Below are 57,671 nucleotides of genomic sequence, written 5' to 3' on the forward strand. Positions count from 1 at the left end.
GGATAAGCTGTTCACGGTCGTCGCCCATGATATCCGGGATCCTATCGCCGTCCTGGTCAGCATGACCGATCTGCTCCGGCACCAGACGAACCTCTCCCAGAGGGAGCTGTCCGAATGGATGAAGGAGATGCACGGGCAGGTAAGAAGCACGCTGTCGCTTGTCGATAATCTGTTGGATTGGTATCGAAGCCAGAAAGGGCAGGTGTCCTACCAGCCGCAGGAGTGCCGCCTTCGGCAGGCGGTAAGCCATTCGATCGATTTGGTCGGCGCGAAAGCGGCCATGAGAGGGATCGTTCTGTCGGAGTATGTGGAGGAGGAACTCATGGTTTACGCGGACAGGGAGATGCTTGATCTGACTCTGCGCAACCTGATCGCCAATGCGATCAAATACGCGTCGGTGGGCGGGTTCGTCGAGGTGTCGGCGACCGCGGCCTCCTCCGAAGTCGTCGTATCGGTTCGCGACGATGGCGCCGGGATCGATCCGGAAACGGCGGAATGCCTTCGGCAAGAGGGGGCTTTCTTCCGGAAGGCCGCTTCCGGGGAGAGGGCGGGCGAGGCAAGATTCGGACTTGCCCTCACGCGCGAATTCGTTCGGATCAATGGAGGACGGCTGTGGTTCGAGACCGTGCCCGGAGAGGGCACGACTTTCTTTTTTACGGTTCCTTGTTCCAGGAAGCCTGCCGGGTCGCGGGTCGATGCGACGTAAAGCCGGCTTGACGTGCGGCATAAGGGACGATTGTCGGGGCGGCCCGCGATGTGCTAAACTGAACCTATCGACGACACACGGAAGCACCGTGCTTGCAGACGTTAATTTCTGCATGCCACGGTGTTTTATTTTGCGTTTAGGGGGGGATCGCTATCGACCGCGGGAGGAATAGGAGCGCTATACCGAATCGGATCACGGAGGAGTGGCTCGGGGAGGCTTTCGCTCCGCTGATGAGCTATCTGGAGCAACACTACCCTAAGGATGCCGAACGGATCTCGGAGTATCTCATGTTCATGGATAACGAGGAGGGGATGTACCTCTATAAAAACCGGCTTTCCCGGGCGCAGATCGCCTTCGATCCGGAAGGGGAGTTGCTGTATTGCCAGGAATCGGCTCTTCAGTACCGCTATTCCTGGTCCCCGGGGATGGAGGAGGAAGTCTGCGCGGCCAGGGAGGAGCTTGCGGTGCACGAGAACGTGACCCGTTGGATCGAGCGAAGCCTGAGTCCGCGCATGAAAGCGACTTACGGGGAGGACCTTAAGCTCTTCCTGCAGGAGCTTTGGGGACCGCTGACGGAATACCGTTTCGAGGAGCTGAAGGCGGACAGTCCCGTGCGTTCCCTATCCGCGAACGGGTCCCTCTATCTGTATTCCGATCAAGCGCCGAACCGGCTGGCGTTCGAATTTCTTCCCGCTCCGATCGCCGAAGCGCGCAAGCAGGAGGAGCTGAGAAGGCGCCGCGAGTTGCTCTCCGGGAACGGGTGGACCGTTATCTCCTTTACCCGGGAAGCGTTGGATCGGCATCTTCCCCTCCTAAGAGAACGCCTGCAGCTCGAGTGGAAGAAGCGTCAGCGATTCAAGAGGAGCTCCGAAGATCAAGGCTAAGCCGCTTAAGAGCATCCTCCAGCGCGCCTTCGACGATCGTCATCGGCACGGACAGCATGAGGTTTAAGGGGTGCCCGAAGTCTTCGACGGTCATTCCGTCCTTGTACAAGCCGGTGGCGGGATCGGTATCGGGGCCCAGTCTCTCCGCCATCGTCCGGCGGTCGGAGACGAAGCCGTAGAGCTTCTTCCCGAGACCGTAGGCCAGACCGCATTCGAAGACGGTTCCCGAATCGGGCTCTGCGCCCCGGAACGGGTTCAAATTGGCGATGACGACATCGGCCTTGTTCACGAGCCTGACGTTGCCCTCGAAGATCGCCTTGGCCGTCTCCTGCTTCGAAGGCTGGGGCTTGATATCCTTGTCGAGAGGGAAGATTCCCTCGAAGCCGTAATCGTCGCACAGCCGCTTCATTCGAATGCCGGTCTCCGCCGCGTCCGTGCGGAACACCTCGAAGCCGGCCATGTAAATTTTGATCCGCGGATTCGTTGCTGTCTTTTCGTTCATTGTCCGGTACTCCTTCCGGTTGCGATTCGACTTCCATTATACCGTTCGAAATTATTTTTGCCGATGAGGAATAATTAGACCCTGCAGCGGATAGGATAGTAAGGCCGCTGCCCCCGCTGCGTTTCTTTGGCAAGATGTTCGATGCTCGATAACCGGGCTCCCACATTTTTGACAGTTGCAATTACTCATGACCTTCTGTTATACTTCATGAAGAATGCATGAGCTTCGCGGTTCGGTATTCGGCAAGATCTTTGATATGCTCGATATAGGTAGATTACACGGAATTCACATAACGTAAAGGGTTATCATTACGTGATGTAACCTTTTACCCTATGTGAATTTTTTATTTCTTAGATGAGAATAAAAAAGATCATGTAAATTTAATTTTTTGGAGGAATTCCAAGTGCAAACAGGTACAGTTAAGTGGTTCAACGCAGAAAAGGGCTTTGGCTTCATCGAAGTTGAAGGCGGCAACGACGTATTCGTGCATTTCAGCGCAATCGTAGGCGACGGCTTCAAGACTCTTGACGAAGGTCAACGCGTCGAGTTCAACGTGGTTCAAGGCGCTCGCGGCCCGCAAGCCGAGAACGTTGTTAAGCTGTAATCCAGCTTAAAGGAAAAGCTTCTGATTTCGGTCAGGAGCTTTTTTCTTTTTTTGGGCATCCTAGGGTCGAGGAGGGCTGTCTATGTATTCGAGGAAAAAAATCTTTGAAGAGCTTCCGCAAGAGGAAACGGCGATCTGGCAGTGCACGAACGAGCATTGCAACGGCTGGATGCGCGACAACTTCGCTTTCGAGAGCGTGCCGACCTGCGTCCTGTGCCATTCGACGATGGAGAGCGGCACGAAGATGCTGCCTCATCTGGCGAATACGAACAGTTCCAAATCGCTTAAGATGGGGGTTCGAATCTGAGCGACCCGAATCTGAAGCGACGTACCAAGACCAAAAAGACATGGCTCTGCAGAATCGTTCTGCAAGGCCATGTCTTTTTTAAGTTAGAAGCGCGCAGACCATACGCAGACCGGCTTCGAGACGGCGGCGGAATGGCCGGTGTAGCTCAGCTTGCCGGTCTCTTGGTCGATCTTGAACACGGCGAGGTTGTTCGTGTCGCGATTGGCGGCGATCAGGAAGCGGCCGCCGGGCACGATGGAGAAGTGGCGCGGGTGCTTGCCTTCGACGCTTGCGTGCTCGACGACGGACAGCTTGCCGGATTCCCCGTCGACCGCATACACGACGATGCTATCGTGCCCGCGGTTCGAGCCGTACAGGAACCGCCCGTCGGCCGAGATGGCGATCTCCGCCGTCGTGTTCTCTCCTTCGAAGCCTTCCGGCAGCGTGGAGAGGGTCTGGAACGCATGCAGCGCGCCAGCTTCGGCATCGTAGCCGAACGCCGTGACGGAGGAGTCCACCTCGTTGATGACGTAAGCGAACCGGCCGTTCGGATGGAATGTCAGGTGGCGAGGACCGGCGCCGGGGTGAAGCGCGGTCTCTCCGTGTCGGACCAGCTTGTCGTTCTCGATCTTGTAAGCGATGATGCGATCAAGCCCTAAATCGGAGACGAATAGGTAACGTCCGTCGGGGCTGTAGAAGGAGGAGTGAGGATGCGGCTTGTCCTGACGCTCGGGATCCGCTCCCCGGCCGACGTGCTGCTGCTCGTCCAGAATCGCTCCGATGCCGCCGTCCTCGCCTACCCGGACTAGGCTTACCGTGCCGTTATGGTAGCTGGTAAGGGTCAGGAACTTTTCGTCAGGGCTAAGCTGGATATGGCAGGTCGGCCCGGTCGCGGCAAGGGAGCGGCTAGCTTCGGAGAGCGTGCCCGTGACCGGATCGATGGTCAGGAGAGCGGCGTCGCTCGCTTTGCTTCCTTCCGCCGTCGTAATCTCCGCGAGAGCGTAAAGTCGGCGCTGCTCGGCGTTCAGGCGCAGGAAAGTCGGATTCTTGTAGCCGGATACTTGGTCGAGAAGCTTCAAGGTGCCGTCTTGCTCGTCGAATTCATAGGAGTAGATGCCGCTGCCATCTGCTTCCGCATAGGAGCCGACTAACACAAGCAATCGTTCATTCGTCGTGGTCAAGGTCGATGTCCCCATTCTTCGATAGGATTAGCATAGCTTTATTTTAGCTTTCCGGAGGAACGCTGTAAAATCATTCGGTTTACGAAGCGCCGAGGGGCCTGCGGGAAACAGTTCCATCATTTGGACGGCGTATGCGGCTTGTTACAACAGTGGGTACTTATAGTATGATGGGAGAATAATAGATAGGGAAAGAAGTCGACTATGGAATGATTGAACAACTAGAGCAAACCAAATCGCGGATTCAACTGCTCGCCGAGAGCAATCGGTCGAAGATCGGCCAAGGAATCCGCAAACCGAGATTCCGCAAGCCTAAGAATTGGACCGTGCAGAACCGGATCCTCATGGCCGTCTTGATCGTGGAGGACGTAAAGCTGTCCGAGCTCGCCGAGCTTGTCGGCGTGGCGCCGCGAACCGTGGCCGCTTGGATCTACGAGGGAGTGTACCCGACGGAAGAGCATCGCGCCTTCATCTCCCATCGGTTCGGGCTTCCCCAATCCATCCTGTTCTATCCGGATTCGGAATGGGGACGGCTGGAGAGCGAGGAGTCCGGCAAGTTCTACAAACGGGCGTTGCTGGGAGCGAAGAAAAACCGGATCCTGTCCGGCCTGTTCGCCGTCCACGGGATCTCGCCGGCGGCGTTCAGCCGCAAGCAAGGGGTGTCCCCGGGAACGACGAGGAAGTACATGCATGCCGGAGCGATGCCGGAGCCTACATACCGATCGATCTTCAGCGAATACTTCGGCCTTCCGGAAGAGGTTCTTTTCTACGAGGCCGGGGAGCGCAAGGAAGAGGAGGAATAGCCGGATAGAATAACGGAGCGGGACATGCTGTCCCGCTTCGTTTTTTTTTTAGTTTGTTAGAAGCTCGCGCTCATCCGCGTTTGGGGGAGGGATGGAGATAGATGCAGCGCAAGAAGACGCCAAGGACGAATAATGTTATTGCTTGGGCATATGGGCAGACTATGGAGCATCTTAGGAACGTTCGGGCACGGAGCGGCATCGAATAGGACACGGGAGTACGTGTCGGAAAATCGGCATGAGGCAGGTGGAGGCTACCATGAAGCTTGGGGAGAATGAGAGGCTGCGGGAGCTGGCGGCCAAGCTGATCGAAATGCTTCGACTGGAGGCGGAGGAGGAAGAGGCGCTGTTCCGTTTGGCCGGCGAGTCGGATGCGAGCGTGCGCCAGCCTGGCCGGGCGGCCGACGGGGGAGCCGCCGTTCACAAGCTTCCTTCGGAGCTGCTCGGCCTTATCGGCAGCGCCTTGTCCCGATTGGATCCTGGAGGCCAGCTGTCCGTTCTTCTATCAGGAAGACAGGCGGATGGGAACCAAGCGATCGTCATCGCGGAGCTGGGCCGGGAGTCGATTCGGATCGCCGAGTCCCCGGCAGGATCGCAGAAGGAGCGCGAACCGAGTCCTGGCTCCATCGAAGTCGACAGCGTCGCCGGCTTGGGGACGACCTTCACCATCCGTCTGCCGGAAGAGGGGCTGGAGAGATGAACGCTCGACAGCTGGTGGAAGAGAGCAGCCTTGATCCTCGCATGGACCGAAGTGCTCGAAAGTGGTGAAAAGAAGGTAACCAGACTGCCCACATGGGCGGTAATGCTCGACGGTGGGAGGAAAGAAGGTAACCAGACTGCCCACATGGGCGGGAACGCGCGACGATGGAGGAAAGAAGGTAACCAGACTGCCCACATGGGCGGGAACGCGCGACGATGGTGGAAAGAAGGTAACCAGACTGCCTACATGAACGGGAACTCGCGACGATGGTGGAAAGAAGGTAACCAGACTGCCTACATGAACGGGAACTCGCGACGATAGTGGAAAGAAGGTAACCAGACTGCTCACATGGGGGGAACGCTCGGCGGTAGGCGACTGAGGATAATAGAGAGTATGGCGCACCGTCGCAGATGAGTCATGGCGACTCAACTCTCCCATCGGACACGCGCCAACTCGCCACAGATGAGTCATGACGACTCAACTGGCCCACCATATGCGCACCGACCCGCCGCAGATGAGTCTTGGTGACTCAACTAGCCCTCCGGACGCGCGCCAACCTGCCCCAATCGAGTCGCGGTGCCTCAAAGCCCACTCCCCAAAAAGGCAAATCAGATCGTTTTGGCGTAACGCATTCGCCATTTTTCCTTTTTCGCCACCAGGCTTGTGATGATAGTCACATAGTTCCGCGAGCCTCTCCTTATATAATGATCGCGATAAGAGGGGAGGCCATAATGTGGAAGCTGTGGATTTGGCGAGATGGCAATTCGGTATCACGACGGTATACCACTTCTTGTTCGTACCGTTATCGATAGGACTCGCTTACTTGATCGCGTTCATGCAGACGCTGTACGTGGTCAAGAAGGACGACAAGTACAAACAGATGGCGAAGTTCTGGGGCAAGCTGTTCCTGCTCAACTTCGCGGTAGGGGTCGTCACCGGCATCATGCAGGAGTTCCAGTTCGGCATGAACTGGGCGGACTACTCCCGCTATGTCGGCGCCGTGTTCGGCGGGCCGCTGGCGGTGGAGGCGCTCGTGTCCTTTTTCCTGGAATCGACGTTCCTGGGCATCTGGATTTTCGGCTGGGATAAGCTGCCCAAGAAGGTGCATCTGGCCGCCATCTGGATGGTCGCGATCGGGGCGACGCTGTCCGCCCTGTGGATCTTAAGCGCCAACTCGTTCATGCAGCAGCCGGTGGGCTACGAGATCGCGAACGGCCGCGCGGAGATGACCGACTTCTTCGCTCTGCTTGGCAACCCGCAGCTGTGGGTCGAGTTCCCGCACGTTATTTTCGGAGCGTTGTCGACCGGCGCCTTGTTCGTGACCGGGGTGAGCGCCTACAAGCTTCTTCGCAAGCAGAAGGTCGAGCAGTTTAAGGCGTCCTTCACGATCGGAACCATCGTGGCGTTGATCGCGAGCTTCATGACCGCCATGGCCGGGCACAGCCAGGCTCAGCATCTGATGGAAGCCCAACCGATGAAAATGGCCGCGGCCGAAGCGCTCTGGGACACGACCGGAGAGCATGCTCCTTGGACCGTTCTCGCTTGGATCGACTCGGACGGCAAGGAGAACAAGTTCCAGATCGACATTCCGTACGCGCTCAGCATCCTGTCCTACAACAAGCTTAGTGGCAGCGTTCCGGGCATCAACCAGCTGCAGGCGGAGTACGAGGAGAAGTACGGGGAAGGCAACTACGTGCCCCCGGTGAAGACGACCTTCTGGAGCTTCCGCATCATGGTCGCCGCGGGCGTCCTGATGATTCTGCTCAGCTTGTTCGGCACCTACGCGGCGGCCCGCAACCGGCTCGAGAAGTTCCGCCGCTACCTCAAGTGGATGATTCCGGCGATCTCGCTGCCTTTCATCGCGAACAGCGCGGGCTGGATCATGACGGAGGTCGGCCGCCAGCCGTGGATCGTATTCGGCCTGCAGAAAACCGAAGACGGAGTCTCGCCTCTCGTCTCCAAGGGAATGGTGCTGACCTCGCTCATCGGCTTCACCGTCATCTACGGCTTGCTGCTCGTCGCGCTGGTCTACCTCATGGTGCACTTCATCCGCAAGGATCCGCCGGAAGAGGACGGGCATGAGAACCCGAAGAAGGCCAAGAAGCCGAATCCGGACCCGGACCCGCTGCTCGGAACTCTCTAATTAGGAGGCGACTATACCCATATGCTAGATCTGGAGACTTTGTGGTTTATTCTGATATGCGTGCTGTTCGTCGGCTTCTTTTTCCTGGAAGGGTTCGACTTCGGGGTAGGGATGCTGACGCCGATCCTCGGCCGAACGGACCGGGAACGCCGGGTGCTCATCAATACGATAGGTCCCGTGTGGGACGGCAACGAGGTATGGCTCATCACGGCGGGCGGCGCGATCTTCGCGGCTTTTCCCGGCTGGTACGCGACGCTGTTCAGCGGCTTCTACATGGCGCTGTTCCTTATGCTGCTGGCGCTGATCGGACGCGGGGTCGCCTTCGAATTCCGCAGCAAGCTGGAGAGCAAGCGCTGGCGCGACCTGTGGGACAAGGTTATTTTCGTCGGCAGCCTCCTTCCTCCGCTCCTCTGGGGCGTGGCGCTGGCGAACCTGATGCGCGGCGTTCCGGTCGACGAGAACACGAACTACGTCGGCACCTTCTGGGACCTGATCTCCGTGTACTCGGTCGCGGGCGGCGTCTCCATCGTTCTGTTGTTCCTGCTGCACGGGGCGTTGTTCCTGTCGCTGAAGACGGAGGGAGAGATCAGGGACCGCGCGCGGCGGTTCGCGAACCGGATAGGGGCGTGGACGAGCGTCGTGCTGCTGCTGTTCGTCGTGCTCAGCTATTTCGAGACGGATATGTTCACCCGCAACGGAATCATGCCGGGCATGGTGCCGACCTTGGCGGGCTTCGCGCTGATCTCGGTGCCGTTCTTCCTGAAGGCGAGCCGCGACGGGTGGGCGTTCCTCATGACGGGGGCTACCATCGCTCTGTCGACGATCACGGTGTTCATGTCGCTTTTCCCAAGGGTGATGATCTCTTCGCTCAATCCGGAATGGACGCTCACGATCCACAATACGTCCTCCAACGAGTACACTCTTCAGGTGATGTCCGTCGTCGCCCTGTGCACCGTACCTCTCGTCATCGCTTACCAGGCCTGGACCTATTGGGTGTTCCGCAAGCGCGTCAGCGTCCGGGATCACTTGGATTATTAAGATGGTCAAACGACTGTTCGATCGGGTAAAAGGAGTGCGTCGTCTGTTCGCGGTCAGCGTGCTGCTGGGAGCGGCTAGCGGGATCGTCCTCCTTCTGGAGTGTGTCTGGATCGCCGATATCGCAAACAGGGCTTTCCTTGAAGGGGAGGGGCTTCGGCCTCTCCTGCCCGCCTTCGCACTGTTGCTGGCGTGGATCGCGCTGAGGGCGGCGCTGCAATCGGCCGGGGAGTACGCCTCCTCGCGGATGGCGCTCGGCATCAAGACGGACCTGCGCGGCCGGCTGTTGCGCAAGCTTGCCGAGCTCGGGCCCGTGGGCGCGAAGGAAGAGAGAAGCGGGGAATTGGCCGGCACCGTCTACGAGGGAGTCGAACAGCTGGAGAACTATTTGGCCCGCTATTTGCCCCAGATGGCGCTCTCGATGTTTATCCCGACGGCGGTTTTCTGCGCGGTGGCGGGGCTGGACGGCTTGTCCGCCGTCGTGCTGGCCGTCACGATGCCGTTGCTCATCTTGTTCATGATTCTCGTCGGCGTGACGGCGAAGGCCAAGGCGGAGAAGCAGTTCAAGGTGCTCGGACGGCTCGGGGGCCACTTCCTCGATATCGTGCGCGGCCTTCCGACGCTGCGGATATTCGGCCGGAGCAAAGCGCAGATCGACATTCTCTCGCGAATAAGCGAGGACTATCGCAAGCAGACGATGGGGACGCTGAGGCTCGCGTTCCTGTCGGCTTTCGTCATGGAGCTGTTCGCCACGCTCAGCACGGCGATCGTCGCCGTTTTTCTGGGACTGAGGCTGATCGAAGGGGAGATCGGGTTCGAGCATGCTTTTCTGGTGCTGCTGCTGACCCCGGAATTCTATCAGCCGGTGAGGGCGCTCGGCACGCAGTTTCATTCGAGCGTGAACGGAGCGTCGGCCGCCAAGCGGATCCTGACGCTGCTCGACCAAGAGTCGTTGGGGTGGAAGGAGCTAGAGAGCGGAAGAAAGTTGGCGCCAAGCGCGGCGGGCTACCGAATCGAGTTCCGGAACGTCGGCGTACGTTATCCGGGCGCGGATCGCGAGGCGCTCTCCGGCGTCAGCTTCGCGCTCGAGCCGGGAGAGCGGCTGGCGATCGTCGGGCCGACGGGCTCCGGCAAAAGCACGCTGCTCGACGTGCTGCAAGGCTACGTGAAGCCTTCGGCGGGCGAGGTGCTTATCGGCGGAGTCCCGCTGGGAGAGCTGTCGATGGAGTGGTGGCGAAGCCAGCTGTCCGCCGTCGGGCAGAACCCTCGCCTGTTCGCGGGGACGGTGCGCGAGAATATCGCGCTCGGGCATCAGGACGCGAACGAGGAAGAGCTGGGGGCGGCAATTCGGGCGGCGGGCGCCGGGTTCGTCGAGTCGCTTCCCGAAGGGCTCGATACGGAGCTTGGCGAATCGGTTCGGCTGTCCGGCGGGCAGGCGCAACGGGTGGCACTGGCGCGCGCCATGTTGCGGCAGGCGCCGGTGATGCTCCTCGACGAGCCGACGAACGGGCTCGATCTGGAGCGGGAGGCGCGGCTTCGGCGTAGGCTCGACGCCTTGCTGGAAGGGCGCATGTCGGTAACGGTCGCCCATCGCCTGCACATGGCGGAAAGCGCCGACCGCGTTCTCGTTATCGCGAACGGCCGGGCGGCGGAATTCGGCCGGCCGGAGGAGCTGAAGCGGGCCGGAGGGTTGTATGCCGAGATGCGGAGAGCGGGACGGGAGGAAGGGTCGGAATTCGCCGCGGCACTGGCGGAGAGAGAATCGGAGCCGGGAGCGGCGTCGGTCGTTAGCGAGCGGGATGATACCGCGACTGCAAGTCCGGCTGCCAGTTCTGCAAGAGATTCCGCCATGCCGTCGTCGTCCTTCGGAACGCTGCGTCGCGTGCTGGAATTCGTTAAGCCTTATAAGTGGAGAATTGCGCTTGCCGCGCTGCTCGGGTTCCTCACCGTCGCCGCCAATATCGGACTCATGGGCACTTCGGGGTACCTGATCGCCAAGGCGGCGCTCCGGCCGGAGACGGTCCTGCTGCTGTGGGTTCCTATCGTCGGGGTTCGCTTCTTCGGCATCTCGCGCGGCGTGCTGCGATACGTCGAACGTCTAGTCTCGCACGATTTGACTTTCCGCATTCTGCATCGGATCCGGGTGTGGCTGTACGAGCGGCTGGAGCCGAAGGGAGAAGGCTTGCTGGAGAAGAGGCGGAGCGGCGACGTGCTCGGCGCGATGGTGTCCGACATCGAGCAGCTTCAGAACCTGTACCTGCGGGTTCTGGCTCCTCCGCTGATCGCCGTTCTGACCGGCGTTCTCGGTTTTATCGTGATGGCGGCTCACGATCTCAGCCTGGCGCTGCTTCTGCTCGGCATGCTGCTGGCGGCCGGCATCGGCATCCCGTTGTGGGGTTCCATCGGGAGCAGGAAGCGTGGCGCGAAGCTGGTGAAGGAGCGGTCGAGGCTCTACGCCGATACCGCCGAGCTGCTGCTCGGCTTGCGGGAGCTGGCGGTCTTCGGCCGGACGAAGGACCGTCTGGGCCGGCTCGAGGAGATGCAGCTTCGCTTGGCCGGGCTTCAACGAGAGCATCTGCGGCTCTCCGCCTTCACGGGAGGCGGCATGCTTGCGGCGTCTCACCTCGCGATGGCGCTTGTCCTGTTCGTCTCCGTTTATCTGGCCGGAGAAGGAAGAATAGAGCCGGTCGCCATCCCGGCTTTGGCGATGATGGCACTCGCTTGCTTCGAAGCGATCACGCCTCTTCCGGCGGCTTTTCAGCAGCTTGGGGAGACGCTTGCCTCGGCGGAGCGGCTGTTTAAGCTCGCGGAAGCGGAAGATGAGGCTGTCGTTGAAAGGCCGGCTGACGCGATGGAGTCGACCCGCGCGGGCAACGCCCTTCCGGCCGCTTCGCGGCCTTGGGAGGCGCGGATCGAAGGCCTTCGCTTCCGCTACGGCGAAGGCGAGCCCGAAGCGCTGAGCGGCGTGTCGCTCGCGCTTCGCCAAGGCAAGCGCGTCGCCGTCGTCGGCGAGAGCGGCTCCGGCAAAAGCACGCTGCTCCGCCTCCTGCTCGGAGAGCGGCGCTACGAGACCGGCTCCATCCGCCTGAATGGAATGGAGCTGAGAGAGCTGCCCGAGGAGGCGATCCGCTCCTCGTTCGCCGTCGTCACGCAGCACGTGCAGCTGTTCAACGCTACGGCTGCGGCGAACATCCGGCTCGGACGTCCGGAGGCGTCCGACGCCGAAGTGCGCGAGGCGGCTCGCTTGGCGCTGCTTAGCGAGACGCTCGACGGCCTGCCGGACGGCTTCGACACCGTCATCGGCGAATGGGGCTCGCGCCTGTCGGGCGGCGAGCGGCAGCGGCTCGCTCTGGCCCGGGCGCTGCTGATGCAGGCGCCGGCCATTCTGTTCGACGAGCCGGCGACGGGGCTCGACCCGCTGACCGAGCGGGCGTTCGTCGGCAACATGAACGAGGCTCTTGCGGACAAAGCGGTGCTCTGGGTGACTCACCGGCTGACCGGCCTCGACCGGATGGACGAGATTCTCGTGCTGCGAGAAGGAGTCATTGCCGAGCGCGGTTGCCATTCCGAGCTGCTGCGCAAGAAGGGTTATTATTATCGACTTTGGCAATTGGAGCGGGAACGCGACTGGAGAGAGGCGCTCGAGCGTCACGGCGCGGGGGCCTAGCGGCAATTATTAAAACGCGAAAGCGCACCTTATCCTGGAGTTTTCAACGGAAAACATCCAGGGAGGTGCGCTTTCGCGCTTTTTCTTTGTGTTGCGCATGCTGGGGTCAAGTAAGCAACCACGACTCAGATGAGGCGAGGCCAAGGCGCACCAAGCCCCTCGCTTCCGGCGTCTAGGTTATTCGGCGCTATTGCTCGCTTTAGCTGCACTCCTATCCCTCGGAGCCAGCCATCTCGTTCCCGACCCGATCGCCGACAAGATGGCGACGACCGCTGCAATTAAATACCCGTTATAGTAAAACGTGTTCGTATACTGGTTAAGAAATCCGAACCGATAGATCCGCGATTCCGGATCGCCGACTCCGCCTCCCAACGCATCCAGCAACTCCGCAATATGAAGATGCTCCAGCCGCAGGGCCGCGCCCAGCACGCCGATCGAAACGAAGAAGAGGACGGAGTCCGTTCGGCGGGATCTTTTCCAACGAGACAACCTGATCCAGTAGAAGAAGCCGAGGGCGGCGAGCAGCAGCCAGCCTATCGCCAACGCGGCGATGCCCGGGTTCCCGTTGCCCGATATTCGGTGAGGCTTAATCGTAACGATGTCGACGACAAAAACAAAGAACGCGTTCGCGAGCAGCAAGAGAACAGCGGCAAGCCCGGGGCGTTTCATGCCTATCCGCACCTCCTGGCGATCCTTGCTTATTCGTATCCCGAACTCACTCCAACGCCTTCGTCGACTTCCGAACGACCAGGGAGGTGTCGACGAGAGTCTTCAGGTGAAGATTCCGCCCCTCCTGCTCCGTCAGCCGGATCAGCCGTTCGACGGCCAGGGCCGCGATCGTCTCCTTCTCGACGTGAATCGTCGTCAGCTCGGGGGTGATGACTTCGGCCTCCGCGATGTCGTCGAAGCCGATGACCGACAGCTCGTCCGGAACCCGGATGCCGAGCTCGTGAGCCGATTTGATGACGCTGATCGCCATATAATCGCATTCGCAGAACAGGGCGGTCGGACGGTCGCCGCGAAGGCCGCTCCAGCCCTGCAGGAACTCCTCTTGGGAGGATACGACGGTTGGAAGGATCGTGAACGCGTGCTCCGGAGCGAGCGTGAGGCCGAACTCCTCCAGGGCGGCGTCGAACCCCTTGCGGCGGGAATCGAAGTTATGCATCCGGCTCTTCGATTGGACGTAGCCGATGCGCCGGTGGCCCAGCTCGATAAGATGGCGCGCGGCCTGGTAGCCTCCCATGAAGTTGTTCATGACGACGAAGTCGGCGGAGACCGATTCGTGGCAGGTGTCCAGCACGACGAGATTGGCGATTTGCCCGGACACGAGGGCGACCTGCTCTCTCGTCAGGTTCGTCCCGAGCAGGATCAGCCCACTCGCTTCGACGTCCGTCGCGAGCCGCTGGATCTCTTCGGCCAGCAGATCTCCTTGAATGGAGGAGAACAGCAGCGAATAGCCGTTGCTGCTGCATTGGTCCTCGATATGGCGGATCAGCTCGGTGAAGAAGGGCTGCTTCTCGAACTCGTCCAGCACGATCCCCGAATTGGTCAAGGCGACCAGCCTCAAGAAACGGTTGGTTCGATAAACTTGCTGCGCATGTACCTGCGAGCGTTGGACATAGCCGGTGTCCTGCGCGATTTTCAGGATTTTGTCGCGGGTCTCCGGGCCGACCCCGGGTTTGCCGTTCAAGGCGAGGGAGACGGCGGACTTGGATACGTTAGCCAGCCTTGCGATATCGTCGATCTTCATTCCAACACACCTATCGTTACTAAATTAGTTTAGTTGTTTATGGTTCTCAATCGAGAAGGAGGGCGCAGTCCGCAGGGCTGTCTAGGACCAACTCGATCCACTTGCGCGATTGTCCGCGAATCCCAACCTCTTTGATCAGCTCAAATATTGATGCCGTTAAGAAAGGACAAAGACGCGCGCTTGTTTAGTTATCGGCAGAAAGAACGCGGTTTTCGTGCCGAATTGCCTTGAGGCCGATAAAAGCGTTTAGTTACGGCAGTCCTCTTTATTATCGCATTTTTTTAAGGAAATGAAAAGATAATGGACAATCTGCAAGTAGATATTTTATAAATAAATTTATTAAAAATACTAAAATATTTTATTGACGTGTTTAGCCCCCGATGCTACCATGAAGGCGAAGTCAACTAGCTCAAGCGGGGGGAATCCATCGTGGCCAAGTTAAAGCTCGGATATGCGCCGACCCGGCGGTTTACGTTCAGTGCCGAAGACGCTTTCAAATACAAGGTGCTGATCCGGGAGAAAATCGAATCCTTCGGGATGGACATCGACATCGTGGATCTGGAGGACCTGAACGACGAAGGACTGCTGTACGACGATCATATCAACGCGGACGCCATCGCGCGCAAGCTGAAGAACGAGCGGGTCGACGCGGTGTTTTTCCCGCATTGCAACTTCGGCACCGAGGACACGGTCGCCCGGGTCGCCAAGGCGGTCGGCAAGCCGACGCTGCTGTGGGGACCTCGCGACGAAGCCCCTCTTGAGGACGGCATGAGATTGCGCGACACCCAGTGCGGGCTGTTCGCGACGGGGAAGGTGCTCCGGCGCTTCAATGTCCCCTTTACTTATATAACGAACTCCCGGGTGAACGATCCGGTCTTCGAGCGGGGGTTCACGAACTTCGTCGCGGCGGCCAATGTCGTGAAGACGTTCCGGTCTCTGCGCATCCTGCAGATCGGGCCCCGTCCGACGTCGTTCTGGACGATGATGTGCAACGAGGGAGAGTTGCTGGAGCGCTTCGGCATCGAGCTTCATCCGATTACGCTGGTCGACATCCAGCGCGCCTCGAAGAAGATCGAGTCCGGCAACAGCTCGGAGCTGGCGGCGGCGATCGATTACATCAAGGAGAAGCTGGATTACTCCGAGGTCACGGAAACGGACGTCCGCCGGATCGCCGCCCTCAAGGTCGCGATGAAGCAGTACGCCGTAAACAACCAATGCTCGGCGATCGCGATCCAGTGCTGGTCCGCGCTGCAGGAGGCGATGGGCATCATGCCGTGCCTCGCCAACGCGATCCTGACCGACGAGCAGATCCCCGTGACGTGCGAGACGGACATTCACGGCGCGATCACCTCGGTCATGGTGCAGGCGGCGACGATGAATACGGCGCCGACGTTCTTCGCGGACCTGACGATCCGCCACCCGGACAACCCGAACGGCGAGCTGCTTTTCCACTGCGGGAACTTCCCGGTCTCGCTCAGCGTGGAGGAGAAGCCGAAGCTCCGCAAGCACTTCCTGTTCGACGACCACTCTCCCGGCACGCACGAAGGGGAGATCCGCGGCGGGGACATGACGATCGCCCGGTTCGACGGGGACCATGGGGAGTATTCGATTTTCCTGGGCAAGGCAAGAGGCATTCAAGGGCCCTATACCCGCGGCTCCTACGTCTGGGTCGAAGTGAACGACTGGCCGCTCTGGGAGGAGAAGCTCGTCAAGGGACCGTACGTCCATCACGCGGTGGGCATTCACGCCAACGCCATTCCGGCGATCTACGAGGCGTGCCAATACATTCCGGGCTTGACGCCGGATCCGGTCGACCCGACCGAACGCGAGATCCAGGCTTGGCTGCGCGGCGCGGGACTGTAACCGGCAAGGGGCATAGAAGGAGGAGATCCCATGAACAACTCGGAGCTTAAAGCGAAGGCGATCCAGATCCGGATGGACCTGCTTCGAATGATCCACGGCGCCCGAACCGGGCATACCGGAGGCTCGCTCAGCAACACGGACATTCTGACCGCCCTCTATTATCGAATCATGCGAATCGATTCGGCCCGTCCCAAGTGGGACGAGCGCGACCGCTTCATCGCGAGCAAAGGCCATTCCGTCGAATCTCTCTGGTGCATCCTGGCGGACCTCGGTTTCTTCCCGAAGGAGGAGCTCGCCACGTTCAGCCAATTCGGGACCCGGCTCATCGGGCATCCGAACAACAAGGTTCCCGGCATCGAGATGAACACGGGAGCGCTCGGGCACGGCCTGGCCATCTCGGTCGGAATGGCGCTGTCGGCGAAGCGCGACGGCAAGGCGTACCGGGTTTACTGCCTGATGGGAGACGGCGAGCAGGCCGAAGGCTCGGTCTGGGAAGCGGCGATGGCGGGGGCTCATTACGGGCTGGATAACCTCGTCGGCATCGTCGACCGCAACCGGCTGCAGATCAGCGGCTCTACGGAGGAGGTCATGGGGCTCGATCCGCTCGACGAGAAGTGGGCGGCGTTCGGCTGGAACGTCATTTCGCTGGACGGCAACGACATCGACGAGCTCGTCGCGGCCTTGGAGCGGGTTCCCGCGATCCCTGGCAAGCCGACGCTCATCATGGCCAACACGGTGAAGGGGAAGGGCGTATCGTTCGCGGAAAACGTCCCGCATTGGCATCACCACGTGCCGAGCGACGAGGAGCTGGCGAAGGCGCTGGCGGAGCTGACGGAAGCGGCCGAGAGATTGAAGCAGCAGGAAGGGCAGGTGCGATAGAATCATGAACAAGATTCCGAATCGACAAGTCATCTGCGAGACGCTCGCGGAGCTGGCAAGGGACGACCGCGACATCATGGTGCTGGCGAGCGATTCCCGCGGGTCGGCGGCGATGGCCCCGTTCGCGAAGGAGTTCCCCGACCAGTTCGTGGAGGTCGGCATCGCGGAGCAGAACATCGTCGGCATCTCGGCGGGGCTGGCCCACAGCGGCAAAAAACCGTTCGTGACGTCTCCGGCGTGCTTCCTCAGCATGCGCAGCATCGAGCAGATCAAGGTCGACGTCGCCTATTCCGGCACGAACGTGAAGCTGGTCGGCATCAGCGGCGGCGTCAGCTACGGGGCGCTCGGCATGTCGCACCATTCGGTCCAGGACATTGCGGTCGCGAGGGCGATCCCGGGTCTGGCGGTCGTGCTTCCGGCGGACCGGCACGAGACGAAGCGGATGACCGAAGCGCTGGTCAAGCACGAAGGCGGCGTGTACGTGAGAATCGGCCGCAACCCGGTGGAGGACTCGTACGGGTCGGATGAGGAGTGCGAGTTCGTTCTGGGGCAAGCCGTCACGATGAGGGACGGCGCCGATCTGACGATCATCGCCGCGGGGGAAACGGTTCGCGTCGCGCTCGACGCGCATGAGGCGCTCAAGGAGGCGGGCGTCTCCTGCCGGGTGATCAACATGCACACGATCAAGCCGCTCGACGAGGAGGCCGTGCTTCGGGCCGCGGGCGAGACGGGCCATATCATCACGGTGGAGGAGCACAGCATCCACGGAGGCCTTGGCGCCGCGGTGGCCGAGGTCGTCGTGCAGCATAAGCCCGTCCCGATGCGCATCGTCGGCATTCCGGACGAGCCGGCGATCGCGGGCAAGACGAGCGAGGTGTTCGAGCACTACGGCATCAGCGCGAACAACCTGAAGCGGCTTGCTCTCGAGCTGCTGGGCAAGTAAGGGGAGGCGATTGCATGTCTCTTAAGCCGTCCCCGGAGAAAGATTACATTCTCGCGATCGACCAGAGCACGTCGGGCACGAAGGCGCTGCTGGTCGACCGTTCCGGCGAGGTCGCGGCCCGCTGCTCGCTCGAGCATAAGCAATTCTATCCTCGGCCGGGCTGGGTGGAGCACGACGCGCTCGAGATTTACGGGAACGTGCGGCGCGCCGCGCGGGCGGCGTTGGAGTCGGCCGGCGTCGGTCCGGAGCGGCTCGCCGCGCTGACCGTCACGAACCAGCGGGAGACGGCGGTACTGTGGGACCGGACGACCGGGCTGCCCGTTCACCGCGCGATCGTCTGGCAGTGCCAGCGCACGGCGGAGCGTTGCGCGGAGCTGCGCGAGGCGGGATGGGAGAGCGCGGTCCGGGAGAAAACCGGGCTGCTGCTCGATCCGTACTTCTCCGCGGCGAAGTGGAGCTGGATGCTGGAGAACGTCCCGAACGCGAAGCGCAAGCTGGCGGCGGGAGAGCTGCTGGCGGGCACGGTCGACAGCTGGCTCATCTGGAAGCTGACCGGCGGGCGCGTTCACGCGACGGATTATACGAACGCGAGCCGCACGTCATTGTATAATATCCATACGCTCGAGTGGGACGAGGAGCTGTGCGCGCTGTTCGGCGTTCCGGACTCCGTCTTGCCCGAGGTGAAGTTCTCCGACGAGCTATTCGGCCATGCGGAGGATCCCGAGCTGTTCGGGGATGCGCGGGTGCCGATCTCCGGCGTCATCGGCGATTCGCAGGCCGCGCTGTTCGGCAACGGCTGCCTGAAGCCGGGCACGGCGAAGGCGACCTACGGCACGGGCACTTCCGTGCTCATGAACGTGGGCGAACGGCCCGCCCCGGCCGGAAGCGGCCTCGTTCAGGCGATCGCCTGGGGCCGCGGCGGCAAGATCACCTATGCGCTGGAGGCGGTCATCCGCACGTCGGGCGACAGCATCAAGTGGGTTCGCGACAACCTCGGCCTGTTCGCCGACATGGACGAGATGCAGAAGCTATTGGACATGGCGCCGGAAAATGAAGGCGTTTACCTCGTGCCGGCGTTCGTCGGGCTCGGGGCCCCTTACTGGCAGCCGGACGCCCGCGCGGCGCTCGTCGGCATGAACCGCGGCACGGGGCGCGCCCAAGTCGTTCGCGCCGCGATAGAGAGCATCGCCTACCAGGTGCGCGACGCGGTCGAGCTGCTGGAAGGGGAGTCCGGCATTCCGCTGAAGGAATTGCGGGCGGACGGGGGCGCGTCGGCGAACGCCGTCCTGATGCAGTTCCAGGCCGATATGCTGGGCCGCGCCGTATTCAAATCGGACGTGGCGGAGCTGTCCGCGATGGGCTCGGTCTATCTCGGCGGCCTCGGAGCCGGCTTCTGGAGCTCGCTGGAGGAAGCGTTCGCAGGGGCGAACGCGGGCGAGAGCGGAAGCGCGGACGCAAGGCGGGGTCATCTGTACGAGCCCGCCATGGCGCCGGACAAGGCGGAAAGGCAATACGCGGGCTGGAAGCGGGCGGTCGCTTCCGTGATCGGAGCGCCGGAGAACCGGCTTGCCTAGACCATAACGAGCTAATAAGGAGAGGATCTCATGGCATTCCGCGAGACGGACAAGTTTGGCCACGTGTTAAAAAATCCGGAATCGAGGGCGATCCTGTTCAAGAACGATCCCTCCCTCGCGTCTTCCGACTATCTGCTTCAATTCCGCAAGCTGGGGACGTTCGGCTCCTATCTGGAGGCTCTGCCTTCGGAAGAAGCGAAGGAGGCGCTGCTTCGGGAGCTGGAGCCTCTCCATCCGCTCGGGGAGCCGGAGGAGAAGGCGCCTTCCGCGGACTATGAGGACGCGTCGGTCGCCCGAGGCTCGGCGGCGGCCCGATCTCCCGGGGAAGTCGAGCGATGGGGGATGTTTCAGCTCTCGCTGGAAGGGCCTAGCCACGGCAATCCGTTCGTCGACGTCGGCCTGAGCGCCGACTTCTCCGACGGAGAACGGACGCTGCGCGCGCTCGGCTTCTACGACGGGGAAGGGCGCTACCTCGTCCGGTTCATGCCGGACCGGGAAGGGGAGTGGACGTTCCGGACGAGCAGCAACGCGCGCTCGCTGGACGGCATCGAAGGCCGGTTCGCGGTAACGGCTCCGGCCGAGGGCAATCACGGTCCGGTTCGGGTGAAGAACACGTTCCATTTCGCCTACGAAGACGGAACGCCTTATTACCCGGTCGGAACGACCTGCTACGTATGGACTCACCAGGGGAACGAGCTCGAAGAGCAGACGCTCAGGACTCTCGCCAAGGCTCCTTTTAACAAAATGCGCATGTGCGTTTTTCCGAAGGCCTACCTGTACAACGAGAACGAGCCCGAGCTTTATCCGTACGAGGGCTCGCGGGAGCAAGGCTGGGACTATTCGCGCTTCAACCCGGCGTTCTTCCGCCATCTGGAGAACCGGATCGCGCAGCTGGGCGAGCTCGGCATCGAGGCCGACCTGATCCTGTTCCACGCGTACGACCGCTGGGGCTTCTCGGAGATGGGCAAGGTCGCGGACGACCGCTACCTGCGCTACGTGACCGCCCGCTTGTCCGCGTTCCGCCATATTTGGTGGTCGCTGGCGAACGAATACGACCTGATGTGGGAGAAGGAGACGGACGACTGGGAGCGCTTCGCGGGCATCGTGACGGGGAACGACCCGCACGGCCATTTGATCTCGATCCACAATTGCAATCCGTTCTACGACTATAGCCGGCCGTGGGTCACCCACTGCAGCATCCAGCGCCAGGACGTTTACCGGACGGCGGAGTATACCGACGAGTGGCGCGCCAAGTGGAACAAGCCGGTCGTCATCGACGAGTGCGCGTACGAAGGCAACGTGGAGACGGGCTGGGGCAACATCAGCGGCCAAGAGATGACGAGGCGCTTCTGGGAAGGAGCCGTTCGCGGAGGCTATGTCGGCCACGGCGAAACGTATCTTCACCCGCAGGATATTTTGTGGTGGGCGAAGGGCGGCGAGCTCCACGGCACGAGCCCCGACCGGATCGCGTTCCTGCGCCGGATTCTCGAGGAGGGGCCGGAGGGCGGCATCAACCCGCTGAAGAAGACGCAGATGGATTGGGACGTGCCGATCGGCGGCGTTCCCGGCGAATACCTGCTGTACTACTTCGGCTTCAACCGCCCGTCGTTCCGCGTGTTCCATCTGGAGCCGGGGACCCGCTACACGGCGGACGTCATCGATACGTGGAACATGACGATCGAGCGGCTGGAGGGCACGTACGAAGGAACGTTCCGGATCGAGCTGACGGGCCGGGAGTATATGGCCGTGAGGTTCATGAAGGCTCAATGATGACTCGATAATGACCTGATGAAGGTGGGCGATCCCGTTTGCCGGCTTTTTGTGGCAGGGGGTCGCCTATCCGGGCAGGACTCTTCCTTGGCTTTGCCGCAATAAGCATGAAATTTCATGCTTATTCTGGCGCTATCGCCCGAGTTGCGGCATTAAACATGGAAAATCATGTTTAATCCGTTCTTATCGCCCATTTTGCCGCAATAAGCATGAAAAAGCATGTTTATTTCGTCGAACTCGCCAATATCGCCGCAATAAGCTTGAAATATCATGTTTAATCCTTGATACACACGGTATTTAGCCTACGATCACGCACATAAGTTACTACGCCCCTACTCCCTCTCCGCAACTCCGCAACTCTGTAACTTCGCAACTCTGCAACTCTGCAACTCCGCAACTCTGCAACTCTGCAACTCCGCAACTCCGCAACTCTGCAACTCTGCAACTACTCTGTAACTCCGTAACCTCAATAACCTCAATAACCTCAATAACCTCAATAACCTCAATAACCTCAATAACCTCAATAACCTCAATAACCTCAGCAACTTCCGTAACTCAGCAACCTCAGCAACCTCAGCAACCTCAGCAACCTCAGCAACCTCAGCAACCTCAGCAACCTCCGTAACTCAGCAACCTCTGTAACCTCTGTAACCTCCATGCCCGTGCCCCTCTCGCACCCTACGGAACCTCATACCTTCCGCAGCTGTCTTGACCGCCTCTTCTCATAAAGTCGGATTTGCTAAACCCTAAAGTCGTCAAATCGAAAGCCCGTCCCGCGGGTTCGCCTTTACAATAAAAGCAGCAGAGAGCAAGCGATTGACCTGCCTGGAACCGCACTTCCATATCCTACGCTGGAGAGGAGCAAGAAGATGGACGCTAGGTACCCGGAATGGCTGGAGGCGTTGGAGAGGAAAACCCGAAGCGAGCAGAGGGACGGCTATACGTTCGTGACGAAGCCGATTCCCGAGGACGAAGCGGACGCGCCCGGACGGATGGATCCGCGGGTGTATGCGGTGCAGAAGAAGCTGTTCGACGAGATGCCGCAAGGCTTCTCCCTGCCGCTCGACCCAAGCGATCCGATCGCCTTCGCGAAGACGATGAGGGCGCTCATGGGTTGGGACAACGAAGACGTAACCGGAGGAGCGGTGTCGGCCGTCGGCCGGACGATCGAAGGGAGCGGCGGCCCGATTCCGGTGAGGATTTATACTCCGCCGGGGGAGCGGCTCCGGCGCGCTATCGTGTTCTTCCACGGGGGCGGCTTTATCGGCGGCACGCTGAGGACGGTGGAGAACCCGTGCAAGTGCCTGGCGCTGCGCGCGGACGCCGTCGTCGTCTCCGTCGATTACCGGCTCGCGCCCGAGCACCCGTTCCCGGCGGGCGTAGACGATTGCTGGGACGCCGTCCGCTGGGTCAGCGAGCACGCGGGCGAGCTCGGCGTTCGGCCCGGTCCGCTGGCGGTCGCCGGGGACAGCGCGGGAGGCAATCTCGCCGCCGTATGCGCGCTGAGGGACCGGGACGAAAGAACCGGGCGGATCGGCTATCAGGCGCTGATTTACCCGACCGTGAACATGGGGGCGCTTCCGACCGAGGAAGGCGGCGAATGGAAGCTGGACGCGTACGAGATCTCCGACGAGCATCGCGACGTTATCATTCCCGATCTTCTGGCGATGAAGGGAGACGGCACGAATCCGCTGCTCCGGCTGTATCTTCAGGACAACGCCGAACCCGATCACCCTTACGCAGCGCCTCTTCACGCGGATTTGTCCGGGCTGCCGGAGACGCTCATCGCGACCGCGGAATACGATTACCTCCGGCTTGAGGACGAGGCATACGCCCGCAAGCTGGCCAAGGCGGGAGTCGCCACGACTCTTATTCAATACAACGGAACGAGCCACGGCTTCATGGACAAGTCCGGGCTGTTCCCGCAGGTGGAAGACGTCATGAAGGAGATCGCGGCGGGCTTCCGCCGGGCGATGAACCGTTTGGAGGAAAAGGAGCGAGCAACCGAATGAGCGAACATACGGAAATGAAGTCGAAAACGACCCCGTCGGTCCGGTACGCGGCCAACGAGAACGGACCGACGCTGGGCTATTCCGCGGAGTCCGGCGTCACGATCCTGGAGGTGGACGGCCTTCGCTTCAAGGATATGAGCAAGGACGGCCGACTTCATCCTTACGAGGATTGGAGGCTTCCCCCGAAGGAGCGGGCGAAGGATCTCGCTTCCCGAATGAGCGTCGAGCAGATCGCGGGGCTGATGCTGTACAGCCCTCATCAGGCGGTTCCCGCGACGTTCGGCTTTTTCCCGGCGACATACGGAGGCAAGCCGTACGAGGAGAGCGGGGCGGACGCATCGGATCTGACGGACCAGCAGAAGGCGTTCCTCGAAGCCGACCATGTCCGCCACGTGCTCGTGACGGCAGTCGAGAGCCCTGCCGCGGCGGCGGTTTGGAACAACCGCTTGCAGGCGGCAGCCGAAGCCGCTCCGCTCGGCATTCCGGTCAATATCAGCACCGACCCGCGCCACGGCACGGACTCGAGCGCCGAATACAACGCGGGCTCCGGCGGCGCGATCTCGATGTGGCCGGAAGCGCTCGGTCTCGCGGCCACGTTCGACCCCGCGGTGGCGGAGCGCTTCGGGGAGGTCGCCGCCAAGGAGTATCGCGCGCTCGGCATCGCGACGGCGCTGTCCCCGCAGGTCGACATCGCCACCGATCCGAGATGGAGCCGGTTCAACGGCACGTTCGGCGAAGATCCCCGTCTGTCCGCCGACATGGGGAGAGCCTACATCGACGGCTTCCAGACGACGGAAGGCGCCGAAGGCGGCTGGGGAGCGGACAGCGTGAACGCGATGGTCAAGCATTGGCCCGGCGGCGGCTCCGGCGAAGGGGGACGGGACGCGCACTTCGGTTACGGCAAATACGCCGTCTATCCCGGGAATAATTTCGAAGATCATCTGATTCCGTTTACAGAAGGGGCTTTCGACCTGAGAAAGGGCACCGGAGAAGCATCCGCCGTCATGCCGTATTATACGATCTCGTACGGACAGGATAAGAAGAACGGAGAAAATGTCGGCAATTCCTACAGCGAGTATCTGATTTCGGATCTGCTTCGAGGCAAATACGGGTACGACGGCGTCGTCTGCACTGATTGGGGAATTACGGAGGACGAGCCGTCCCGGATCGAGCGGCTGTTCCCCGGCGGCCGGAGCTGGGGAGTCGAATCGGGCTACACCGTCGCGGAGCGACATTATAAGATTCTGATGGCGGGAGTCGACCAATTCGGAGGCAACAGCGAGATCGGCCCGATTCTCGAAGCCTATCGGATCGGCTGCGAGAAGCAAGGAGAGACGGCGATGAGAGAACGCTTCGAGCGTTCCGCCGTCCGGCTGCTGACCAACCTGTTCCGGGTCGGCCTGTTCGAGAATCCGTACCTCGCGCCGGAGGAAAGCGCCCGTATCGTCGGTCATCCCGACTTCGTGAAGGAAGGCTACGAAGCGCAGCTCAAGTCGGTGGTGCTGCTGAAGAATCGCGGACAGACCCTTCCTCTCAAGAAGGGGACCAAAGTCTATATCCCGCAGCGCCACACGCCCGCCGGCATCAGCTGGTTCGGGTTTCCGATCGCCGAGAAGACGGAGCATCCGATCAGCCTGAAGACGGCGGCCCGCTACTTCGAGCTGGTCGAGACGCCGGAGGAGGCGGACGTCGCGATCGTCGCCATTCGCGGCGCCGATTCGGGGAGCGGCTACAGCCCGGAAGACGCGGCGGCGGGAGGCAGCGGCTACGTGCCGATCAGCCTGCAATACGGGCCGTATACGGCGGAGCACGCCAGGGAATCGAGCCTCGCCGGAGACGCCCGGGACAAGGACGTGCTTAACCGTTCCTACCGGGGCAAGACGGTCCGGGCGCACAACCACGAGGACCTCGCTCTCGTTCTGGATACGAAGGCGGCGATGGGAGACAAGCCGGTCATCGTCTCGCTTAACCTGACGAAGCCGACGGTCTGCCGGGAGTTCGAGCCCGCGGCGGACGCGATCGTCGTCAGCTTCGGCGTCCAGGATCAGGCGCTGCTCGATATACTGACGGGAGAAGCGGAGCCGTCCGCGCTGCTGCCGATGCAGCTTCCGGCGAACATGCGGACCGTCGAGGAGCAGGCGGAGGACGTTCCGCACGACATGGAGGTCCACGTCGACGCCGAGGGCAACCGCTACGACTTCGCCTTCGGCCTCAACTGGTCGGGCGTCATCGCGGACGCGAGAACGAAAGCTTACGGCAGGCGAAGCCCGGAATAACCCGTCTCATTGCCCGGAGCAAGCGAGCGCCGAACGGCCAGGCACCCGGTCCTATCGGACCGGAGTGCCTTTTTGCGACAGAGATGATAGCATAGACGAACAAGGCCAAGAAGGGAGACCTATCCGATGAAGCAGCTTCGTCCCTGGCTGAATTCCTTGCGAGTCAAGCTATTCGTCATCATTCTGCTTATCGTCGCTCCTCTTATCGTGATCATCACGATCAACGATTACTATTCCGTGCACGTCGTCCGCAACCAAGTGGCCCAATCGAACAAAAACCTGCTTAGCCTGTACATGAACCAGATCGATTCGAACCTGATCGACATCGACAATTACCTGTTCAACGTCTCGGAAGGGAACACGGACCTGCTTCAGTTCGAGTACCCGGGCAACAAAGGGAGCGCCCAATACTCGCTGGCCAAGATCCGTCTTTTCAACGAGATGAAGAACGAGATCGAATACTACCGCTCGATCGACATGTTTTTCCTCTTTTCCGAGTCGAACGACGATATCCTGCTGGCCGGCAGCTCCGATTACGGAACGACCTACGATCGCCGCGAGGCGGTCCAGAACGAAGTCCGCAAGCTGCTCTCGACCGACCTGTCGCGAATCGATTACGAGAAGTGGCACGTGTGGAAGGCATCGGACGGCGAATATTATTTATATCACGTGGTCAAAACGGGAACGGTGTACGTAGGGGCTTGGGTCGCGGCGGACAAGCTGATGACTCCGCTTCATCTGATGGATTTCGGCGAAGAAGGAGGGGCGCTGCTGGCGACGAAGGAGCTGGCGCCGATGCAGCTGAGAGAGAAGGTGGAGTCGGAGGGGATCGACCTTCATTATGATTCGAGCGCGTTCGAGATCGCCGGCGGCAAGCAATCGTACCTGGTCATGGGGGAAGCTTCGGCCAAGGGGGATTTCCACTTGATCGCCCTCATTCCGGAGACCGCGATTTTGCAGAAGCTGCCGTATCTCCAGAGAATCTCTTCCCTTATCACGATTGCGGCCTGCGTCTTCCTGGTTCTCTTTTTCTTCGTCATGAGGAAGGTGTTCCTGCTGCCCATCCAGCGAATCATCTCGGCGATGCGCAAGCTGAAGGACGGCAACTGGTCTTCTACCCTGAAGCCTTACTCCACCTCGACGGAATTCGAAGTCATGAACCAGACGTACAACCATATGATCGACGAGATCCGGAATTTGAAAATCAACGTGTACGAGGAGAAGCTGAACCATCAGCGGGCGGAGCTTAAGCATCTGCAGCTTCAGATCAACCCGCATTTTTTCCTCAATGCGCTCAACATTATTTATAACCTCGCGACGGTGAAGGATTACGCGCTCATCCAAGAGATGACGAAGTGCCTTGTCGCCTACTTCCGCTTCATGTTCCGCAGCAATACCTATTTCGTATCGCTGAAGGACGAGCTGGAGCATACCCGCAATTACTTGAGAATCCAGCAGCTTCGTTTTCCCGGGCATCTGGCCTACCGGATCGAAGCCGAGCCGGAGCTGCTGGAGTACGATATTCCTCCTCTCATCATCCAGACGATCGTCGAGAACTCGATCAAGTACGCCGTCAGCATGGATGGGATCCTGGAGGTGTATATCCGGGTTCGTTCGGACACGCTCCGCGATCCGGATAAACTGTTCGTCGAGATCGGCGATTCCGGACCGGGCTATCCCGAAGAAGTGCTGCGCAAGCTGCGGAGCAACGAAGAGACCATCAGCGAGGAAGGCGAGAACGTCGGCATCTGGAACATCAAGCGGAGGCTTGAGCTGCTGTACAAGCAAGAGGCGTTTATCGCGTTCGGCAATGCTCCCGAGGGCGGGGCGAGGGCGGAGATCGGCTTGCCGCTCGTACAAAAGGAGGGAAGCGGGAATGTACCAGGTTCTTCTCGTTGACGACGAAGTACACGCGGTCCGGGGTCTCGAGGCGGGGATGCGTTGGGATCGGCTCGACGTGTCGGAGGTGCATACGGCCCATAGCCTCAAGCAAGCCCAAGAGGTGCTGGGGAGAGGCGGCGTCGACCTCATGGTCTGCGACATCGAGATGCCGCAAGGCAGCGGGCTGGAGCTGCTCGCGTGGGTTCGGGAGCATCATCCGCGGACGGAGACCGTGTTCCTCACGTGCCACTCGGACTTCGGCTACGCGAAGCAGGCGATCTCTCTCAGCAGCTTCGATTACCTGCTGAAGCCGGTCGATTACGGGGAGCTGGAAGGCGTGCTCGCGAAGGCGATCGACAAGATCGGCAAGGATCGGGAGCGGCGCCGGTTCGAAGAGACTCACCGCAAGTACGCGCAGCTCTGGGAGGCGCATCGTCCCCTGCGCAAGGAGAGATTCTGGAAGGACATCGTCGAGCAAGCGATTCCGGCGATTCCGGAGCGGATCGATTCCCGCGCGGCGGAGAGCAACCTGAGCTATCACTCCGGCCAGAGCTTTCTTCCGATCTATGTCCAGGTTCAGCGCTGGAACAAGACGCTGTCCCAGCGGGAGCAGAGAATCATGGAGTACGCGCTGCGCAACGCGGCCGAGGAGCAGATGTGCGGCAACGACGCGGAAGCCGCCGTCGTGCCGCTGGATAACGGGGCGATTCTCGTTATTCAGCCCTGGTCGGAGAACGAGTCGCTGAAGCGGGTCAAGGGCAGCTGCGACGAGTATATCGCGAGCTGCAACCGGTATTTCTACTGCGACTTGTGCATCTACGTGGGTTCGCCGGCCTTCCCTCCCGGAATGGCGGAATCGCTTCGCGAGCTGCGGCGGCGCAGCCGGGACAACGTGACGGTGACGAACGAGGCGCTGCTTCCCGGCGAGCTTGCCGCTTGCCGGTCGCCGTTCGTTCCTCCTCCGCTGAAGGAGTGGGCGGAATGGATGAAGAGCGGGGCGAGGGATCGGCTCGAAGCGGATATCGAGAGCTATCTCGGAACGCTGAAGGAGGAGAAAGGGAGCCTGAACGGGGCGGGGCTGCAGCGGATCTACCAAGATTTTCTTCAGATGGTTCTTTACGTGCTGCAGCTAAAGGGACTGCAGGCGAACGAGGTGTTCTCGGAGAACCTGCTGACGGGCAAGCCGGAGGCGGCGCTCCGCTCGCTTCAGGCGTTCCGCGAATGGGCGCTGAACGTCGTCGAGGCGGCGATGAGCCGGCTTCACGCGACGGAAGGGAGCCTGTCCATCGTCGACAGGGTCAAGCGCTTTATCTCCGAGCAACTGGGAGAGCAGGAGCTGTCCCGCGAGGAGATCGCGAACCACGTCTACCTCAATCCCGATTATTTGACCCGCCTCTTCAAGAAGGAATGCGGCCTGTCGATCTCGGATTATCTGCAACAGCAGCGCATCGAATACGCGAAGAAGCTGCTTGCCGGCTCGGAACAGTCGATCAGCGATATCGCGCTGGCTTCCGGCTATTCCAACCTGTCCTACTTCTCCACGATCTTCAAGAAGGCGACGGGAACGGCTCCGGCGGATTACCGGCGTAGCTGCCAGAAGCTTTGACCCGGCAACACCTCACGGTCGCCGAAGCGATTGCGAGTGCTGCTGATTTCCCTGAAAAATGCTGTTGCATTGCATCGTTTCGGGCCTGCTTGGGCGGCGTTGAGCGGAAATGATGCATTTGCGCCACATTTGCTCGCATTTGGCAAGCGGCTTTTTGGAGGGAGCGGTCACGGGTATCGGTGCCCGGTGGTTCGGCTAACGGACATTGGCGACGCTTAAGCGCTAAAAATACGGACATCGAAAATGAAACGGACATACGGTCCGTCAGCGGCCGAATTTTGTTCGGATTAGGCGTTTTTGCTCTTCTAAGGGTTTCCGATGTCCGTTAGAAATCAAAGAGGGCGATTTCGGGGATCTAACGGACGGTATGTCCGCAAGAGCGCTGTCCGCAGTGTTTGCAGTGTCAGCAGTGTCAGCAGTGTCAGCAGTGTCCGCAGTATCCGTACTGTCCGCAGTCTGCGTTGTCCTCGATTCAAAGAGGCTTTTACTCCATATAGTCGGATTATTATAACCGGAAAGTCGTTTTTTTGGTGGGTAGAGTCGGCGGCGGGTCCTTACAATAGGGATCAACCACCTGAATGCGCTTTCATTCACTTGGATTAGAGCGCAGAAAAAGGGGTACAAGCCAATCGATAATGGGGGAAAGCCAATGGTCAAGAAGGTTAGAAAATCCGCTCTTGCTATGTCCGCGCTTCTCGTTTTATCCACGTCGTTAGCCGCCTGCTCCGGTTCGAACGAATCGGAGGATACGTCGTCTTCGCCGTCCTCCCAGGCGGGCGGAGGCAAAACGGAGCAGCTGACGGTCGCCTTTCTCGGCATCGGGACGATGACCGACGCCGCCGCGGTCGGGGACGCGATCAGCGCGATCGCCAAGGAGAAGATAAACGCGACCGTGAGGCTGATGCCGATCGACGTCTCCGCGTGGACGCAGCAGACGAACCTTTTGCTGGCCGGCAACGAGCCGCTTGACCTGATGGTGACTTCCTCTTTCTTCAACTACAGCACGCAGGTGGCGAAGAACCAGCTGCTTCCGCTGGACGACCTGCTGGACAAGTACGGCCCGACCATCAAGGATACGATGGAACCGGAGATTTATAACGGGACCCGCATCAACGGGAAAATCTACGGCGTGCCCAGCGTGCGCGACACGGCGGCCGACTACGGCTTTATCGCCCGCAAGGATCTCGTCGACAAATACGGGATCGACTTCAGCCAAGTGAAGACGTATGCCGACCTTGAGCCGATTTTTAAGAAGATCAAGGACAACGAACCCGGCGTCAATCCGCTCGTTCAGCGATCTCAGACCGGGACGATCGTCAGCGAAATTCTCGCGAGCCAGTTCGATCTGCTGGGCGAAGGGCTCGGCGTGCTGAACCTGGCCAATAACGATCTTAAAGTCATCAATATTTTCGAGACGCCGGAATACAAGGAAGCGCTCGACCTGACGCGCAAGTGGTACCAAGCCGGCTACATCATGCAGGACGCGGCCACGACCCAAGAAGGCAACAACGCCCTGGTCAAGGCGGGCAAGGCGTTCGGCTACTTCTCCAACATGAAGCCGGGCTTCGAGGCTCAAGAGAAAGGGCTGAACGGCTACGAGATGACGGCCGTCCGCCTTACCCCTCCGATCTCGGTGTCCACGTCGGCCAACAGCTTCATGCTGTCGATTCCGAGAAACACGAGGGACGCGGACCGGGCGATGCAGCTCATGAACCTGTTGTATACCGACAAGGATATCGTCAACCTGCTGTCCAACGGTATCGAAGGCAAGCACTACGTCAAGACCGACTCCGGACAGATCAAGACGCCGGACGGCGTGACGAGCGGCTGGGTGTTCAACCAATGGGAAGTCGGGAACAACTCGCTCGCGGACGTCTGGGAAGGGACCGACCCGGACATCTGGACGCAGATGAAGGATTTCAACAAGTCCGCCGTCTTCTCCAAGGCGATCGGCTTCGTGTTCGACTCGACGTCGGTGAAGACGGAGATCGCCGCGGCGACCAACGTGATGAACCAGTACAAGGTCGGCCTGGAATCGGGAAGCCTGGATCCGGAGCTGCTAGGCGAATTCGTCTCCAAGCTGAAGGATGCCGGGCTGGACAAGATCATGGCGGAGAAGCAGAAGCAGCTTGACGCCTGGGCCGCGGCGAACGGCAAATAAACGCGCAAGGACCGCACGGAGCCGCTGGCTCCGGAGCGGTCCTTTCTTGTCGTCGCCTCGCTTATCCGTGCCTGCATCGTGCCCGCGAAGCTTTCCCGGCGTCCACATGAGTCGTAGTTACCCAACTGAGTCCGCCGATCGATGAACGAATCGCTACACGAGTCGTAGTTACTCAACTAGTCCGCCGATCGCTGCCCAGAGCTCCCAAATGAGTCGTAGTTACCCAACTAGTTCCGCCGATTGCAGACGATGCAGGTACGCCGGGAACTACCGAAATTGCGGGCTTTGCGGAGCAATAATCTACCAAATGTCTGCCCAATACCGGTTCCTGAGCGAAAGGGAGAAGCGGGCTAAGGTAGATGCCCAAGGAATAGCTGCCCAAGGAATAGCTGCTCAAGGAAGAGCTGTCTAAGGAATAGCTGCCCAAGGAATAGCGACCTTAGGGTTTTTCCCGAAAGGCGCGGCGTCGACTGGATCCGAATAGAAGGTCGGAATATCTAAAGCGGAAGGTCGGGTTTTTGGTGAGCGGGCCTTGTCCCCGATCTTTACAATGAAGCTATACAACAAGGAAAAGAGGAATCGGCCATGAGCGATGCGTTCAAGAAGCTGAAACGGTATCGGGCGTTGTTCCTGATGATCCTCCCGGGGATGGCTTATCTGATCGTCAACAATTATCTGCCCATGCTCGGGGTCGTGATCGCCTTCAAGGACATCGATTATTCCCATCGGGGGCTGTTCGGCCTTATCTACTACAGCGATTGGATCGGACTCAAAAACTTCGAGTACCTGTTCAAGACGAACGACGCGCTCGTCATCACCCGCAACACTCTGCTCTATAACGGCGGGTTCATCCTTCTGAACACGACCGTCGCCATCGGGCTCGCGATTCTGCTTAACGAGGTCCGCAACCGATTGGCTTCCCGTTTCTACCAGAGCCTGATTCTGCTGCCTTACCTGATCTCGATGGTTATCGTCGGCTATCTGGTGCTGTCGCTGCTGAACGTCGAGAACGGCTTCGTCAACAAGGTCGTCCTTCCGATGTTCGGGGTCGATCCGATCTCCTGGTACAGCGAAGCGAAGTATTGGCCGTATATCCTGACGATCGTGAACCTGTGGAAAAACATCGGCTACTTCTGCATCATCTACCTGGCTTCCATCATCGGCATCGACCACGAGTATTACGAAGCGGCGACGATCGACGGGGCTAGCAAGTGGCAGCAGATCCGCAGCATCACGATCCCGCTGATCGCTCCTACCATCACCGTCATGACGCTGCTCGCGATCGGCCGCATTTTCTACTCCGACTTCGGCTTGTTCTACCAAGTTCCGCTCAACTCGGGACCTCTCCAGCCGACGACGGACGTTATCGACACGTACGTGTACCGCGGACTCATGACTCTCGGAGACATCGGAATGTCCTCCGCGGCGGGCTTCTACCAAGCGCTCGTCGGGTTCATCCTGGTCCTCGTCTCGAACTATATCGTCAGCCGCCGCGACCGCGATTCGGCGCTGTTCTAAGCGAAAGGAGCGATTGCTATGAAAACGAACCAGATGAACCAGACGATCGTGCACATTCTCCTGATCCTGCTCTCGGCCGCGTGCCTGTTCCCGTTCCTGCTCCTGTTCATGGCGTCCTTCACGGACGAGCAGGCGATCGTTCAGCATGGATACTCCTTCTGGCCGAGCGAGTTCAGCGTAGATGCCTATTCCTATCTGTGGAACCAAGCGTCCACGATGGCCCGTTCCTACGGGATCACCGTCCTGATTACGATCATAGGAACGGTGGTCGGGTTGCTCATCTCGGCGCTGCTGGCCTACCCGCTGTCCCGCAAGGACATGCCGATTCGAGGCTTGCTGGCATTCCTTGTCTTCTTCACTCTCCTGTTCAACGGGGGATTGGTTCCGACTTATCTCGTCTACACGGAACTGTTCAACATGAAGAACACGCTGCTGGCCTTGATCGTTCCGGGCCTGCTGACCAACGGATTCTTCGTGCTGCTGATCCGCTCCTTCTTCAGCACGTCGATCCCGGTACCGATCATCGAGTCGGCGTACATCGACGGCGCGACGGAGTTCAAGATTTTCTACCGGATCGTCCTGCCCCTCTCGCTTCCGATTCTGGCGACGATCGGCCTGATGCTGACGATCTCCTATTGGAACGACTGGTTCAACGGGCTGATCTACATCACCGAGCCGAGCTTGTACAGCATTCAGAATCTGCTCAACCGGATGCTGAGCAACATTCAGTTCCTGCAGCAAAACAGCCTCGGAGGCAACTCCTCGCAGGCGGCCGCCACCATACCGATGAATTCGGTCCGGATGGCGATGGCGGTTATCGGCATCGTCCCGATTCTCTGCATCTACCCTTTCTTCCAGAAGTACTTCGTCAAAGGCCTGACGATCGGCGCGGTCAAGGGCTGATCCGGGCCATCGGCCGGGTACTCGGCGGCAACTCGGTATCATCAGCTAGTCTGTCTATATAGAGCACTTTATGAAAATGGGGGAAACAGCCATGACGAGAATGTCAAGGAAATGGGCTTGGGCAAGCACGGCGGTCTTATCCGCTTCTCTGGTAGTATCCGGTTGCGGGGGATCGAACGAAGGCAATTCGGAAGCGAGCGGGAGCGCCTCCGGCGCTTCGAACGGCAAGGCCGTCGAGCTGACGATGGCGTTCCTGAACTTCGGGAACATGAACGACGTGCAGACGGTTCAGGACGAGATCAACAAGATCGCGTCCGCCAAGATCAACGCGACCGTGAAGCTGATGCCGATCGACGTATCGGCCTGGACGCAGCAGACGAACCTGCTGCTCGCCGGCAACGAGAAGCTGGACCTTCTCGTCACTTCATCCTTCTTCAACTACAGCAGCCAAGTCGCCAAGAACCAGCTCATTCCTCTGGACGATCTGCTCGAGCAATACGCGCCGGGCATCAAGGAGACGATGAGCGAGGAGATCTATAACGGCACGAAGATCGACGGCAAAATCTACGGCGTTCCGAGCGTCCGGGACACGGCCGCCGACTACGGCATGGTCATGCGCAAGGATCTCGTGGACAAGCATGGCATCGACCTGTCCAAGGTCAAGTCGTTCGAGGATCTGGAGCCGGTGTTCCAGACGATCAAGGACAACGAGCCGGGGATCGTGCCGCTCGTGCAGAATTCCAATACCCAGACGGTCGCTTCCCAGCTCTACAATCAATTCATCGATCCGCTCGGCGACAGCCTCGGTGCGCTGCTGCTGGACGGCGGCGACCTGAAGGTCGTCAACCTGTTCGAAACCCAGGAATACAAGGACGCGCTGGCGATTGCCCGCAAGTGGTATCAGGCCGGCTATATCATGCAGGACGCGGCTACGACGCAGGAGACGGGCAACAGCCTGGTCAAGGCGGGCAAGGCGCTGGGCTATCTGTCGAACATGAAGCCGGGCTTCGAGCAGCAGGAATCGAAGAACGACGGGCACGAGATGGTCGCGGTCCGATTGACGAAGGCGGTCACGCAATCGAACGGGGCGAACGGCTTCATGATGTCCATCCCGCGCAACAGCGAGAACCCGGAACGCGCGATGCAGTTCATGAACCTGCTGTACACGGACGCCGATATCGTCAATCTGCTGGACAACGGCGTGGAAGGCAAGCATTACGTGAAGAACGAGGACGGCACGATCAAGGTTCCGGACGGGGCCGGAGACACCGGCTACCTGTTCAACCAATGGATGGTCGGCAACAACGCTCTCGCTTACGTATGGGAAGGAACGGATAAAGACATCTGGGCCCAGATCAAGACGTTTAACGACACGTCCGTCATCTCCAAGGCGCTAGGGTTCGCGTTCGACGCGAATCCGGTCAAGACGGAGGTGGCCGCGGCGACGAACGTGCTGAACCAGTACCGGATCGGGCTGGAATCGGGCACGCTCGACCCATCCACGCTGGACGAGTTCAACGGCAAGCTGAAGGCGGCCGGCCTGGACAAGATCATCGCCGAGAAGCAGAAGCAACTGGACGCTTGGGCGGCGGCAAACGCAAAGTAACTATGGGCAGAAGGGGCGCCGCAACGTTCGAAGGAACGGACGGCGCTTCTTCTCTAGGGGGAGAAGAGCGGCATGTTGGAAATCTACGATCTTACCTGCGAGTACAAGCGCAACCCGATCGGTCTCGGGGCGCGAATCCCGCGAATCGGATGGAAGCTGAAGGGGGATTCTCGCGGCACCCGGCAAACCGCTTATCGGCTTCAAGTCTCTCCGGATGCGGATTTTGCGGCGGCGGTCTGGGATTCCGGCCGCGTCGAGAGCGATCGATCGGTGCACGTGGAGCCGGAAGGGCTGGAGCTTCGGCCGCGAACCCGTTACTATTACCGCGTCGAGGCATGGAACGAGCGCGGCGAGAGCTCCGGCTGGTCGACGGAGACGGCTTACTGGGAGACGGGGCTGTTCGAGCCCGCGGAATGGGAGGCCGAGTGGATCGCTGCTCCGGCCGGGCTCGATCCCGAGCGGCCGGAAGCCGTGCCGATGCTTAGAAAAGCGTTCCGGATCGAAGGCGAGGTTCGTTCGGCCCGGGTTTATGCGACCGCGCTGGGCTTGTACGAGCTGGAACTGAACGGGCGCAGGGTCGGCGACCATTATTTCGCGCCCGGCTGGACCAGCTACGACAAGCGGCTTCAATACCAAGCCTATGACGTGACCGATCTGCTTGTCTCCGGGGATAACGTCGTCGGAGCTTGGCTCGGCAACGGCTGGTACAAAGGCTATCTGGGCTGGGACGGCTATAACGAGTTGTACGGAGACCGGACCGCCCTGCTGCTTCAGCTCCATATCGGGCTGATTAACGGGCACGAGCTCGTGGTGAAGTCGGACGGAAGCTGGCAGGCCGCCACCGGGCCGATCCTCCTGTCCGAGCTCTATCACGGGGAGACGTACGACGCGAGGCTGGAGCGGGAAGGCTGGAGCTCGCCTTCGGGGGCTAGCGCGGGCTGGAGTCCCGTCGAGGTGCTCGAACGGGACTATCGTATTCTCGTTCCGCAGGAGAACGTGCCGGCGCGCAAGATCGAGGAGCTTCGCCCGATCGCGCTCCTGAAGACGCCGGAGGGCGACACGGTTATCGACATGGGGCAAAACATGGTCGGCTGGGTTCGGTTCACGGTTCGCGGAGAAGCGGGCCGCGAGGTCGAGCTTCGCCATGCCGAGGTGCTGGACCGAGAGGGCAACTTCTATCTCGGCAACATTCGCGCGGCGAAGCAGACGATCCGCTACGCGAAGAAGAGCGCGGAGCCCGAGACGTACGAGCCTCGATTTACGTTCCAAGGCTTCCGATACGTGCGGCTAACCGGGTTCGAGGAGCCGATTCGACTGGAGGACTTCGCGGGAATCGTGGTGCATTCCGACATGGAGGCGACGGGAAGCTTCGAGTGCTCCGATCCGCTCGTCAATCAGCTTCAGCACAATATCCTATGGGGGCTGAAGGGCAACTTTCTCGACGTTCCGACGGATTGCCCGCAGCGTGACGAACGTCTCGGCTGGACGGGCGACGCCCAGGTGTTCGCCCGAACGGCCGCCTATCTCGTCAACTCGGCCCCGTTCTTCGCGAAGTGGCTCGGCGACCTGAAGGCGGACCAGGCCCCCGACGGCGGAGTTCCGTATGTCGTGCCTCACATGCTGGAGAAGAAGCCGAGCAAGGGCGACTTCCCGCCTCCGTTCAATTCGGCGGCCTGGGGCGACGCGGCGACGATCGTGCCGTGGACCGTCTATCTGTGCTACGGGGACAAGCGCATCCTGGAGACTCAGTACGAGAGCATGAAGGCTTGGGTCGAGTTCATCCGCCGCCAGGGGGACAACGAGTTCCTGTGGGATACCGGGTTCCACTTCGCGGACTGGCTCGCCCTCGATGCCAAGCCGGGAGCTTATATGGGAGCGACGGACATGCACTACGTCTCGACGGCTTATTACGCCTACTCGACCGATATCGTCCGCAAGGCCGCATCCGTTCTCGGCAAGCCGGACGACGAGAGGGAATACGCCGCTTTATATGAAGGAATTCGCCGCGCGTTCCTCGAGGAATACGTGACGCCTTCCGGACGTCTCGCGGTGCCGACGCAGACGGCGCAGGTCATCGGGCTCTACTTCGGTTTGCTGGAAGGGAAGGCGAAGGAGAAAGCGATCGCCAAGCTGATGCAGCTGCTCGCGGACAGCGATTTCCACTTGACCACCGGTTTCGTCGGCACTCCTTATCTGAACCACGCTCTTAGCGACAACGGGCAGAACGAAGCGGCTTATCGCGTGCTGCTCCAGCGGGATTTTCCTTCGTGGCTGTACCAGGTGACGAAGGGCGCGACGACGATTTGGGAGCATTGGGACGGCATCCGGGAGGACGGGACGTTCTGGAGCGACGCGATGAACTCGTTTAACCATTATGCTTACGGTGCGATCGGGGACTGGCTGTACCGCAGCGTCGCGGGCATCGATACGGACGAGGAGCAGGCCGGCTACAAGAAAATCGTCATCCGCCCGCGTCCCGGCAACGGGCTCAGTTGGGCGGAGGGGCGGCTTAAGACGATGTACGGCACGATCGTCTCGCGATGGAGCAAATCGGAGAATGGGCGGATGGAGGCGAACGTGACCGTACCGGCGAATACGACAGCGGAGATAGTGCTCCCGGGCGCGGCTTCTGCGGCCGAGGTGACGGAGAGCGGAATCCCGCTTGCGGAAGCGGAAGGAATCGAGTCGGTGGAGGGGACGGAGTCCGGGGTGAAGTTCTCGGCTCAGGCCGGAAAGTATTCGTTTGTCTATTCCTTGCGCTGAAAGGCGGGGGAAGGGTCTATGCGTACGAATCCGCAAGATTCGGATTGGCAGGGACCGTTTAACGGCACCGGGAATAACCCTCCCGGTGCCGTTTTTGTTGCTTCAGGAATAGCTTCCTTTCCAGCAAAGCATAGGCCTTAGTGCATCGTCATGCCGCCGGTCACGTTGATCGCTTGCCCCGTCATGTAAGAGGACAGGGGGCTCGCGAGGAACAGCACGACGTTCGCGACGTCTTCCGGTTCGGCCGTCCGCCCGAGAGGCACCTGCGACCGATCCTCCGCCAGGATCTCCTCCGCCGTCATCCCCCTCAGCATTCCGCCCTCTATGCGTTCCCGGCGCTTCATGTCGGTTTCGACGATGCCGGGGCATACCGCGTTCACCAGAATCTGCTCCTTCGCGAGCTCGATCGCCATCGTTTTGGTGAAGCCGAGCACCGCGTGCTTCGAGGCGCAATAACTCCCCATGCAGCGGTAGCCGTTCTTCCCCGCCTGCGAAGCGATGTTGACGATCCGTCCGCCGCCGCCTTGGCGCAGCAGCTGCTTCGCCGCCGCCTGGGAGACGAGATAGACTCCCTTGGCGTTGACGTCCATCACCTTGTCCCAATCTTCCTCGCGTATATCGATCGCGTAATCCATCGTCGAAATTCCGCTGTTGTTCACGACGAAATCGATGCGCCCGAAGGCGGCGACGGCTTCGGCGATCAGCCTCTCCGCGTCCTCCCTCTTCGTGACGTCCGCGCGGACGCGAAGCTCGCGCGGGTCGATCCGCTCGGAACCCGCGGCGCAAGCGATATCGCCGACGACGACGTTCGCTCCGGCCTTCAGGAACAGATCGGCGATTGCGCGTCCGATTCCGGTCAACCCTCCCGTGACAACCAGCGTCCGGCCCGCGAGATCAATGGTTACCATCGGCTCTCGTCCCTTCGCTTAAGCACGGAACGGGTCGTCGCTGATTCCCGCGTTCAGCACGATCTTGGCGTACTCCTGCGCGCCGAACAACGAGTGATCCTTGTAGTTGCCGCATTCCAACTCCGAAACGGCCGGCACGTAGTCCGTCTCGACGACCTTGCGCAGCACTTTCGTCAGGGCGGCAGCCACGTCGCCCGGCGCATGCTCGTCCCAGATAATCATATAAAAGCCGGTTCTGCAGCCCATCGGCGAGACGTCGATGATTCCCGGCAATTCATCCCGAAGATAGGTGGCCAGCAAATGCTCGAGCGTGTGCACGGCCGCCGTCGGCAGCGCATCCTTGTTCGGTTGCAGGAAGCGCAGGTCGTATTTCTGAATGACGCTCCCCTTCTCGTTCTTCTCGGTACCCGCCAAGCGCACGTAAGGCGCCTTGACGATCGTATGATCCAATTCGAAGCTTTCCACTTTCGCCATGTGCTGTCATCCTCTCCCATGTCATTCAAATTCAAAGTATCATAATCGGAATTGTGTGTAAACCCTTGAATTCAACTCTCCTAACATTCTCGGCTACTATCGACAAAAGGGGAGAGACGTAGTTGTCATCCTTCCACCTAAATCCGTTTTTCTTTGTAAAATCGATTGACAGATTGTCCGAACGCGCAGTAAAGTGATGATTATTCCGTTAAATACCACTTGATTACTTGGAATTAACATTTACGCAGAAGAGGGAGAGAAACAGAAATGAACAAAAAATGGTTGATCCCGGTACTTGCGCTTGTCTCCGCATCGCTGATCGCGACGGGCTGCGGCAAGTCCGATAACTCCGCCCCCGCCGGCGACGACAAGAAGACGATCCGCATCAGCTTCAACCCGGGCCCTTACAGCGACCAGTTCAAGAATGGCGTCGCTCCGTATCTCGAGAAGAAAGGCTACAAGATCGAATATACCGAGTTTACCGACGGCATTCAGCCGAACGTCGCGGTATCCAAGGGCGATATCGACGCCAACGTTTTCCAGCATTCGCTATATCTCGAATCGATCAACGAACGCGAGAACATCGATCTGGTCGGCGTCGTCCAGGTGCCTACGCCTCCGATGGGGCTCTACTCCAAGAAGCATCAGAGCCTGGACGACCTTCCGCAGGGCGCCAAGGTCAATCTGCCGAACGAGCCCGTCAACATGCTCCGCGCGTTGAAGCTGCTCCAGGACGTCGGCTGGATCACGCTGAAGGACGACATCGATCCGCTTCAGACGTCGCTTAACGACGTCACGAGCAATCCGCACAAGATCGATTTCTACGCGACCGAGCCCGCCCAAGGACCTCGCGCGCTGCCCGACGTCGACTTCGCGGCGATTCAGGGGAACTTCGCCGTTTCGAGCGACATTCCGCTCACGTCCGCGCTGCAGCTCGAGAACATGACCGATCCGTTTACGAACATCGTGGCGGTCGACAGCAAGAACAAGGACGCGCAATTCGTCAAGGATATCATCGAAGGCTATCATTCCGAGGAATTCCAGAACTACATCAAGTCGAACGACATCTACAAGGGGTACAGGCATCCAAGCTACTTCAAACAGTAGATGATTGCGTCGTCCGAAGCGAGAAGCGGATGATCTGTCATTCCTCCCGGATGGCAGATCATTTCTTTGCCCGTGCCAATCCAGAACAGAAGGACGTGTCGACCGTGCCAGACTTCAAACCTTCCAATATCGTCAAGCGGCTTCCGGAAAATTACTTCAGCGGGATCGACGACGCCGTCTCCGAGTACGTTCGCCAAGGCGTCGACGTCATCAACCTGGCGAACGGCAATCCGGATAGGCCGACGCCGGAGCCGATCGTCGAAGCTCTGGGCGAAGCCGCCCGCAAGAAGGAAAATCAAGGCTATTCGCCCTTCTACGGGAAGAGCTCCGCGCGCGAAGCCGTCGCTCGGTTCTACGCCCGCGAATATGGCGTCGAGCTGGACCCGGACTCGGAAGTCGCCGTCTTCCACGGCTCGGCCATCGGCGTCGTCGGCATTCCGCAGGCGCTGCTCAATCCCGGCGACGTCCTGTTGACGACCGATCCGTGCTATCCCCAGTACCGAAGCGCGGCGGAGCTCGCCGGCGCGCGCTTCCACGCGATTCCTGTGCGCGAGGAAGACGGCTTCCTGCCCGACTTCCGGACGGTGCCGGAGGAGGTCGCGAACCGCGTCAAGCTGCTGATGCTGAACTACCCGAACAACCCGACCGGCGCGACCGCCACCCGCGAGTTCTTCGCGGACAGTCTGGTGTTCGCCGCCAAGCACGGGTTCCCGGTGCTGAACGACTTCGCCTACGGCGCGCTCGGCTTCGACGGCCGTCGGCCGATCAGCCTGCTGCAGCTGCCGGACGCGAAGGAGTACGCCGTCGAGACCTACACCTTGTCCAAGACTTACAACATGGCGGGCTGGCGCTTCGGCTTCGCGGTCGGCAACGCTTCGGTCATCGGCGCCTTGAAGCATTACCATACCCACGCCTACAGCACCGTCTTCGGAGCGGTGCAGGATGCCGCCGCCGCGGCGCTGCTCGGCCCGCAAGAGCCGGTGCGGGAGCTGGCCCGGCTGTACGAGGCGAGGCGGGATCGGCTCGTCCGCGAGATGAAGGCGATCGGCTGGGACGTCGCCGCGCCGCAGGGAACTTTTTTCGCATGGCTGCGAATCCCGGACTCCTTCGAGGATTCGGAGTCCTTCGCGCGGCTGCTGCTCGAGCGAGCGCATGTGGCCGTCGCGCCGGGGCGCGGCTTCGGCGAACAAGGCGCGCGGTACGTGCGCGTCAATCTGCTGAACGGAGAGGAACGAATCCGGGAAGCCGCCGCGAGGCTGGCCCGGACGGGCCTGTTCGCGAAGACGGGAGGGCATGGGGCATGATCGAGATCCTGGACGTGCGCAAGACGTTCACGCGGGGAGGCTTAACCCACGAAGCGCTGAAGGGGGTAACCCTTCGCGTCGGGAAGGGCGACATCTACGGAATCATCGGCACGAGCGGGGCCGGCAAGAGCACCTTGATCCGGCTGGTCAACGCGCTGGAGAAGCCGACTTCCGGCCGGGTGCTCGTCGAGGGGCAGCCGCTCGACGGACGCGGCGAACGGGAGCTCCGCGCCGCGAAGAAGAAGATCGGCATGGTGTTCCAGCACTTCAATCTGCTCGAATCGAAGACTGTCTTCGACAACGTGGCGATTCCGCTCGTGTTGGATGGAAAAGGCAAGAAAGAGATCCGAGAGCGAGTGCTGGAGCTACTGGCATACGTCGGGCTGTCCGACAAGGCGAAGAGCTATCCTAAGGAGCTGTCCGGGGGCCAGAAGCAGCGGGTCGGCATCGCGCGGGCGCTCGCCAACAACCCGACGATCCTGCTCTGCGACGAGGCGACGTCCGCGCTCGACCCGCAGACGACGCAGTCGATCCTTGCCCTGCTCAAGCGGATCAACGAGGAATTCGATATCACGATCCTGATCGTCACGCACGAGATGGCCGTCATCCAGCAGATCTGCAACAAGGTCGCCGTCATGCAGAACGGGGAGATTATCGAGCAGGGCTACGTACTGAACGTGTTCGGCCGGCCGGAGCATCCGACGACCGAGAATTTCGTGCGCACGGTCATACGGAACACGATTCCGGGCAGCGTGCTGAACGACTTGAACCGGGATCGCCCGGGACGGGTGTTCAAGCTCGAATTCGTCGGCGACTCCGCGTCCCAGCCGATCATCAGCCGGCTCGTCCGCAGCTTCGACGTGGAGATCAACATCCTGTTCGCCAACATGACGGAAGTGCAACAGACGACTCTCGGCAACATGACTCTGCAGATCGTCGGCGCCGATCGCGAGATCGAAGGGGCGATCGCCTTCCTGAAGGAGCAAGTCGACCGCATCGAGGAGGTAGAAGCGATATGAACATCGATACGATTATCACGTCGGAGCAGTTGATCCGGGCGGTGAACGAGACGCTTCGGATGGTCGGGTTCTCCTTGCTGTTCGGCGCGCTGCTCGGAATCCCGATCGGCATTCTGCTCGTCGTCACGCGGCCCGGCGGATTGCTCGAGAACCGGCTCGTCTACCGCATCATGAACCCGGTCATCAATATCGTGCGTTCCTTGCCGTTCATCATTCTGCTCGTCGCCATTCTTCCGTTCACGCGTTGGCTCGTGGATACTTCTATCGGCACGACCGCCGCGATCGTCCCGCTCGTGCTCTACGTCGCTCCCTATATCGGAAGGCTCGTGGAGAATTCTTTGCTCGAGGTCAATCCCGGCATTCTGGAGGCCGCGCAGGCGATGGGAGCCAAGCCTTGGCAGGTCATCTGGCACTTCATGCTGCCGGAGGCGTTCGGCTCGCTGATTCTGACGATGACGACCGCCACGATCGGGCTGATCGGCGCGACCGCCATGGCGGGCACGGTAGGCGGCGGGGGGCTAGGCGACCTTGCCATCTCCTACGGCTACCAGCGGTTCGACACGTTCGCCGTCGTCATAACGGTCTTGCTGCTCGTTATCTTCGTGCAGGGCATCCAGTCGGCCGGCAATGCCCTAGCTCGCAGAGCGAGGAGAGAGCGATAATGGCCTTCGACATGACGGTGCGCGGCGCGCCTCAATCCTACGTCTTCCGTCCGGGATGCTGGGAAGAGCTCGGCCCGAGATTGGCCGAGCTCGGCATCGGGCGCGCCTTGGTCGTGCACGGCGGCGACTCGTGGCGGGCGGCCGCCCCGCGGTTCCCGGAGGCGGGGCGCGCCGAATTCCGGTTCGAGCGCTATGGCGGCGAATGCACCAGCGAGGAGCGGGACAGGCTGGCCCGCATCGCCTTCGAAGAGCGCTCGGAAGCGATTATCGGAGTCGGAGGGGGGAAGCTCTCCGACCTAGCGAAGGCGGTCGCGGGCCGGCTGAAGCTGCCCGTCGTGCTCCTTCCGACGCTTGCGGCCACTTGCTCGGCTTGGACGCCTCTAAGCATCATGTACGACCGGAACGGAGCGATGGTCGCCTATGAGATCCATCCCCGAGCGAACGCTCTCGTCTTGCTCGATCCGCTTGTCCTGCTGAATTCCCCGCCCGAGCTTCTCGCGGCCGGAATCGGCGATACGCTGGCCAAGTGGTACGAGGCCGACGTCATTCTCTCGCGCATTCCGAATCCGTCCGTCGAGTTGACGGTTGCCTCCTTCGCCGCCCGAACGTGCAGGGACAACCTGCTTCGCGACGGGGAAGCGGCGCTCGCGGCGCTGGCCGCCGGAGAATTCGACGACGCGTTCGCGCGGGTCGTCGAGACCGTCGTGCTCGCCGCCGGCATGGTTGGCGGGTTCGGCGACCGGTACGCCCGCACGGCCGGGGCCCACTCCGTCCACGACGGATTGACGATTCTGCCGGAAGCCCACGCGGTCCGCCATGGCTCGAAGGTGGCTTACGGCATTCTCGTCCAGCTCGCGCTGGAGGAGCGATGGGCGGAGATCGACTCGCTTCTGCCGTTCTACGGGCGAGTCGGCTTGCCCGCCAGCCTGCGGGAGATGGGCCTCGGTTCCGTGTCGGATGAGCGGCTGCGGGCCGTCGCCGATCGTACGGTCGAGGGGGACGCCTCCATCCATCTGCTGCCCGGCGACATAACGGCGGAACGAGTGCTGGACGCCATGCGCCGCCTGGAGGCGGTTACGAGCTTCGAAGCTGAGCCAACCCGGGCTTCGACCTTCCGGCCCTCCGAATCCCAGACTGCCGCATCCGAGAAAAAGCCAGCCCGAATCACGGGCGAAGGAGACTTTAGAGGAGACTTTATATGAAGCTAGCGATAATCGCTCCCATGGAAGAAGAGGCTGCCGCGTTCAAGCCGCGACTCGCGAATTTGCGCCGGACGGGCGACGGGGAGGTCCCGATCTACGTCGGCGAATTAAACGGAGCCGAGGCCGTGCTGCTGCAGTGCGGCATCGGCAAAGCGAACGCGGCCTGGACGACGGCGCTTCTCGTCGAGCGCTATCGCCCGGACGCGATCCTGCACTGCGGCGTGGCCGGGGGATTGAACCCGGAGCTCCGCGTGGGCGATACCGTCCTTGCGACCGAGCTCGTCTACAGCGACGTCGACGCGACCGCCTTCGGTTACGCCTACGGCCAGGTGCCGCAGATGCCGGCCGGCTATCCGGCCGATGAACGGCTGCTCGGCATCGCCCGTCGGGCGGTCGCCGAGGCTCCGCTCGAGGGCGCGATCGCGAGCGGCCTCGTAACGACGGCCGACTCGTTCGTGAACCGCCCGAGCTTGGCCGCCTCGATTCGTTCTCTCTTCCCGAACGCCCAAGCAACCGATATGGAAGGCGCGGCCGTTGCCCAGACCGCCTACCGGTTAGGCGTCCCGTGCCTCATCGTTCGATCGCTCTCGGATCTCGCGGGCGAAGATGCCAAAACGACGTATCAGTCGAACGTCGATCTGGCGTCCGAACGCGCGGCGGCCGTCGCGGAGGCGATCGCCCTAGCCTGGCTGCGCGCGGAAGCCGGCGGATTGGCATTGCGTTAACAAAGGAAAGCGTTGACAAGATTAGGAGACATCTCGATAATAGGAAGGCACTGTATCTCTATCTCTATTATCGAAAAGAGGCTTTACTCTCCATGGCCAAACAAACGAACGTCAAAGGGGTCGTGGCCGGTCTTCTCATCGCTCTCTTCATCGGGGCGCTGGACGTGACCGTCGTCAGCACCGCGACCAAGCATATTATCGGCGATCTGCAGGGAACGAGCCTGTTCAGCTGGGTATTCACGATTTATACGCTGACGACCTGCGTGACGACTCCTATTTTCGGGAAGCTTACGGACCTCTTCGGCAGGAAAATGGTGTTTCTGATCGGGATCGCGCTCTTTATCGCGGGCTCGGTCCTGTGCGGGTTCGCCAATTCGATGACGGCTTTGATTTTCTATCGGGCGATTCAAGGGATCGGGGCCGGGGCGCTTAATCCCGTCTGCTTCACGATCGTCGCCGATCTGTTCACGGGTGAGAAACGCGGCCGGATGATGGGCGTCTTCGCGTCCGTATGGTCGATCGCCGGCTTGTTCGGCCCGCTGGTCGGAGGCTACTTCGTCGATCACGTCTCTTGGCGCTGGATTTTCTTCATTAATTTGCCGCTCGGCGTTCTCTCTCTCATCCTCGTGGCGGGGTGCCTACACGAGAAGTTCGACCGCCAGAAGAAGGCGATCGACTACGCCGGAGCGGCGTCGTTCACGGTGGCGATCACCGCTCTGATGTACGCGATCCTGAACGGAGGCGAACGGTATGCATGGGATTCGGCCGAGATCCTGGCTCTGTTCGCGGTCAGCCTCGTCTTCCTCGTCTTGTTCTTGCTGGTCGAATCCAGGGCGAAGGAACCGATGATTCCGTTGTCCTTGTTCCGGAACCGCGTGATGAACGTATCGAACTTAAGCGGGTTTCTGAGCTTTACGATCTCGTCCGGAGTCACGATCTACGCTCCGCTCTGGATCCAGTCCGTCTTGGGGCGCACGGCGACCGAATCGGGCTTGCTCGTCATGCCGATGACGCTCGCTTGGCCGCTGGCCGCCAACCTGGTCGGCCGTTACATGTACCGGTTGGGCATCAAGGCGAGCGTCGTCTTCGGCGCGATCGTCGTTCTGGGAGGAGCCGTCTGGCTCTCGTCCTTGACGGCGGATTCCCCTTATTGGGTATGGATCGGCATCATGGCGATCGTCGGATTCGGAATGGGCTTCTGCACGACTCCCGCGACCGTCATGGTGCAGTCGGCCGTCGGCTTCGAGACAAGAGGGGTGGCCACGTCGACGAACTCCTTGATCCGTTCGCTGGGACAGACGATCGGGGTGTCGGTCTTCGGAACGATCTATAACCAGTACGTCGCCGAGAATAGCGCCGCGGCCGACCAGGTCGGAGGCATGCACGCGATCTTCGCCCTGATGCTCGCGATCGGCGCGGCGCATCTATTGACGGTGATTTTCCTTCCGCCGCATAGGAAGGTAATGGCGGGGCAGGTGTCCTAATCTCTTATCGAAAAAAAGCGTTCCGGGAATTCGCGATTGCGGAATTCCCGGAACGCTTTTTTGTTCGGCGACCTAGTTAAGTTCGTTAACGGTAATTGCCGTTAATGGCTTTCCGCTTCCTTGTCGTTGGACAGCCCCGTGATCTCGAACAGCTTGAAGAGCAGGCTCAGCACGATGGCGACGACGGTGGCGAGTCCCATCCCGGACAAGGTGAAGTCGCCCGCCTCGATCTTGACGCCGCTCAGTCCGGTGACGAGGACGACCGTCGTCAGGAACAGGTTCGACGGCTTGCTGTAGTCGACCTTCGCCTCGACGAGCATCCGGAAGCCGGACGCCGCGATGACGCCGAACAGCAGCAGGGAGACGCCGCCCATGACCGCGCCGGGAATGTTCGAGACCAGCGCCGAGAACTTCCCGAAGAAGGAGAGGATAATGGCGATGACCGCCGCTCCGCCGATGACGAACGTCGAGTACACTTTCGTAATGGCGAGCACTCCGATGTTCTCGCCGTACGTCGTATTCGGCGTCGCTCCCACGAAGCCGGACAGGATGGTGGACAAGCCGTTGCCCAGCATCGAGCGGTGCAGGCCCGGATCCTTCGAGAGATCCTTGCCGACGATATTGCCGGTCACGATCAAGTGACCCACATGCTCGACGATAACGACCAGGGCGGCCGGCAGGATGGTTAAGATCGCGCTCGTTTCGAAGCTCGGGAAGGTGAACGCAGGAGAATCGAGCCAGGAGCTTGACGAGACGCTCTTGAAATCAACCTCTCCCATTAGGTAGGCGAGCGCGTAGCCGGACACGATCCCGATCAGGATCGGAATGACGCCGAAGAACCCGCGGAACAGCACCGAGCCGAGCACGGTAACGAGCAGCGTGAAGACCGAGAGGATAATCGTGTTCGCATTCGGCGACCATTCGGCCGATCCGTCGGAGATCCAGCCGGCCATGCGAGCGGCCGACGGTATCAGCTCGAGCCCGATGACGGCGACGATGGCGCCCATCGCGGCCGGAGGGAAAACGACGTGTATCCAGCCGGTTCCGGCCGCCCGGACGATCAGCGCGACGATCGTGAAGACGACGCCGGCGGCGATAAACCCTCCGAGAGCGGCCGCGTATCCGGCGTCCGGCGCCGCGTGCGTGGCGATGACCGCGGACACGGGCGTGAGAAATGCGAAGCTGGAGCCGAGGTAGGCCGGAATCTTGCCCCGGCAGATGAGAATATAAAGCAGGGTGCCGATCCCGTTCATCAAGAGGCAGATCGCAGGATCGACCCCGAGATAAATCGGGACGAACACGGTCGAGCCGAACATGGCGAACAGATGCTGCAGACTGAGCACGAAGCTTTGCCCGAGCGGGGGAACCTCGTGGACTTGAATGACGCGCTTCATTAGTGGTTTTCCTCCATCAAACGACATAATCTTGCCAAATACCCTTGTGGATTATAACCATATCTTAATCAAGCTGGCAAGCGCTTTCGTCACGGTAGGGGCTTATTTTCAGCAATCTCTATTGCCTTGGTGTGCACTTAGTAGGGTGTTCACCGGGAGCTTCTCCCGACATAATAAAAGTCGTTTAGCGCAAGGGAGGAGCAGTCGGAGGATGGCAAAACCTACTCGCAGAAGGAGGCCGGCGCTATGGGGGCTGACAGGGGCCGTGCTCTGCTTGATTGCGGCAGCTTTCTGGATCGGGAGCCGTTCCGGAGAGGAAGCGGCTCTTATCGCATTGGAGGACCCGGATGGCGATGCAGGCCCCGACATTGTCTCGGTCGAGGCAAATTCCGAGAGGATCGGCCTCTATGAGAAGCTGGAGCTGACTTCGAAGCTTCAGGCCGTATACGACAATCCTTACGATCCGGAGCAGGTTGATTTCCGCGCCGTTTTGCGCTCTCCTTCCGGCAAGGATTGGACGATCAACGGCTTCTACGACGGCGACGAGTGGCTGGTACGCTTCGCTCCTTCGGAGACGGGGAGCTGGCGTTACCGGCTGATGCTGACCGATAAGACGGGGACGACGATCGGCGGGGAGGGGAGCTTCGAAGCGGTGAAGTCGGACCGTCACGGCTGGGTGCAGATCGGCAAGGAAAACAAGCGGTATCTGCAGCAGGCGGACGGGACGGGCTTTTACGGGGTGGGGATATCCTATCCATGGGGCGTGACGGAGCTGGGGCTCGATGCGATCAAGGCGAACGGCGGCAACCTCATCACCTATTGGAACGGCAACTACGACAGCTTCGGAGGCTCGCGGCAGCTCGAATCGACCGCCTCCGGCATCGGAAGATACGACGCGGACAAGGGCAAGAGAGTAGACGAGATCGTGGAGATGCTGGAAGCCCGCGACATGAAGATGAACTTCGTCATCTGGCCGCACGATTCGCTCGCCGACGAGATCGCGAGCAAGGGCTGGGCGGCGACCTGGAGCAAGAACGCCTATTCCTCTCTGGGTCCGGCTTCGGAATTCTTCTCCGACGAAGAGATGTGGAAGTACCAAGAGAAGCTTTACCGCTACATCATCGCGCGTTGGGGCTATAGCGAGGCGATAGCGACCTGGGGACTGATCTGCGAGATGACGGGGACGGACGGCTGGGAGTATGGAGACAGGGAGGCGGCGAACGCTTGGTTGGCCAGAACGAACGATTTTTTCCAAGCGCACGATCCTTACGACCATCCGACGACGGGGTCGATGGCCGGCAACCGGAGCGATTATTGGGAATTCGGGTACCGGACTCTGGATATCGCCGACAGGGAGAATTACTACGATCTGAGCATCGCGGCTTATGCCGAGGATCTCGGAACTCGCTGGGCGGCGTTCGAGAAACCGCTGTTTATCGGGGAGACGGGCAATGTCACCGATGCGGATGCCTATCGCAAAGCGCTCTGGTCGACGCTGGCGAACGGGATCGCCTCGACGCCGATTTGGTGGGACTATACGAAAATAGATGCGGACATGTTCGCTCAGATGAAGAGCTTTTCCAAGTTCGTCGGTCAAATCGATTGGCGGGAGGAGCGCCATCCCCGGAAGCTGGCCTCAGGCGTCCTAAAGCTCTCCATGCCGGATCGCGCCGTCTGGGACGGTCAAGATCTCGGGGATTGGACCCAGCCGGACTGGGCGGATGCCAATAAGGACGGCAGCGGCGCGGCGTACGCGGCAGGGTTGGAGGAGGGAGCCGTCAGCACGAGCATGAGGTTCGCGACGGGGAGCTTCTCTCAGGGGGCTTTGGTGCGGAATTTGCAGAAGGAGGATTGGTCCGGGTATCAGCGCTTGTTGGCCGATGTCTATCTCGAGACCCGGGGGAACGAGGAGATCAAAGCGCGGCCCGTGCTGTTCCCGAACGGGGAATGGGATGAAGGAGGCGAGGCGAGCGATGCGGTTCTCCCTTCCGGACAGTGGGTGACGCTGGCCATTCCTCTGCATAATGCGCCGGAGGGCTATTGGACGAACAAGCAGATAACGCCGGACGACCTGAGGGCCATGGGAGGCTTCGGCGTGAAGCTGTGGACGGGGACTTCTTCAGCGGACGCGGAACCGGTCAAGGTGATGGTGAAGAACGTGAGGTTGGCCTCCGATCCGGATTGGACCGTCGAGGTTCCGGAGAGCGAAGGATGGATGATGCAAGGGGACCAGGCGTCGTTCGGATGGCTGTCCGCAACGGAGGGCGATGTCGCCGGGAAGCGGGCGGTACTCGATGAAGCCGGTTCGGAGCCGGTCCGCGTTCGGTGGTTCGATACGACGACCGGCGAGTTTACGGCAGCAGAGGCTGCGAAGCCTGCAGAGGGTCGGCTGACGCTGACCGTTCCTTCGGGGATTCGGGGCGGCGATGCGGCGTTCCTTCTTCTGGCAGGAGATTGACATAGGCGGAGAAAAGGCTGCAGGGAGGGGTTACGTTGACGACGAGCAAGCTTTTTATCAAGGGAATGACCTATGGCTGGAATAGCTCTAGAGGAGCCTATCGACAGCCTTATGCGCTCGATTCGCTGCGCAAGCTGCGGGACACCGGAAGCGAATGGATCGCGCTGTCGTTCTTCACTTACCAGCCGACGGTCCATTCGACGGAGATTCCTTTCGACTACGGGCATACGATGACGGACCGGGACATCGAGTTCGCGGTGAAGCAAGCGAAGGAGATGGGGCTTAAGGTATGCCTGAAGCCCGTCGTGAATTCCGCGGACGGCATCTGGCGGGCGCACATCGGTTTTCCGGAGGAGGAGGGGGCGGAGCCTTACTGGGAGGCATGGTTCCGCTCCTACGGCAACTTCCTCGCCCATTACGCCGAGCTAGCGGAAGAGCTGGGTTGCGAGATGCTGTGCGTCGGCTGCGAGATGCTTCGCACCGAGAAGCAATCGGCGCGCTGGAGAGAGCTGATCCGCCGAATCAGGGGAATCTACGGCGGGCTGCTAACCTATAACGCGAATCATGGCAAGGAGGAGGGGATCGACTGGTTCGACGAGGTCGACGTCATCGGAACGAGCGCGTATTACCCGGTGGCGAAGAAGCCCGGAGAATCGGAAGAAGCCATGGTCAAGAGATGGCTTCCGGTGAGGGACAAGCTGAAGCGGCTTCACCAGAGGTTCGGCAAGCCGGTCGCGTTCGCGGAGATCGGCTGCCGCAGCGCGCGCGGCTGCGCGACGATGCCGTGGGACTTCTCGCACACGGAGCTGCCGGCCAGCGAAGAGGAGCAGGCGAACTTCTACCGCTCCGTTCTGAAGGTGTTCTGGGAGGAGCCTTGGTTCGCCGGCTTCTTCTGGTGGGACTGGAGCGTGCGGCTCTATCCGCTGGAGGAAGCGGCGCGGAACGTCGGCTTCGACATTTACGGCAAGCGGGCGGAGGGCGTCGTCCGGGAATGGTATTCGAAGAGCCGGTGAAGCGTGCGGAGGTTATCGAAAATAAGGCTGGCCGCAAGACACCGATTAGCAGCTCCAATAAGCGCAAGTTTATCAAGCCTGGAACGCTCGATCCCAATTGGGGGAGCGCGGTTCCGGGCTTGTTTTCATTTAGCGGCTTAGGGCGCGACGAGGGGGCAAGTTGAGTAGGAATTACTCAAATGGGTGCGTGCGCGTGCGTTTGGTGGGTCCAGATGAATAACCAGGACTCAACTCGGACGTCCGGATGGCGGAACGGACGGCTCTATTCAGGACCCGAACCCCGCCACCCATCTTCAATTAATAGGGCTAAGAGGTATAATCACTCGGATTGTTGGCGGGCGGGGGCGCTTCTACAATTAGGGGTACGACGGATGAGCTTCCGGATATTGCAGATGAAAGAGAGTGATTCCTATTGTGTTGAAGCGTCTTCTACGCCACCGGTATACGAAGCCCGCGTTGTGGAGCGTCGCGGTCGTCGGCCTGCTCGTTTGGTGGCTGACCGGCTCGCCGAAGGAAACGGTGCACGCGAATCTGGTTCCGGATCTGGACAAGTTGCAGACGTACTCGGAAGGAAGCTACCAGAACTACATCAACCGATACAAGGACGCGGCCAAGCCCGCCGAGACGATCCGGATCGAAGGCGAATCCTTCTCCGCCGCCGAGGGCTGCGAATGCGAAGCCGTTGCCGGGCAAGAAGGGGCGGCCGGAGGCGCGCTCAGCACGGGAGACAGGGGCTCCGTGACGTGGACTTTCGACGTCAAGACGGAAGGCTTGTATCATCTGAAGCTTCGGTACTTTACGGCGGAGGGCAAAAGCGCGGCGATCGAGAGGAAGCTCGAGATCGACGGCAAGCTTCCGTTCGACGAGGCTTCTTCGATCACGTTCGACCGGGTGTGGCGGAACGAGACGGAGGAGTTCGAGGAGGACAACCGGGGCAACAAGCTTCGCCCCAGCCAGGTCGAGGTGCCGTCCTGGCTCGAGGAGCCGTTCAAGGATCCTCAGGGACTTTATGCCGATCCGTTCCAATTCTATTTCGCGCAAGGACAGCACACTTTGACCCTGACGGGGCTCCGGGAGCCGATCGTGATCGATTCCATCGAGCTCTACCAAGAGCCGGAGCTTCTGACCTACGAGGAGGTCAAGAAGCAATACGAAGCCAGAGGCTACAAGGCTGCCCAAGGCGTCTCGATCAAGCTTCAGGGAGAGAACGCAGCCTTTAAGTCCTCGCCGACTCTCTATCCGGTGTCGGACCATTCCAGTCCGGCGACCGAGCCGTACAGCGCCTCCAAGATCCAGCTTAACACGATTGGCGGACTCAACTGGCGGCTGCCGGGGCAGTGGATCGAGTGGGAGATCGACGTGCCGGAGGACGGACTCTACGAGCTTGGGCTGAAAGTCCGCCAGGATATCTTGAGAGGGTTATTTTCCAATCGCAAGCTTTATATCGACGGCGTCATTCCGTTCCAAGAGATGAAGTCGCTTCCCTTCTACTACAGCTCGAGCTGGCAGATGATCGTCCCGGGCGGGGAAAAGGATCCGTATCTGTTCTATCTGACCAAGGGCAAGCACTCCATCCGGATGGAAGCCGACCTCGGCGAGGTCTCTTCTCTCATCCGAACGGTCCAATCCAGCATGCTGGAGCTCAATCGCATCTACCGGAAAATTCTCGTCATCACCTCGGCCGATCCAGACCCGTTCCGCGACTATCAGCTCGGCAATCGGATTCCGGAGCTCTCCGAGGTTTACATGAAGCAAAGCGACATCCTCTACACCGTCGCGGAGGAGCTCAAGGACATCACGGGCGAGAAAAGCGACAAGACCGCGATTCTCTACCTGCTGGCGAAGGAGCTTCGCGAGTTCGCGGAGGATCCGGAGACGGTGCCCAAGAACCTGAAGCAGTTCAAGACCGACCTCGGCTCGCTCGGAAGCTGGCTGCTGACGGTTCGGGAGATGCCGCTGCAGGTCGACTATCTGGTCCTGCAGAGCCCGGACAAGAAAACGCCGAGCCCTACCAAGGGGACAATGGCCTCTATCGTCCATAACGTGAGCTCCTTCGGCTATTCTTTCGTCGAGGATTACAATTCGATCGGCAACACGGCCAAGGGAGGCAAGAAGGTGACCGTCTGGATCGGGACCGGACGCGACCAGGCGAACGTCATCAAGCAGATGATCGACGACACCTTTACTCCGGAAAGCGATATCGGCGTAGACCTGAAGCTGGTCGACATGAACGTCCTGCTGTCCGCGACGCTGGCCGGGCAGGGACCCGACGTCGCGATGATGATCGGCAACGGCGACCCGGTCAACTACGCGATGCGCGGCGCGGCCTACGACATCAGCAAGTTCCCGGACTACGCCGAAGTGGCGAAGCGGTTCGCGGACAGCGCCTCCGTTCCGTATCGGTTCAAGGGCGGCGTCTACGCTCTGCCGGAGCAGCAGATTTTCGACGTGCTGTTCTACCGCAAGGACATCCTCGAGGAATTGGGGCTGGGCATTCCGCAGACGTGGGACGACGTGTACAAGATGCTGCCTTTCCTGAAGAAAAACAACATGGATTTCGGCCTGCCGATCATCAACACGAGGGTTCAACAGCCTCCGGCGCTGCCGATCAACGACGCCTTCGCGACGCTGCTCTACCAGAAGGGCGGAAGCTTCTATAAAGCGGACAGCTCGGCGAGCGACCTGGACAGCGAGATCGCGATGTCCGCCTTCAAGGAGTGGACGGACTTGTACACCGATTATAAGTTCCCGGTCGACTACGATTTCGTCAACCGGTTCCGGCTGGGCGAGTTGCCGCTCGGAATCGACGCTTATACGACGTACAACACGCTGTCGGTGTTCGCTCCGGAGATACGCGGCCAGTGGGGCTTCACGCTCGTGCCCGGAACGAAGAAAGAGGACGGCACGGTCGACCGTACGGTGTCCGGCAACGGGACCGCGGTCATGATGCTGGATTCGGCCGACGACAAGCAAGCGGCCTGGGAGTTCATGAAGTGGTGGACGGACGAGGAGACGCAGGTGCAGTACGGACGCGAGATGGAGAGCCTGATGGGCGAATCCGCCCGCTACCCGACCGCGAACGTGAAGGCCCTGTCCGAGCTGCCGTGGCCGGTGGACGACTACGAGACGCTGTCCGAGCAGCAGCAATGGGTCAAGGGAATTCCGGAGGTGCCGGGAGGATACTTCACGGGACGGATTCTGGACAACGCGTTCCGACGGGTGGTCAACTCGGGCCTGAATCCGCGGGATGCCCTGTACGACCAAGTCGTCTTCATGAACAACGAGATCAGAAACAAACGCGAAGAATTCGGATTGGACGGCAAGAGAGAGGAGGAGACGGCCGATGGACAGAGCGGAGACTGAGCTGAACGTCCCCCAGGGGGCGGCACGTATGGCGCCGTTCCCTTCCCTGAGGCGAGGCTGGGCGGAAGCGAAGAAGATGAGGCAATCGTACGTGCTGCTCGCGCCGTACATGATCCTGTTCTTCGTCTTTACGGTGCTGCCGGTCGCGATGGCGATCGCGATCAGCTTCACCAACTTCAATCTTCTCGAATTCCCGAAGTGGGTGGGCTGGCACAATTACACGCGCATGTTCCTGGAGGACGACGTCTTCCTGATCGCGGTGAAGAATACGTTCCTGTTCGCCGGCATCGTCGGCCCGATCAGCTACATGATGTGCTTCGTGTTCGCCTGGCTGGTCAACGAGCTGAAGCCCAGGACGCGGGCGCTGATGACGCTGTTCTTCTACGCTCCGTCCATCTCGGGCAACGTGTTCTTTATCTGGCAGATCATTTTCTCGGGCGACCGCTACGGGTACGTGAACGGCTTCCTTCTCGACCTGGGGATCATTAACCAGCCGATTACCTTCCTAAGGAACGAAGATTACGTTCTCTGGATCGTCCTGCTCGTCCAATTGTGGCTCAGCCTCGGCGTCAGCTTCCTAGCCTTCATAGCGGGGCTTCAGACGGTCGACCGTTCTCTCTTCGAGGCGGGAGCGGTGGACGGCATCCGCAACCGCTGGCAGGAGCTGTGGTACATCACGCTGCCGGCGATGCGGCCGCAGCTGCTCTTCGGGGCCGTCATGCAGATAACCGCCTCGTTCGCCGTAGCGGACGTCTCGACGCAGCTCGCGGGATTCCCGAGCGTCAACTACGCGGCGCATACGATCGTGACCCACCTCGAGGATTACGGCACGATCCGCTTCGAGATGGGGTATGCGTCGGCGATCGCCACGATGCTGTTCATCGTCATGGTCGGCGCGAACGTCATCGTGCAAAAACTGCTGAGAAAAGTAGGTGAATGATTCCCGATGAGCACGATATCCACCGCCAAGCAGAAGCGGCTCAACCGATCCTTCCTGGGAGATCTGTTCCTCTTCTTATTCTTGGCCGTCTTCGCCGCCTTCATGGTCGTGCCGCTCGTCTTTACGGTGAGCAATGCGCTGAAGCCGCTCAACGAGCTGTTCCTGTTCCCGCCGACGCTGCTGGTTCGAAATCCGACCTTCAACAATTTCGTCGATCTGTTCCATCTGATGTCGACCTCGTGGGTGCCGTTCTCCAGATATATTTTCAACACCGTCTTCATCACGCTCGCCGGAACGGTCGGGCACGTGCTGCTCGCATCCGCGGCCGCCTATCCGCTGGCGAAGCATAAGTTCCCGGGCAGAAGCCTTCTCTTCTCCGTCGTCGTTCTGTCGCTGATGTTCTCGCCGAAGGTGACGAACATCCCGAACTACGTCATCATGTCCTGGCTGGGCTGGATCGACACGTACGCGGCCATCATCGTCCCGGCGTTCGCCTACTCGCTCGGCCTGTACCTGATGAAGCAGTTCATGGAACAGATTCCGGACGCGCTGCTCGAAGCCGCCAAGATCGACGGGGCGAGCGAATACCGGATCTTCTGGACCGTCGTCATGCCGCTCGTCAAGCCGGCCTGGCTGACGCTGACGATCCTGAGCTTCCAGACGCTGTGGGGAACCTGGGGCGGCAACTTCATTTACAGCGAACAGTTGAAAACGCTGCCGTACGCGCTGAACCAGATCATTCAGGGCGGGATCGTTCGCGCGGGACCGGGCGCGGCCGTCGCCATGTTCATGATGATCGTTCCCGTCACCATCTTCGTCGTGTCCCAGAGCAGCATCATCCAGACGATGGCCAGCTCCGGGATGAAGGAGTAGAGCGATGAGAACAACGAAATGGATTCGCGCGATCGCCGCCGCCACGGCCTTGTCGTCCTTCCTTCTGATGTTCTCCGGCTACGCGCGGGCATCGGTCCCTTATGTCGGCTACACGTACGACGGATGGGGAGACCGCGTGTGGTCGCCGGCCGCCTACGTTCCGGACCGCGTCGTCGAAGGAGAGAAGCTCGGCATCGGAAGCTTCAACCAGCCGGAAGATATCCATGTAACGGAAGCGGGACAAATCTACGTCGCGGACACGGGCAACAACCGCATCGTGGAATTGAACGGAAGGTACGAGTTCGTTCGCCAGCTCGATAAGTTCGTTTACGAGGGAAGCGAGCGGACGTTCAATAAGCCCCGCGGGGTGTTCGTGACCGAGCAGGGCGAGATCTACGTCGCGGATACGGGGAACCACCAGGTCGTTCGCCTTCGCGAGAACGGCGAAGCCGATCTCGTCATCGCGGCGCCGAAGTCGGAGTACTTCGCCGGCGACTTCGTCTTCGATCCGAAGAAGATCGCGGTCGACACCGCGGGCCGCATTCTCGTCATCGCCGACCGGGTGTTCGACGGCATCATGGAGTTCGGCGAGAACGGGGAATTCCAGAATTTCTTCGCCGCCAACCGGGTCACCTACAACGTGGCCGACTACGTCTGGAAACGGTATTTCTCGACGGACGCGCAGAAGGAACGGATGGTGACGTTCGTTCCGACCGAATACACGAATTTGGACCT

Annotated in this window: 43 protein-coding genes (2 of these 43 cut by a window edge); 36 read left to right on the forward strand and 7 right to left on the reverse strand. The window is 60.4% G+C overall.

Annotation, left to right across the window (positions count from 1 at the left end):
- Positions 1-706 carry the 3' end of a sensor histidine kinase gene (locus tag H7B67_RS26885; RefSeq protein ID WP_185122966.1) on the forward strand. The gene continues 1,079 nt to the left of window position 1, outside the view, so only the last 706 of its 1,785 coding nucleotides appear in the window; its start codon lies off the left edge, out of view; the stop codon is at positions 704-706.
- A gap of 230 nt (positions 707-936) precedes the next feature.
- Positions 937-1,590: a hypothetical protein gene (locus H7B67_RS26890; RefSeq protein WP_185122967.1), complete on the forward strand. Its 654-nt coding sequence runs from the start codon at positions 937-939 to the stop codon at positions 1,588-1,590.
- Here the strand turns inward: H7B67_RS26890 and H7B67_RS26895 are convergent.
- Positions 1,562-2,092, reverse strand: coding sequence for a nucleoside 2-deoxyribosyltransferase (locus tag H7B67_RS26895; RefSeq protein ID WP_185122968.1), 531 nt, complete (start codon positions 2,090-2,092; stop codon positions 1,562-1,564). The two genes, H7B67_RS26890 and H7B67_RS26895, sit on opposite strands and share 29 nt — an antisense overlap.
- A gap of 403 nt (positions 2,093-2,495) precedes the next feature.
- On the opposite strand from H7B67_RS26895, the gene H7B67_RS26900 reads away from it, so the two are divergent.
- Both H7B67_RS26900 and H7B67_RS26905 read left to right on the forward strand, forming a co-directional pair.
- Positions 2,496-2,696 (forward strand): cold-shock protein, encoded by a 201-nt coding sequence (locus H7B67_RS26900; protein ID WP_136367974.1) that lies wholly within the window; start codon positions 2,496-2,498, stop codon positions 2,694-2,696.
- An 82-nt stretch (positions 2,697-2,778) separates the two neighbouring features.
- On the forward strand, positions 2,779-3,003 hold the full coding sequence (locus tag H7B67_RS26905) for a cold-shock protein (RefSeq protein WP_185122969.1): 225 nt from the start codon (positions 2,779-2,781) through the stop codon (positions 3,001-3,003).
- Between the two features lie 83 nt (positions 3,004-3,086).
- Here the strand turns inward: H7B67_RS26905 and H7B67_RS26910 are convergent, their stop codons facing one another.
- Positions 3,087-4,178: a lactonase family protein gene (locus tag H7B67_RS26910; RefSeq protein ID WP_185122970.1), complete on the reverse strand. Its 1,092-nt coding sequence runs from the start codon at positions 4,176-4,178 to the stop codon at positions 3,087-3,089.
- A 191-nt stretch (positions 4,179-4,369) separates the two neighbouring features.
- Here H7B67_RS26910 and H7B67_RS26915 point away from each other — a divergent pair, with 191 nt between their 5' ends.
- The 5 genes from H7B67_RS26915 to cydD all read left to right on the forward strand — a co-directional run bounded on the left by H7B67_RS26915 (position 4,370) and on the right by cydD (position 12,505).
- Positions 4,370-4,963: a hypothetical protein gene (locus H7B67_RS26915; protein ID WP_185122971.1), complete on the forward strand. Its 594-nt coding sequence runs from the start codon at positions 4,370-4,372 to the stop codon at positions 4,961-4,963.
- Positions 4,964-5,219: 256 nt separating this feature from the next.
- On the forward strand, positions 5,220-5,660 hold the full coding sequence (locus tag H7B67_RS26920) for a hypothetical protein (protein WP_185122972.1): 441 nt from the start codon (positions 5,220-5,222) through the stop codon (positions 5,658-5,660).
- A 733-nt stretch (positions 5,661-6,393) separates the two neighbouring features.
- Complete coding sequence (locus tag H7B67_RS26925) at positions 6,394-7,803, forward strand: cytochrome ubiquinol oxidase subunit I (RefSeq protein WP_185122973.1); 1,410 nt, start codon at positions 6,394-6,396, stop codon at positions 7,801-7,803.
- 21 nt (positions 7,804-7,824) lie between these two features.
- Complete coding sequence (cydB, locus tag H7B67_RS26930) at positions 7,825-8,841, forward strand: cytochrome d ubiquinol oxidase subunit II (protein WP_185122974.1); 1,017 nt, start codon at positions 7,825-7,827, stop codon at positions 8,839-8,841.
- Position 8,842: 1 nt separating this feature from the next.
- Entirely contained in the window at positions 8,843-12,505 is a 3,663-nt protein-coding gene (gene cydD / locus H7B67_RS26935) for a thiol reductant ABC exporter subunit CydD (RefSeq protein WP_185122975.1), read from the forward strand.
- Positions 12,506-12,682: 177 nt separating this feature from the next.
- Here the strand turns inward: cydD and H7B67_RS26940 are convergent, their stop codons facing one another.
- Positions 12,683-13,174, reverse strand: coding sequence for a hypothetical protein (locus H7B67_RS26940; RefSeq protein WP_185122976.1), 492 nt, complete (start codon positions 13,172-13,174; stop codon positions 12,683-12,685).
- A gap of 46 nt (positions 13,175-13,220) precedes the next feature.
- Positions 13,221-14,255 carry a LacI family DNA-binding transcriptional regulator gene (locus H7B67_RS26945; RefSeq protein ID WP_185122977.1) on the reverse strand — a complete coding sequence of 345 codons (1,035 nt, stop codon included), beginning with the start codon at positions 14,253-14,255 and terminating at the stop codon, positions 13,221-13,223.
- 429 nt (positions 14,256-14,684) lie between these two features.
- Here H7B67_RS26945 and H7B67_RS26950 point away from each other — a divergent pair, with 429 nt between their 5' ends.
- The 14 genes from H7B67_RS26950 (at position 14,685) to H7B67_RS27015 (ending at position 38,010) form a co-directional block, all read left to right on the forward strand.
- A complete protein-coding gene (locus H7B67_RS26950; RefSeq protein WP_185122978.1) occupies positions 14,685-16,118 on the forward strand; it encodes an L-fucose/L-arabinose isomerase family protein in 1,434 nt (477 codons plus the stop codon).
- A gap of 30 nt (positions 16,119-16,148) precedes the next feature.
- Positions 16,149-16,997: a transketolase gene (locus tag H7B67_RS26955; RefSeq protein WP_185122979.1), complete on the forward strand. Its 849-nt coding sequence runs from the start codon at positions 16,149-16,151 to the stop codon at positions 16,995-16,997.
- Between the two features lies 1 nt (position 16,998).
- Complete coding sequence (locus H7B67_RS26960) at positions 16,999-17,940, forward strand: transketolase C-terminal domain-containing protein (protein WP_185123040.1); 942 nt, start codon at positions 16,999-17,001, stop codon at positions 17,938-17,940.
- A 14-nt stretch (positions 17,941-17,954) separates the two neighbouring features.
- The gene (locus tag H7B67_RS26965) at positions 17,955-19,514 is read left to right on the forward strand and encodes an FGGY family carbohydrate kinase (protein ID WP_185122980.1); all 1,560 of its coding nucleotides are present in this window, start codon (positions 17,955-17,957) and stop codon (positions 19,512-19,514) included.
- Positions 19,515-19,544: 30 nt separating this feature from the next.
- A complete protein-coding gene (locus H7B67_RS26970) occupies positions 19,545-21,284 on the forward strand; it encodes a DUF5605 domain-containing protein (protein WP_185122981.1) in 1,740 nt (579 codons plus the stop codon).
- Between the two features lie 869 nt (positions 21,285-22,153).
- Positions 22,154-23,296 carry an alpha/beta hydrolase gene (locus tag H7B67_RS26975; protein ID WP_185122982.1) on the forward strand — a complete coding sequence of 381 codons (1,143 nt, stop codon included), beginning with the start codon at positions 22,154-22,156 and terminating at the stop codon, positions 23,294-23,296.
- Complete coding sequence (locus H7B67_RS26980; protein WP_185122983.1) at positions 23,293-25,572, forward strand: glycoside hydrolase family 3 protein; 2,280 nt, start codon at positions 23,293-23,295, stop codon at positions 25,570-25,572. The genes H7B67_RS26975 and H7B67_RS26980 overlap by 4 nt, the downstream gene beginning before the upstream one ends.
- Positions 25,573-25,698: 126 nt before the next feature.
- Positions 25,699-27,471 (forward strand): sensor histidine kinase, encoded by a 1,773-nt coding sequence (locus H7B67_RS26985; protein ID WP_185122984.1) that lies wholly within the window; start codon positions 25,699-25,701, stop codon positions 27,469-27,471.
- Positions 27,449-29,059 (forward strand): response regulator transcription factor, encoded by a 1,611-nt coding sequence (locus H7B67_RS26990; RefSeq protein ID WP_185122985.1) that lies wholly within the window; start codon positions 27,449-27,451, stop codon positions 29,057-29,059. The genes H7B67_RS26985 and H7B67_RS26990 overlap by 23 nt, the downstream gene beginning before the upstream one ends.
- A 649-nt stretch (positions 29,060-29,708) precedes the next feature.
- The gene (locus tag H7B67_RS26995) at positions 29,709-31,220 is read left to right on the forward strand and encodes an ABC transporter substrate-binding protein (RefSeq protein WP_185122986.1); all 1,512 of its coding nucleotides are present in this window, start codon (positions 29,709-29,711) and stop codon (positions 31,218-31,220) included.
- Positions 31,221-31,805: 585 nt separating this feature from the next.
- Positions 31,806-32,738 carry an ABC transporter permease gene (locus tag H7B67_RS27000; RefSeq protein WP_245363537.1) on the forward strand — a complete coding sequence of 311 codons (933 nt, stop codon included), beginning with the start codon at positions 31,806-31,808 and terminating at the stop codon, positions 32,736-32,738.
- 18 nt (positions 32,739-32,756) lie between these two features.
- Positions 32,757-33,641, forward strand: coding sequence for a carbohydrate ABC transporter permease (locus H7B67_RS27005; RefSeq protein ID WP_185122987.1), 885 nt, complete (start codon positions 32,757-32,759; stop codon positions 33,639-33,641).
- Between the two features lie 91 nt (positions 33,642-33,732).
- Positions 33,733-35,247: an ABC transporter substrate-binding protein gene (locus H7B67_RS27010; RefSeq protein ID WP_245363535.1), complete on the forward strand. Its 1,515-nt coding sequence runs from the start codon at positions 33,733-33,735 to the stop codon at positions 35,245-35,247.
- 72 nt (positions 35,248-35,319) lie between these two features.
- On the forward strand, positions 35,320-38,010 hold the full coding sequence (locus H7B67_RS27015; protein ID WP_185122988.1) for a family 78 glycoside hydrolase catalytic domain: 2,691 nt from the start codon (positions 35,320-35,322) through the stop codon (positions 38,008-38,010).
- A 137-nt stretch (positions 38,011-38,147) separates the two neighbouring features.
- Here H7B67_RS27015 and H7B67_RS27020 read toward each other — a convergent pair whose 3' ends face one another.
- Complete coding sequence (locus H7B67_RS27020) at positions 38,148-38,918, reverse strand: SDR family NAD(P)-dependent oxidoreductase (protein WP_185122989.1); 771 nt, start codon at positions 38,916-38,918, stop codon at positions 38,148-38,150.
- 18 nt (positions 38,919-38,936) lie between these two features.
- Complete coding sequence (locus H7B67_RS27025) at positions 38,937-39,392, reverse strand: S-ribosylhomocysteine lyase (RefSeq protein WP_185122990.1); 456 nt, start codon at positions 39,390-39,392, stop codon at positions 38,937-38,939.
- A gap of 267 nt (positions 39,393-39,659) precedes the next feature.
- Here H7B67_RS27025 and H7B67_RS27030 point away from each other — a divergent pair, with 267 nt between their 5' ends.
- The 7 genes from H7B67_RS27030 (at position 39,660) to H7B67_RS27060 (ending at position 46,895) form a co-directional block, all read left to right on the forward strand.
- Positions 39,660-40,499: a MetQ/NlpA family ABC transporter substrate-binding protein gene (locus H7B67_RS27030; protein WP_185122991.1), complete on the forward strand. Its 840-nt coding sequence runs from the start codon at positions 39,660-39,662 to the stop codon at positions 40,497-40,499.
- A gap of 104 nt (positions 40,500-40,603) precedes the next feature.
- The gene (locus H7B67_RS27035; RefSeq protein ID WP_342592482.1) at positions 40,604-41,803 is read left to right on the forward strand and encodes an aminotransferase class I/II-fold pyridoxal phosphate-dependent enzyme; all 1,200 of its coding nucleotides are present in this window, start codon (positions 40,604-40,606) and stop codon (positions 41,801-41,803) included.
- Complete coding sequence (locus H7B67_RS27040) at positions 41,800-42,822, forward strand: methionine ABC transporter ATP-binding protein (RefSeq protein WP_185122992.1); 1,023 nt, start codon at positions 41,800-41,802, stop codon at positions 42,820-42,822. The genes H7B67_RS27035 and H7B67_RS27040 overlap by 4 nt, the downstream gene beginning before the upstream one ends.
- Positions 42,819-43,484 carry a methionine ABC transporter permease gene (locus tag H7B67_RS27045; protein ID WP_185122993.1) on the forward strand — a complete coding sequence of 222 codons (666 nt, stop codon included), beginning with the start codon at positions 42,819-42,821 and terminating at the stop codon, positions 43,482-43,484. Before H7B67_RS27040 ends, H7B67_RS27045 begins: the two co-directional genes overlap by 4 nt.
- Positions 43,481-44,686 carry an iron-containing alcohol dehydrogenase family protein gene (locus tag H7B67_RS27050; protein ID WP_342592494.1) on the forward strand — a complete coding sequence of 402 codons (1,206 nt, stop codon included), beginning with the start codon at positions 43,481-43,483 and terminating at the stop codon, positions 44,684-44,686. The genes H7B67_RS27045 and H7B67_RS27050 overlap by 4 nt, the downstream gene beginning before the upstream one ends.
- Positions 44,683-45,411 (forward strand): 5'-methylthioadenosine/adenosylhomocysteine nucleosidase, encoded by a 729-nt coding sequence (locus tag H7B67_RS27055; protein ID WP_185122995.1) that lies wholly within the window; start codon positions 44,683-44,685, stop codon positions 45,409-45,411. The genes H7B67_RS27050 and H7B67_RS27055 overlap by 4 nt, the downstream gene beginning before the upstream one ends.
- Before the next feature lie 92 nt (positions 45,412-45,503).
- Positions 45,504-46,895, forward strand: coding sequence for an MDR family MFS transporter (locus tag H7B67_RS27060; protein ID WP_185122996.1), 1,392 nt, complete (start codon positions 45,504-45,506; stop codon positions 46,893-46,895).
- A gap of 101 nt (positions 46,896-46,996) precedes the next feature.
- Here the strand turns inward: H7B67_RS27060 and uraA are convergent, their stop codons facing one another.
- The gene (gene uraA / locus H7B67_RS27065) at positions 46,997-48,289 is read right to left on the reverse strand and encodes a uracil permease (protein WP_185122997.1); all 1,293 of its coding nucleotides are present in this window, start codon (positions 48,287-48,289) and stop codon (positions 46,997-46,999) included.
- Positions 48,290-48,500: 211 nt separating this feature from the next.
- Here uraA and H7B67_RS27070 point away from each other — a divergent pair, with 211 nt between their 5' ends.
- The 6 genes from H7B67_RS27070 to H7B67_RS27095 all read left to right on the forward strand — a co-directional run.
- Positions 48,501-50,747 (forward strand): DUF5060 domain-containing protein, encoded by a 2,247-nt coding sequence (locus H7B67_RS27070; protein WP_185122998.1) that lies wholly within the window; start codon positions 48,501-48,503, stop codon positions 50,745-50,747.
- A 35-nt stretch (positions 50,748-50,782) separates the two neighbouring features.
- Positions 50,783-51,760 carry a glycoside hydrolase family 113 gene (locus tag H7B67_RS27075; RefSeq protein WP_425353892.1) on the forward strand — a complete coding sequence of 326 codons (978 nt, stop codon included), beginning with the start codon at positions 50,783-50,785 and terminating at the stop codon, positions 51,758-51,760.
- Positions 51,761-52,174: 414 nt separating this feature from the next.
- Positions 52,175-55,123: an extracellular solute-binding protein gene (locus H7B67_RS27080; RefSeq protein ID WP_185122999.1), complete on the forward strand. Its 2,949-nt coding sequence runs from the start codon at positions 52,175-52,177 to the stop codon at positions 55,121-55,123.
- A 28-nt stretch (positions 55,124-55,151) separates the two neighbouring features.
- Positions 55,152-56,063 (forward strand): carbohydrate ABC transporter permease, encoded by a 912-nt coding sequence (locus tag H7B67_RS27085; protein WP_245363568.1) that lies wholly within the window; start codon positions 55,152-55,154, stop codon positions 56,061-56,063.
- Between the two features lie 6 nt (positions 56,064-56,069).
- Positions 56,070-56,936 (forward strand): carbohydrate ABC transporter permease, encoded by an 867-nt coding sequence (locus H7B67_RS27090; RefSeq protein WP_185123001.1) that lies wholly within the window; start codon positions 56,070-56,072, stop codon positions 56,934-56,936.
- A gap of 4 nt (positions 56,937-56,940) precedes the next feature.
- Positions 56,941-57,671, forward strand: partial view of an NHL repeat-containing protein gene (locus tag H7B67_RS27095; protein ID WP_185123002.1) — the 5' portion only. Its footprint extends 739 nt past the window's final position; only the first 731 of its 1,470 coding nucleotides appear in the window; its start codon is at positions 56,941-56,943; its stop codon lies off the right edge, out of view.

Source organism: Cohnella thailandensis (assembly GCF_014212135.1).
Lineage (GTDB): Bacteria > Bacillota > Bacilli > Paenibacillales > Paenibacillaceae > Cohnella > Cohnella thailandensis.

Bases quoted from the DNA above. Each gene is read 5' to 3' on its own strand.
- H7B67_RS26890 (WP_185122967.1), top strand. From the start codon at position 937: ATGAGCTATCTGGAGCAACACTACCCTAAGGATGCCGAACGGATCTCG.
- H7B67_RS26895 (WP_185122968.1), bottom strand. From the start codon at position 2,092: ATGAACGAAAAGACAGCAACGAATCCGCGGATCAAAATTTACATGGCC.
- H7B67_RS26905 (WP_185122969.1), top strand. From the start codon at position 2,779: ATGTATTCGAGGAAAAAAATCTTTGAAGAGCTTCCGCAAGAGGAAACG.
- H7B67_RS26910 (WP_185122970.1), bottom strand. From the start codon at position 4,178: ATGGGGACATCGACCTTGACCACGACGAATGAACGATTGCTTGTGTTA.
- H7B67_RS26915 (WP_185122971.1), top strand. From the start codon at position 4,370: ATGATTGAACAACTAGAGCAAACCAAATCGCGGATTCAACTGCTCGCC.
- H7B67_RS26920 (WP_185122972.1), top strand. From the start codon at position 5,220: ATGAAGCTTGGGGAGAATGAGAGGCTGCGGGAGCTGGCGGCCAAGCTG.
- cydB (WP_185122974.1), top strand. From the start codon at position 7,825: ATGCTAGATCTGGAGACTTTGTGGTTTATTCTGATATGCGTGCTGTTC.
- cydD (WP_185122975.1), top strand. From the start codon at position 8,843: ATGGTCAAACGACTGTTCGATCGGGTAAAAGGAGTGCGTCGTCTGTTC.
- H7B67_RS26940 (WP_185122976.1), bottom strand. From the start codon at position 13,174: ATGAAACGCCCCGGGCTTGCCGCTGTTCTCTTGCTGCTCGCGAACGCG.
- H7B67_RS26945 (WP_185122977.1), bottom strand. From the start codon at position 14,255: ATGAAGATCGACGATATCGCAAGGCTGGCTAACGTATCCAAGTCCGCC.
- H7B67_RS26955 (WP_185122979.1), top strand. From the start codon at position 16,149: ATGAACAACTCGGAGCTTAAAGCGAAGGCGATCCAGATCCGGATGGAC.
- H7B67_RS26965 (WP_185122980.1), top strand. From the start codon at position 17,955: ATGTCTCTTAAGCCGTCCCCGGAGAAAGATTACATTCTCGCGATCGAC.
- H7B67_RS26970 (WP_185122981.1), top strand. From the start codon at position 19,545: ATGGCATTCCGCGAGACGGACAAGTTTGGCCACGTGTTAAAAAATCCG.
- H7B67_RS26975 (WP_185122982.1), top strand. From the start codon at position 22,154: ATGGACGCTAGGTACCCGGAATGGCTGGAGGCGTTGGAGAGGAAAACC.
- H7B67_RS26980 (WP_185122983.1), top strand. From the start codon at position 23,293: ATGAGCGAACATACGGAAATGAAGTCGAAAACGACCCCGTCGGTCCGG.
- H7B67_RS26985 (WP_185122984.1), top strand. From the start codon at position 25,699: ATGAAGCAGCTTCGTCCCTGGCTGAATTCCTTGCGAGTCAAGCTATTC.
- H7B67_RS26990 (WP_185122985.1), top strand. From the start codon at position 27,449: ATGTACCAGGTTCTTCTCGTTGACGACGAAGTACACGCGGTCCGGGGT.
- H7B67_RS26995 (WP_185122986.1), top strand. From the start codon at position 29,709: ATGGTCAAGAAGGTTAGAAAATCCGCTCTTGCTATGTCCGCGCTTCTC.
- H7B67_RS27000 (WP_245363537.1), top strand. From the start codon at position 31,806: ATGAGCGATGCGTTCAAGAAGCTGAAACGGTATCGGGCGTTGTTCCTG.
- H7B67_RS27005 (WP_185122987.1), top strand. From the start codon at position 32,757: ATGAAAACGAACCAGATGAACCAGACGATCGTGCACATTCTCCTGATC.
- H7B67_RS27010 (WP_245363535.1), top strand. From the start codon at position 33,733: ATGACGAGAATGTCAAGGAAATGGGCTTGGGCAAGCACGGCGGTCTTA.
- H7B67_RS27015 (WP_185122988.1), top strand. From the start codon at position 35,320: ATGTTGGAAATCTACGATCTTACCTGCGAGTACAAGCGCAACCCGATC.
- H7B67_RS27020 (WP_185122989.1), bottom strand. From the start codon at position 38,918: ATGGTAACCATTGATCTCGCGGGCCGGACGCTGGTTGTCACGGGAGGG.
- H7B67_RS27025 (WP_185122990.1), bottom strand. From the start codon at position 39,392: ATGGCGAAAGTGGAAAGCTTCGAATTGGATCATACGATCGTCAAGGCG.
- H7B67_RS27030 (WP_185122991.1), top strand. From the start codon at position 39,660: ATGAACAAAAAATGGTTGATCCCGGTACTTGCGCTTGTCTCCGCATCG.
- H7B67_RS27040 (WP_185122992.1), top strand. From the start codon at position 41,800: ATGATCGAGATCCTGGACGTGCGCAAGACGTTCACGCGGGGAGGCTTA.
- H7B67_RS27045 (WP_185122993.1), top strand. From the start codon at position 42,819: ATGAACATCGATACGATTATCACGTCGGAGCAGTTGATCCGGGCGGTG.
- H7B67_RS27055 (WP_185122995.1), top strand. From the start codon at position 44,683: ATGAAGCTAGCGATAATCGCTCCCATGGAAGAAGAGGCTGCCGCGTTC.
- H7B67_RS27060 (WP_185122996.1), top strand. From the start codon at position 45,504: ATGGCCAAACAAACGAACGTCAAAGGGGTCGTGGCCGGTCTTCTCATC.
- uraA (WP_185122997.1), bottom strand. From the start codon at position 48,289: ATGAAGCGCGTCATTCAAGTCCACGAGGTTCCCCCGCTCGGGCAAAGC.
- H7B67_RS27070 (WP_185122998.1), top strand. From the start codon at position 48,501: ATGGCAAAACCTACTCGCAGAAGGAGGCCGGCGCTATGGGGGCTGACA.
- H7B67_RS27085 (WP_245363568.1), top strand. From the start codon at position 55,152: ATGGCGCCGTTCCCTTCCCTGAGGCGAGGCTGGGCGGAAGCGAAGAAG.
- H7B67_RS27090 (WP_185123001.1), top strand. From the start codon at position 56,070: ATGAGCACGATATCCACCGCCAAGCAGAAGCGGCTCAACCGATCCTTC.